The organism is Thermotalea metallivorans (genome assembly GCF_001562415.1).
Taxonomy (GTDB): domain Bacteria; phylum Bacillota; class Clostridia; order Peptostreptococcales; family Thermotaleaceae; genus Thermotalea; species Thermotalea metallivorans.
Genome location: NZ_LOEE01000030.1, coordinates 115,343 through 160,935, shown reverse-complemented (window position 1 = coordinate 160,935; position 45,593 = coordinate 115,343). Strand labels below are relative to the sequence as shown.

Below are 45,593 nucleotides of genomic sequence, written 5' to 3'. Positions count from 1 at the left end.
GGGACTTTGCCTCCGGCTTCCTTCAGATTCCACCTCACGATGGACACCCTTGCCTTTGGCTAATGGTTCCCACTGCCAAGCCCATAGCGGACTTTCACCGCCAAGTTACTGCCCATGCCGGGCGCACTTGGATTGAGTCCCGACATTCATGTCGGGACTCATGAAGAACTATCTATTTTCTTCAATATAATTGGCAATATCGCCAATATTTCTAAATTTCTCAGCTTCCTCGTCGGGAATTTCCACCCCAAACTCATCTTCAAGGGCCATAATAATTTCAACGGCATCTAAGGAATCTGCCTCAAGATCTCTCATCAAAGAAGTCTCCGGTGTAATATCCTCGGTGCTGTCAAGTCCCAACTGCTCAGCAATAATCTCTACCACTTTTTTAAATACCATGTACTTTTCACCTCCTCCCGTGGCATGGAAATTTACATTACCATACCGCCATCCACGTGGATCACTTGTCCGGTAATATATCTTGCATCATCGGAACATAGAAAAGCTACAACATTGGCCACGTCTTCCGGTGTGCCCAACTGCCTCATGGGAATACTGTTCAACAGTGCTTCCTTTACCTCATCGGATAGCACATCCGTCATTTCCGTTTGGATAAATCCGGGGGCAACCGCATTGACATTGATTCCTCTGGTTGCCAACTCTTTCGCCACGGATTTGGTAAAACCGATGATTCCTGCCTTTGAAGCCGCATAATTTGCCTGACCTACATTTCCCATTACACCTACCACCGATGCAATGTTGACAATCTTCCCGCTTCTTTGTTTCATCATTTTTCTGCTCACTGCCTTTGTACAGTTGTATGTACCTTTTAAATTGATGGCCATCACCTGATCCCAGTCTTCATCTTTCATTTTCATCAACAAAGTATCCCTTGTAATCCCCGCATTGTTCACAAGTATATCGATAGTAGAAAACTTTTCCTCCACTTCTTTCATCATGTGTTGCACTTGTTCTCCGTCAGATACATCTGCCCTGATAGCAATGGCTTCCCTACCCATTTGCCTTACCAATGCAACCACTTCCTCAGCCTTGTGGGGTGTACTGGTATAATTGATTGCAATATTTGCACCTAATTCAGCCAATTTCAAAGCAATGGCCCTGCCTATTCCCCTAGAACCTCCTGTGATCACAGCCGTTTTGCCTGACAAGTTCATTTTTTCCCCCTCCTTATTTGCCTGAAAGATTGGCAATCACATTGTCCAGTGATTCTCTATCTTCCACATTATAAATATTAACATCTTTTTTAAATTTTTTACCGATTTTCTTAATGAACTGGCTTAGGGACTTTCCCGGTCCAATTTCCACAAATATATCTACGCCATCCGCCAGCATTCTTGCCACGGTATCTTCCCAAAGTACGGATTTGCTTACCTGCTCCACCAACAGTTCCTTTACAACAGATCGATCTCGATAATAGTCTGCATTGGCATTGGCGATGACTGGAATGTTAAAATCGTGTATAGGTGTATGGGCTAACGCAAGGGACAATTTTTCCCCCGCAGGGATCAGCATGGAGCAGTGAAAGGGCGCGCTTACCGGTAAAATTACAGCTTTTAATGCCCCCAGTTCCTTGGCAAATGCACATGCCTTCTCCACCGCTTCCACTTCCCCTGAAATGACGATTTGCCCAGGGCTGTTAAAATTTGCTGCCTCTACGATACCATAGGATTTCGCCTTTTCCAGGGCCTTATCTAAATCTTCCCTTTCCATTCCCAAAATCGCAGCCATCGTACCCTTTCCCAGTGGAACAGCTTCTTGCATATACTTTCCCCTTTTCTTTACCAGGGCAACAGCATCTGCAAATTCCAAAACCCCCGCTATCACAAGGGAGGCATATTCACCCAAACTCAGACCTGCTGTTACGTCCGGCTTGATCCCTTTTTGCTCTAAAACCTTTGCCATAGCAATACATGTAGTTAATATGGCCGGTTGGGTATTTTCAGTCTTTTTTAGTTCCTCTTCCGGTCCTTCAAAACACAATTTTTTCATATCATAGCCAACAGCCTTGCTAGCTATTCCAAATATTTCATCGGCTATCTCAAAATTTTCCACGATATCCTTGCCCATACCTACATACTGTGCTCCTTGGCCGGGAAAAACAAAAGCAATTTTTGACATCTCATTCACTCCTTATCTCATTGCGGAATGCATTGCTATAAAATGCTCCTTTGCCTCTCTCACCATGCTTTCAATAATTTCTCTGCAACCCTTGACATCTTTGATAAGACCGGAAATTTGGCCTGCCATTACGGAACCATTGTCAACATCTCCATCCACAACGGCCAGCCTTAACCTGCCTGCACCCAAATGTTCCAACACTTCAGGACCGGCTCCGGCTTTTTCAAGCTTCTCAAACTCTTTCGACAATTTATTTTGAATCACCCTAACGGGATGTCCCGTACTTCTGCCTGTTACCACCGTGTCCCGATCCTTCGCCTTTAACACAACCTTCTTATATTTTTCATGGGCTGTGCATTCTTGGGAACATATAAATCTTGTTCCTACCTGCACCCCCTCTGCCCCTAAGGCAAATGCCGCCAGCATGCCTCGCCCATCAGCAATGCCTCCGGCAGCAATTACAGGAATGCTTATGGCATCCACTACCTGAGGAACCAAAACCATCGTTGTCAACTCACCGATGTGGCCCCCGGCCTCCGTCCCTTCTACGATCACTGCATCGGCACCTATTTTTTCCATTCTCTGAGCCAATGCCACGGAAGGGACTACGGGAATAACTTTTGTATGGATACTTTTCAGCATGGACATATATTTGCCAGGATTCCCTGCTCCTGTTGTAATTACAGGAACTTTTTCCTCCACTATCAATGCCATCATCTCATCGACAAAAGGAGACAAAAGCATTATATTGACTCCAAAGGGCTTTTCCGTCAGTTCCCTTGTCCTTCGAATTTCTGCGCGGATGATATCTGCAGGGGCATTTCCCGCTGCAATGATCCCTAAACCTCCTGCATTGGAGACAGCAGCAGCCAGCTCTGCCGTAGAAATCCATGCCATCCCTCCTTGGAGAATGGGATACTGGATTCCTAACAATTGACATATCCTCGATTGAATCATAGTTACACTCCCTAACAAATTTACTTATTCCACTTGATAACACTGGCCCCCCAGGTGAGCCCCGCACCAAAACCCACCATGACCACCAAATCGCCTTTCTTAATTTTTCCTTGCTTTACTGCCTCATCGAATGCCACGGGGATAGATGCGGCTGACATATTTCCGAATCTGTCCAGATTAACATGAACTTTATCCATAGGAAGTTTTAACTTTTTGGCAGCAGCTTCTATAATCCGTATATTGGCTTGGTGGGGCACAAGGTAATTTATATCATCAACGGTATACCCGCTTCGGTCTATGGCTTCTTGAGATGCCCTATTCATGATGCGTACCGCAAACTTAAAAACTTCACTGCCATCCATCTTTATGTAATGAAGATTTTTTTCTACAGATTCTACAGTAGCAGGTATTCTGGAGCCCCCTGCAGGCATGGTCAAAAATTTTCCCCCTTCTCCGTCTGATCCCATATAGGCAGAAAGGATTCCCGTCCCTTCCTCTGTGGGACCAAGCACGGCAGCTCCTGCCCCATCTCCAAATAAAACACAGGTGTTTCTGTCTTTCCAATCTACAATTTTGGATAATGTTTCAGCACCGATGACCAACACTTTTTTATACATGCCTGTAGCAATAAACTGTTTTCCAACGGTCAGGCCATAAATAAAGCCGGAACAACCTGCCTCCAGATCGAAGGCAGCCGCATTTTGGGCCCCAATATTCCTTTGAACAATACAAGCCGTAGATGGAAAGTTCATATCGGGCGTAACCGTTGCTACAATAATCAGATCAACCTCTTCTGCCTCTGTGTCAGCATCCTCTAACGCCCTTAGAGCAGCCTTTGTAGCCAAATCTGAAGTGGCTGTTTTTTCATCGGCTATGCGTCGAGTGTGGATTCCCGTTCTAGTAACAATCCATTCATCCGTTGTTTCTACCATTTTTTCAAGATCATGATTGGTTAATACCCTCTCGGGCAAATAGCTTCCCATGCCTAGAATTCCCACTGCATTGAAATGATTATTCTCCATTTCCTTCATCTCCTATTTTCTTAATTTCTTCTGCAATCATCTGGACAACTTCCTTCTCAGCGAAAGTCTTTGCCTGCCGAATGGCATTTTTTATGGCTTTTCCATTGGAACTCCCATGGGCCTTGATCACTGCCCCGTTGACACCCAACAAAGGAGCCCCACCATACTCAGTATAGTCTAGGGTTTTTTTGAATTCTTTCAAAGCAGGCATCAGGAGCGCTGCTCCCAGTTTGTTTACAATATTTTTCGTGAATTGTTCCTTTAGCATGGCCATCATGGTCATTGCCACCCCTTCCGTCAGTTTTAGGATGACATTTCCTACAAACCCATCGCAAACAATCACATCTACAATTCCTTTCGGCAAATCCCTTGCTTCCGCATTTCCTACAAAATTCAAGTCCTGTTGATAAAACAGTTGGCGGGCTCCCCTGATCAAATCTGTTCCTTTTCCTTCTTCGGTTCCTATATTTACTAAACCAATTGTCGGATTGGCCTTTCCCAGTACCTTTTCCGTATAAATAGCTCCCATCAAACCGAATTCCAACAGATTTCTGGGCTTGCATTCCGCATTTGCTCCTGCATCCACCAATAAGGATATTCCTTTTTGCGTGGGATAAACGGATGCAATAGCCGGTCGATCAATTCCTTTGATTCTTCCTATTTTAAATATACTTCCTGCCAAAAGGGCCCCTGTATTTCCGGCCGATACAAAGGCATCGGCAGTCTTCTCCTTTACTAAATTCAGTCCTACTACCAAAGACGAATCCTTTTTCGTTCTAATTGCCTGAACAGGCTTATCCTCATTGGTAATCACTTCCGAAGCATGATGAATATGCAGCTTGGTTCGATCCACGGGATATTGTTTTAATTCTTCTTCCAATTGCTCTTGGATTCCCACTAATATCACTTCGATGCCGAATTCTTGCACAGCATCTACGCAACCTTTCACAATTTCCTTCGGCGCACGATCGCCACCCATGCCATCAACAGCAATTCTCATGGACATATCCCCCCTATTCTTCCCCAATAGAAACCAAAATAAATTTTCCTCGAAATACCTGTTCTTGCTTTACATATATCTTTACATGAACAAAGTACTTATTCGCCCTGATGCGTACTACTTCCGCCTTTGCAACCAACTTATCCCCTGCGAAAACAGGGATGCGATATTTCATATTGGCCACTCCCGTAAGAGCCACATCGGCATCGATTACTGCCATCGCAAGGGATTCAGCCATAGCAAAAATATGATGTCCCCTCACAATCTTTGTTTTGGTAAAGGCCATATCTTCTGTAGTTTCCAATATAGAAATGCCGCTCTCATTTAAATTCAAATCTATGATTTCTCCAACAATTTCTCCTTTTCCAAGACTTTTTACTTTCGAATAATTCCTGTCTGCAACCTGTTTAATTCTTTCACGCAGTTCCGGAATCCCCAGCTCTAATCTATCTAAACGAATGGTTTGAATGCTCACATGAAAATATTCACATAATTCTTCATCCGTGACAAAAGGATCATTTTCCAGCTTTTTTAGAAGCTCTGCTTGACGCATTTGCTTCTTCATTTTCTTCCGGGACATTCAACTCACCTCTTTAGTACTAATATTTAGTACCTGATACTAATATTAAGTATATATTATTTGTATCCTATAATCAACCACTTTATGAAGGAAATTTATTAGCTCAAAAACAAAAAAATAGTAATGATGAGATCATCATTACTATTTCCAACTATTGAACCTTTACTACTTCCTTGTCATGATAGAATCCACATGCCTTACATACTCTGTGTGGTAATTTCGGCTCATGACATTGCGGACACTCTATGATATTAGGGCTTGTCATTTTAATATTTGCTGCTCTTCTTTTATCTCTTCTTGCCTTAGAAGTTTTGCGCTTAGGTACTGCCATTATTTCCACCTCCTTAACCTTGTTGTAGCAAATCTTTTAATTTAGCAAGTCTAGGGTCAATCTCTTCTATTTTACAATTGCACATTTCAACGTTGAGATCTCTGCCACAGACTGAACATAAACCTTTGCAATTTTCGTCACAGACAACCTTCATCGGTAATGATGCAATCAGGGTATTGCGGATAATTTCAGAAATATCAATCATTTCATCCACAACGGGATAACTGTCCTCCATTTCCTCATCATCCATTCTGCCTGTCCCGAATTGAGCATAAACTCTCTCTTTGATTTCCCGCTGAAATCTTTTCAGACATCTGGCACAATGAAATTCAACTATACCTTCAACAGTACCGCTGATAAAAATTTCATTATCCACCTTTAATATTTCTGCTTTCAATGTAACAGGTGTAATAAATGCAACATCATCGCCAAAATAACCTATATCCTTAATCTCTTCCTTTGCCTCAATGTTTATTTTGTTTTTCTGCCCTGCAATCACTTCTCGAATATTGACTTTCATTTATTTCACCTCATCATATCGACAGATTTTATTATACAAATGGCGAATCTATTTGTCAAGCTAAATTACTTGATACCTGTGAATTTATTATCTATTTATATTATTTATAAAAGGTAGGAGCTTCATCCTACCTTTTATAGACTACTTTAATAATTCTTGTGTATCCCTTGCAATCATCAATTCTTCATTGGTCGGAACAACAAGTACTTTTACTTTTGCTTCATCTGTACTGATAATTGTTTCTTTTCCTCTTACATTATTTTTGGCAGGGTCTATCTGGATGCCCATAAATTCTAAACCTTTGCAGATCTCTTCTCGATTAGATGGAGAATTTTCTCCCAAGCCTGCCGTAAATACTACCACATCTACGCCGCCCATCACTGCCGCGTAAGCTGCAATATATTTTTTCACGCGGATGTTGAATTTGTCAAGCGCCAGTTGGGCCCTTTCATTGCCTTCTTTTGCGGCAGCTTCTATATCCCTAAAGTCGCTGCTTACTCCTGAAATACCCAGTACACCTGATTTTTTATTTAATAAATTATTCATTCCTTCAATATCTAAATTTTCTTTTTCCATAATAAACGTTACAATGGCAGGGTCAATATCTCCGGAACGGGTTCCCATAGCCAATCCTTCAAGGGGTGTAAAGCCCATGCTTGTATCTACGGATTTACCGCCATTGATTGCTGCTAAACTTGCCCCGTTTCCTAAATGGCATGTAACGATTTTTAAGTTTTTGATATCTCGGCCCAGGATTTCTGCAGCCCTCTGGGACACATATCTATGGCTTGTTCCATGGAATCCGTATTTTCTTATGCCGTATTTCTCATACAGCTCATAGGGTAGGGGATAGATATAGGAAGATTTGGGCATTGTTTGGTGAAAAGCCGTATCAAATACGCCTACCATCGGCACGTTAGGCATCAATTCCTTACATGCAGTAATTCCCATCAAATTTGGCGGATTATGGAGAGGCGCCAAATCAATGCACTCTTCTAATGCTTTAATCACTTCATCATTGATAATCACAGAACCGCTGAATTTTTCTCCACCATGAACTACCCTGTGCCCTACAGCAGCAATTTCGCTCATATCTTTGATCGCACCGTGCTTTTCATCCACAAGGGCATCCAATACTAAGGATAAAGCTACCTTATGATTTTCCATCGGTTGTTGGATCAGTACCTTATCTTTGCCCTCAATCTCATGTTTTAAGACAGATCCTTCAATTCCGATTCTTTCAACCAGTCCCTTTGCCATCACCCTTTCATTCGTCATGTCGATCAGCTGATACTTCAATGAAGAGCTGCCACAATTGATTACTAATACCTTCATTTGTATAACCTCCTAAATAATTTTATGACAAAATATTTTTCTATAAAAAATCTCTTTTTCCTTTTTTAAAACCCTTTTTTATTATAAAATAATTTGAGAATTTTGCAAGTTTCTATCGAAATAAAACAAAATAAATATATATTACTTTGATATTATTGGCAAAATTTCATAATATTATAAATAGCATATGTTCTCCCTGCCCAACTTTTCCATCGGCTTTACGTTGCGACAGGTCATTTATTTTTGAACTGTATTTTGTTTAATTTTCATATTTAGGAGGAGTTTTCCGTGAAAGTTCTCGGTCTCATTACCGAATATAATCCTTTTCATAATGGTCATAAATATCACTTGGAGGAATCAAAAAGGATCACAGGGGCAACCCATACCATCGCTGTAATGAGCGGTAATTTCCTGCAGCGAGGGGAGCCGGCCATCACGAACAAATGGTTTCGGGCAGAAATGGCTGTCCGGGAAGGAATAGACCTGGTGATTGAGCTACCCTTTGCATATGCCTGCAATAGTGCTGAGTATTTTGCCTTTGGGGCTGTTTCTTTGCTTCATCATCTGAATATCGTAGATTTTCTCTGTTTTGGCAGCGAAGAAGGAAACATGGAGAAATTAAAAAAAATCTGTCGAATTCTTGTTCAAGAACCGGAGGATTATCAACAATATCTGAAACAATTTTTATCCCAAGGCCTCCCTTTTCCTAAAGCAAGGGAACAAGCCTTAGCCCGGTACTTTATGGATGAAAGCATAGGCACCCTTCTTCAATCTCCCAACAACATTCTAGGTGTGGAATACATAAAATCCCTCTTAAAACTGAATAGCCCTATTCAGCCCTTTACAATAAAAAGAATCAAAGCGCCTTATCATTCTAGAGAAATCATCCATGACATCTGTAGTGCAACGGCAATCAGAAGCTATCTATCTTGTGCCGATTGTGATATTCGATCTTTATCAAAAGTAATGCCTCCCGGTAGTTTCCATGCTTTTGCAAGGAGTCTTGAAACCGGTTTTGGCCCTATTCGCTATTCTGATTTCGATACCCTTATCCTCTACAATCTGCGTAGAATATCTACAGAAGACTTAAGGAAAATTCAAGATATCGGAGAAGGTCTGGAAAATAGAATCAAGGCTGCTGCCATAAAATCAACATCTGTCCATGAACTTTTCAGTGCAATCAAAACTAAAAGATATACCATGACAAGGCTGCAAAGAATATTGATTCATTCCCTATTGGGCCTGCAGAAGAATCATGTTTGCTCATTCAATAGATCCGGAGGAGCTCAGTATGGACGCATACTGGCTTTTTCCCAAAACAGCGGCGAACTGATACGGGTGTTGAAAAAAAAATCCGCAATACCTATCGTCACCAATATCAACAAAGAATCTTTAACGACAGATGTTGCAAAACAAATGCTGGCTTTCGATCTTATGGCAACAGATATCTACAGTCTAGCTTATCCAAAGATGGAGAATCGCAGGGGTGGCTGGGACTATTCTCAAAAACCGTTTATTCTCTAAGGAAGCGACAACAACTTTTATTGAGAATGCTCCCTTCTTCCCTTTATATACAATTCGACTTTTTTCTTTTTGTTCCGGTCTGCCCTATGCAAAATGTTGAAATATGTTGAAATTATGCCATTTCCCAGGAAATTTAAAATCAGATGCTCATCAGCCAATCACCCTAAAGCTACATCCAATACCATCATTACCGCAAACCCAAGCATAGTTCCTATGGTAGAAATATCCGTGTTTTTCTCTTGTTGTGATTCCGGTATCAATTCTTCAACGACAACAAAAATCATTGCCCCTGCCGCAAAGGACAAAGCATATGGAAGTATAGGCTTCATTGCCACCACAGCAGCAGCCCCTATGACTCCAGCCATTGGCTCAACAACCCCCGACGCTTGACCGTAAACAAAACTTTTCCATCTGGAAAATCCTTCCCTACGCAACGGAATTGATACGGCTGCCCCCTCAGGAAAATTCTGTATACCGATTCCCAAGGCCAAAGCAACAGCTCCGGCCAAGGAAGCCGATGGCAGGTTTACAGCCAAAGCCCCAAAGGCTACACCTACGGCTAAACCTTCCGGTATATTGTGTAAGGTAATGGCAAGGATCAATAGCACGCTTCTCTGCCAGCCTGTCTTGATTCCTTCCGCTTCCGACATGGGCAATCCGGCATGAAGGTGGGGCAACAATTTATCGACCAGCCAAAGAAAAAAACCTCCGGCTAAAAATCCCGCCACTGCCGGTATCCATGGAGGTATATTCCCATCTTGAGCCATTTCAATAGCAGGTGCCAGCAGAGACCAATAACTGGCAGCAATCATAACCCCCGCTGCAAATCCCAACATTCCATCCAAAACCTTTCTATGGATGGATTTAAACAAAAAAACCAAAGCAGATCCCAGAGCAGTTACGAACCAGGTAAAAAGGGTTGCCAATAATGCTTGAATTATCGGATTTTGCTGTGCGAACCATTGTATCATTCTATCTTTTCCCCCTATTATTTTATGATGATATACAGATATACAACTTTGGAGTTTTATTCATCCAAAAAGTTATATTTCTTGAATAGCAGTTCGTCGCCAGTTATCAGTTACCGGCTGCCAGTACTGGTGACTTGATGACTGGTAACTGGCAACAAAACATTTGCTACATAAAAAGTTTATCCTCATAAGGGCATAAATCAAACTTAGCGTTGTTTTACTATTCGATTGAATTTTAGAATTGTACTTTTATATTATACCCACTTTTTTGGGAATGACCCACGATATTTGTAACCTAAAATTTTTTATAGCCAGTACCTCCAGGAATAAATGAGCTTTACATCCATATATATATCATATATATGACTTTTGAGGGGGAAAAATATGATACTGATTTTGCTGGCAGTCTTGGTCCTTTTATTTCTCAAGGCAAAATATAAAGAACTATTCCAAAAAATAATCCATCTGTTCCTAATCTGCACCGTTCTTCTTCTGGTGATAAGTATCATCTTTTTTCCTAAAGAAGCCCTGCAATCTGCCAGAAACGGCGTAGATACATGGTTTCATATTGTCTTGCCCTCTTTGCTGCCTTTTTTCATCGGTGCTGAATTGCTCATTCGTTTGGGGGTTGTTCATTTTATAGGGGTATTGCTGGAGCCGGTGGTCCGGCCTGTTTTTAATGTTCCCGGAGAAGGATCCTTTGTTTTGGCCATGAGTCTTACTTCCGGATACCCTGTAGGAGTAAAACTTGCATCGAAGCTTAGGCAAGAAGGTATTTTTACAAGGGAAGAAGCCCAAAGAATCATATCTTTTTGCAGTACTTCCGGCCCCTTATTCATGCTTGGGGCTGTTTCCGCCGGGATGTTCCATAATCTGCAACTGGGAGTGATTATTGTTTTGGCCCATTACCTGGGAGCTATTGCCACTGGCATTATTTTTAGGTTTTATCCATCCAATGACCCAGGGAAGAATCACATAACACAAAGAAGCTCGAATTTTTCATCGGCTTTTCAAGAGTTGTCTAGAGCCACCGCCAGACAAAAAAAACCCTTTGGTCTATTATTGGGAGAATCCGTTAGAGAATCAGTAGAAACACTGTTGGCAGTGGGCGGGTTTATTATTTTGTTTTCTGTGATTATCAGGCTATTCACGATTCTGAAGGTTATTTCATTTTTATCGAGCTTGCTGCACCCAATTTGGTTATTTTTTCATATCAACAAGGATATACAACAGGGGATTATCAGCGGCATCTTTGAAATAACCATTGGTTGCAAGTTAATCTCTGAAGTCCAAAATATATCATTCATGCAGCAGGCCGTCATTACCACAATGATGATCTCTTGGAGCGGCTTTTCCATCCATGCTCAAGCCGCCAGCATGATTCATAGTACAGATGTAAGCGTAATGATATACATATGCTCAAAACTACTCCATGCAATTTTGTCTGCCGTCTTTGCTCTCTTTCTGGTTCCTTTCTGTCAATTTAGTTTCCATCAGGCAAATATGCCTGTCTTCCTCCATCCTGGTGCACACTCCGCCATAGGAACCTGGAAGGACAAAATTCTGTTTTCCTCTGAGCTGTTTGTCGTCATTACCGTTACAATCATCATCTTCTCTATATTCGTTCATATCTTTCATAGCAAATGCACGAAGATTTTCCATAAAAAAATGAAGGGTAAAGATCATTTTAACTAAAAAAAGCACCGGTTCCTTCCATTTGGAAACGGTGGTTGTCTGTAAACAGGATATAGATACCTTGATGGTAAAAATATTCATTGTTAAGACAAGCGTGCAAAACACAGCGCTAAAGTAACAATTACAACGTTAGCATCAATGTTATTTTTTTAGGTTTTTCAGCTCCTCTAGAAGTCCCAAATACGTAATTCATTGTGGAGTATCATTTAGAACGTCATCCTCATCAATGCCCCGATATAGCATTATTTCTTTATTCAACAAATCGTTATTACAATATATTAGTTTCTATAGTTTTGCACTTTTTAATAAAGCTATTGAAAATGCTAAATTTTTATTTTTATAGCAAATGGCTTGAAATCAATCCTTTGCAAAAAGTGCAAAACTTAAGTAAAATAAAAAGTTGCCAAAATGAATAATATTCTCCAGATCAAGCCTATGAATCATCCCTTCATTCCTTTCAATTCTTTTCTGTTCTGTTGAATAGTAGCCGCTAACTTATCGAGATTTTCTTCAAGACCTGCCAACAATTCATCGGCATATTGTCTTGCACCTATGCGAATTTCTTTCGCATGGGCCTGGGCTTGGGCGATAATTTCCTCTGCCCTTTTTTGTGCTTGCTTTGTAATCTCATCTTTTTCTACCATCTCCTCAATATGTAAACGGGCATCCTTCATGATGGCTTCTGCTTCCTGTTGCGCATCAATCAAAATTCTTTGCCGTTCTTCTTTAATCCACTGGGCCTGTTTTACTTCATCGGGCAATTGAATCCTGATTTCTTTGATAATATCTAAAATTTCCCCTCGATCCACTAAAATTTTCCCGGCAAAGGGTATGGTAGAACTGCTTTCAATAATATCTTCCAGTTCGTCCAACAGCCTTAATACGTTCATATAATTCCCCCTTATTTGACAGCATCATTTTATTTTTTTTCTCATCGCTTCCAATACTTCATCAGGAACTAACCCTTTGATACAACCATGAAATTTAAAAACTTCCTTTACGAGGCTAGAGCTTAAATAGGAGTACTCACTGCTCGTCATCATAAAAATTGTTTCTACTTCGGGATTCAGTTTTCTATTCATTAAAGCCATTTGAAACTCATATTCAAAGTCAGATACGGCTCTTAGCCCTTTTACGATACTGTTCACATTTTTTTTGCTTACATACTCTGCCAGAAGGCCTGAAAAACAATCAATCTCTATATTCCCAATATCTTCCGTCACCTTTCGCAGCAACTCCAATCTTTCTTCAACAGAAAAGAAAGGCGTTTTATTTGGATTATGCAATACGGCTACGATAATTTTGTCAAATAACTTTGATGATCTTTTGATAATATCCAGGTGGCCATTGGTAACGGGGTCAAAGCTGCCCGGATATACTGCAATTTTCATGCTTATGCCTCCTCTGAATAGATGGATATGTTTGTATTTCCATATCGTCTATCTTTTCTCTTATGCAGTTTTTCTATCATTTCAGGCAATTGATCTTCTGGATCATGTTCTACCACGATCATGCCCTCAGGCCGCAACAGCAGGTTATTTTGAATTTCCTGTATGCAAGGAATAATCAGTCCTTTTGCATACGGCGGATCTAGGAATATTATATCAAATTTTTCATTTTTTAAGGCAAGTTCTTTTAATGCTTTTATGGCATCGGAGAATAAAATCACACTTTGATCCAAAAGTCCTAGATTCGAGATATTTTCTTTGATAATAGAAATACTTTGTTTATTATGATCTACAAAATAGGCTTTTTTTGCACCTCTGCTCAGTGCTTCAATCCCTAAGCTTCCTGTCCCCGAAAATAAATCTAAAACCATGCTGTCCATGAGATAGGGATGAATCATACTGAAAATTGATTCTTTTACCCGATCTGTTGTGGGCCTTGTATTCAGGCCATTGGGTGCTTTCAATTTCCTTCCCTTCAATTGTCCGGCGATCACTCTCAAAACTGTCCCTCTCCCTTCGTTAAATATATTTTAGCACACATGTAAAATATAGACAAAAAAATATTGCAGATTTCCACCTGTGACTTGTATAATCTTTATCATCCATACACATATTATAGATAAGCACATTAAATATCATTCCCCTTATAGCTCTTCCTTCATTTCTCCTCTCCCAATACTGGTGATTTTTCACCAGTATTTTTAAATGGTTCAAAGAGTATCTGACTTCATCATACATAGGATTTCTGTCTGTGCAAAACCGTAATTTTTTTGAGATATAAATAATAAAGAAGAGATGATTTCACCTCTTCTTTATTATTTATATGATTTTCTATCTACCTGCCATTTGTCTTTCAGCCATTTCAACTAATCTCTTTGTCATGTATCCGCCTACATAACCGTTTTGTCTGGCTGTCAAGTTTCCTTTGTCAACTGTTTGATAGTTGCTTAATCCCAGTTCGCCAGCAATTTCAAGTTTCATTGAATCCAATGCTGCTTTTGCTTCTGGAACTACTTTTCTGTTTGTGCTTCTTGCCATCGTCTTTTCACCTCCTGTTGTTTGTATTATTAATTTAACCGATTTCTTTTTTTTTAGTCTAGTAATTTTTTCATGTTATGTAAACAAATTCAATCCTCAAATAAAAAAACTAACGGAAAATAAAAAATAAACGGCAGTCTCTTACAAACTAATTCCGCCGAAAACGTTTTGAAACTTTTCCATCAACTTTTTTCTTAATAACTGATTTTTTTCCAAGGATAAATTGGAATCTTCCTTTAAAATCAAATTTACTTCCTCTTGAACTTGTTTTAAAATCTTTACATGCCGAAACAAATTGGCGATTCTCAATTCCGGTATACCATGCTGCCTAGTCCCAAAGAATTCGCCGGGTCCCCTTAGCTCCAAATCCTTTTCTGCTATCATAAAGCCGTTGTCCGATTGTTCCATGATTTTCATTCTTTCTTTGGAATTTTTACTTCTGCTATAATTGACGAGAATACAATAGGACTGATGTACTCCCCGTCCAACCCTGCCTCGAAGCTGATGCAGCTGTGCCAGCCCAAATCGCTCGCTGTTTTCGATAATCATGACAGAGGCATTGGGGACATTTACCCCTACCTCTATGACAGTGGTAGAAACCAAAACATCGATATTTCCTTTTTTAAAATCAGCCATGATGGTTTCCTTCTCATTGGATTTCATTTTGCCATGGAGCAGGCCCACGCAAAACCCCTTCAAGTAAAGATTGCTTATTTCCTCGTAAATCTCAAGAGCTGATTTTGCTTCAATGCTCTCCGAATCTTCAATTAGGGGGCAAACAACATAAACCTGCCTTCCTTCTAAGATCTGCTTCCTGGCAAAATCATAGACCTCATCCCTTTTTTCCTCCTGGATGCATATGGTTTTAATTTTTTTCCTTCCCGGCGGTAATTCATCAATCGTCGATATATCCAAATCTCCATAGAGAATCAATGCCAATGTTCTAGGAATCGGTGTAGCCGTCATCACCAATATGTCCGGATTGACGCCCTTATTGGAAAGCATGGCCCTCTGCCGAACGCCAAATCTGTGCTGTTCATCGGTAATGGCAAGCCCTAGATTATAAAAGGCTACATTGTCCTGAATCAATGCATGGGTGCCAATGATAATATCAACTTCCCCCTTCTCGATTCTTTGCAGAATTTCTGCTTTCTTCTTCTTTTGGACGCTGCCGGAAAGTAAAGCTATTTTCACCCCGAAGGGTTCCAACAAATCTTTCGCAGCCTGTGTATGCTGCTCGGCCAATATTTCTGTAGGAGCCATCAGTACACCCTGATAACCGCTCAAAACGGCCTTATATAAAGCTGCCATGGCAATAATGGTCTTTCCGGAACCCACATCTCCTTGAACCAGACGATTCATGGTTATCTTTTGCTCCATATCATTTTCAATTTCCTTCCAAACCCGTCTTTGGGCATTTGTCAATTGAAAGGGCAGAGCATCTATCCACTGATAAAGTTCCGGTGTCTTCCGAAAAACGATTCCATCCTGTTTTTCCATGCACTTATGCTTTGTCAAAAGCAAACCAAGCTGCAAAATCAACAGTTCTTCAAAAATCAGCCGGTATTTTGCAATCTTCAAATGCCGAGGTGATTGAGGAAAATGGATATTTTTTATGGCATATTGAATATCGCAAAGATAATTTCTATGCATTGTACTCGAAGGTAAATACTCTGTGATACGGCATAAGGAATTCATGATTATTTGCTGCTGTAATGAAATAAAATCATTTTGTGATAATCCTTCAGTCAGTCCATAGATAGGCACAATGCGTTCGAATAGACAATGCTCTTTATCCTTTGCAAAGGCATAATCCGGATGAAGGATTTGCATTTCTCCATAGACAATCTTGATTCTTCCGTTTAAATAAACGGTGCTGCCAACGGGGAAAGATTTTTGAATAAAGGGTGCATTGTAAAAAATGGCATAGGCAACACCTGTTTCATCCTTCACCGGTACCTTATAAATATGAAGGCCTTTCCGAATGAATATTTTCTCAACATTTCCCCACACCGTCACTTTTACAGAAGCCTTTTCATCAGAACACAATTCTCTGATTTTTTTAATAATTCTTCTATCCTCATATTCTCTGGGAAATGTATAAAGCAGGTCTTCCACAGTGTCTATGCCTAATCTTTGAAATCGTTTGTATTTGATAGGACCTACCCCTTTGAGAAACTGGACTGGCTTTTTCAGTTCCTCCACTTTTCTTCACACCCCTTCCCATAAACAGAATAGGAAACGGTTGAATCCATTTCCTATTCTACAGAAAATATATAATAATATAGCGGCTGGCCACCATAGTAAACTTCTATTTCAACGTCCTCATACATTTCCGCAACCTTATCAGCAAGTTGCTGTGCCCTGTTCCCATCAATATCTTCTCCATAAAAAATTGTAAGCATTTCTGCATCTTCTGAAATCATATCTTTTAAAAGCATGAATGATACTTCATCCACGTGGGTGCCTACCCTTTTGATTTCCCCGTCCTGCATACCTAAAATATTGCCTTTTTTAATTTCAATGTCATTCCAATGGGTATCCCTGACAGAATAGGTTACCTGCCCTGTTTTCACGCTGTTTATGGCCTTGGTCATGGCTTCTCTGTTCTCTTCAATGCCTTCCTCGGCGTTAAAGGCCAATACTGCAGCAATTCCCTGGGGTACCGTCCTCGTAGGAATGACGATAATATTTTTTTCACTCAATTCCTTGGCTTGATTTGCTGCCATAATGATATTGCTGTTGTTGGGAAATATAAAAATATTTTGAGCTGATATCCGATCAATGGCTTTTTTAATATCCTCTGTACTGGGGTTCATGGTTTGCCCCCCGACAATAATCTCATCCACATTCAAATCTTTAAAAATATCTGTTAATCCTTTTCCCATGGTTACGGCGATCATGCCATATTCCTTTACTGTTGAGGTTTCGTGGGCATTTTCTCCTTCAAATATTCTGTTCTGATGCTGATGTCTCATGTTATCAATCTTAATATTGATTAATTCTCCCAGTTGCAAGCCTTTTTCGATGATTTCTCCCGGATGATTGGTATGTATATGAACCTTTACTAAATTTTCATCTCCTACAACCAGCATGCAATCCCCGTAACTGCCTATGGCCTCTTTGAAATTTTCAATTTCAATGTTTTTTCCTCTGATAATAAATTCTGTGCAGTAGCCAAAATGAATTTCTCCTTGCTCCTCGATGCCTTCATGCTCTATGACTTGTACATTTTCTGGGATTTCCACAACTGTTTCCTTATTGGCCACAGCTTCATAAAATCCCTTCATAATAAATATGAGTCCTTTACCGCCCGCATCTACTACACCCGCTTGTTTTAAAACTTTTAGCATGTCCGGTGTTTTCATTAAAACGCCCTCGGCATGTACGATAACGTTTTCCAGAAATTTCTCCATATCATCTTCCCGCTTTGAAAGTTCAACTGCTTTCTCCCCTATCTCTCTGGCAACGGTTAAAATCGTTCCCTCAATAGGTTTCATCACAGCCTTATAAGCAGTATCCGATGCATTTTTCAATGCCAAGGCTATATCCGCCGTGGTGAGCTTCTCCTTTCCCTTGCACCCTTTCGCAAATCCTCTAAACAATTGGGATAAAATAACGCCCGAGTTTCCCCTTGCCCCCATCAAGGACCCGTTCGCAGCAGCTTCTGCAATATCTTCAATCTTAATGTACTTCACATTTTGCACTTCCTTTGCTGCTGCATTCATTGTTAAAGCCATATTGGTGCCTGTATCACCGTCCGGAACAGGGAAAACATTTAAGGAATCCACTGTATTTTTATTTGCTTCCAGTGAATTTTTTGCTTGCATAATCATTTTCTTAAGCAATATCCCATCAATATGTTTAATTTTCAAAACCAGTTCCTCCTTAAATTACTTTTCTACTCGAACTCCTTGGACATTGACATTTACTTTTTTTACATGCATGCCTGTCATATTCTCAATATTGTACTTCACTTTTTCGATAATATTGCTGGCTACAGCAGAAATATTGGTGCCAAATTCCACGATAATAAATAAATCTATCACAATTTCATCATTATCGGTAGATACTTTTACTCCCTTGGTCATGTTTTCCCTTTTTAGAAGTTCCACCAGTCCGCTGGCTGCTGATTTTGTCGCCATCCCAACAAGACCATAGCATTCCATGGCTGATATGCCGGCAATGGATGCAAGGACTGCATTATCAATATATATACTTCCAATTTCATTGTCCAGTTTCGCCACCATGTTTTAACCTCCCTTTGAGAAATTTATCGAAATAGGATATCCGGCTCACAAAACATAAAATATATAATATATTCTATATGAATTATTTCCGAGATTCAACTGAAATCATACAACAATGCTACATATTGCAATCCTTCTTTATGGAATATTTTATCTCAATGCTTGCACATAATACCATAAATGTGGTAAAATAATTATGTTTTTAGCAAATGGTATAATCACTCGAAGGAGGTGTAATATATGTCAAGAGCATGCGACGTATGCGGAAAAGGTAGAATATCCGGAAATAGCGTAAGTCACTCCAATCGTCATACTAGAAGAGTGTGGAATGCTAACATAAAAAAAGTAAAAACGATGGTAAACGGTTCTCCAGCAAGAATCAACGTATGTACTAGATGCCTTCGTTCAAACAAAGTTGAAAGAGCTATTTAGCTTAAAAAGCCTACCTTTTCCGGTAGGCTTTGTTTGGCTTGAGCATTTCAGTGCCGATCAGGCAGTTGAAAGAAATAAGTTGAAAATAAAAAGTTACAGCCTATCAGCCATTCACCAGCAGCGATGATATGCTAGCAAATAAATAATTTATATCCTGCATAAATTAAAGCCAACCCGAATAAAACCATCCAGACGCTATAAGGTAGAAATATTACGGCAATAATCGCAAAACCGATTGTAAGGAGGATCAGTCCCAGAATCTTTTTATCAATTCTTCGCCAAAAATAGTGGGGATATCTTCTCCTTCCCATAATTTATACGCCCCTTCTAAAAAATTTTAAACAGCACGAGCAGAAAGCAGAGAATCAAAAAAAACAATATTCCGTACCATACCCAAAGAGGAATAATCTCAATAAGTATAATGGAACCGATGAGTGCCAGCAGAATGCCCAGTATTTTTTTTAGCAAATGTGGTCTTCTCAAAATATCACCCCATTCAAGGCCCTTCTGAATTGATAAGGAACTCCATCATGGTAATAGCTATTATCATGATATTCCCACAGCACTCATTTTGACACAAAAAAACCTCCACCATTTTGTGAAGGTTTTAGTCCTTTGCTCTTATTACCAAAAGATTTCCATTTTTGACGGATATCTTCCCCTTTGTCTCCTTGAGACGATTGCTGATGCCCAAAGATGTCCCCATCTCAAGGGTTGCATCATCCAACGGATACTCAAAACCTGTCAGTAAAATTCCTTCCACCTTCTCGCTGAAAGGAATCAAAGAAATATATTCCCCCTCTTTTCCTTCTAATGTAATCCCATCATTAATTACAAATATCTCATTATGTTCATTGACAATCCTGCCTTGAATCCCTTGATTTGCCAAGGCTAATAACAATGTAATATTGGCCAAGGTATGATCCATTCGGCTGCCTATGCAGCCTAGAAATATGATCTCACTGCATTTTTGAGTTAGGGCATATTGAAGGGCCAATTCTGTATCTGTATGATCCTTTCTGACAGGAAATTTATAAAACACAACATCTTTTTCCTGGAAATATGCCATAACTTCCTCATCCATAGAATCAAAATCTCCTACAATCACATGGGGACATATATTCATTTGAAGCAGATGCCTTGCAGCACCGTCGGCACAGATGACATAATCACTTTCCAGAATCATCTTTTTGGCTCCTTCATAGTCGAAAATATCACCGTTTGATATAATGACACACTTCATATATACCTCCAGTTACAGACAGTTCAGTTTCTTTCGAAACAGCCGTACGGTCTCTTCAATAGATTCTGTATGAAAAATTGCTGACCCGGCAACCAAAATATTTGCTCCAGCCTGTACAACCTCCCTAGCATTATCCAGTTTTATTCCCCCGTCCACTTCGATATCAATTGCCAGATTTTTCTCATGGATCATTTGCTTTAAAAACCGAATCTTTTCTAATGCTGAAGGGATAAACTTTTGCCCGCCAAAGCCTGGATTTACGGACATAATCAAAACCATATCCAAGTCGGCCAATATATATTCGATAGAATTCAAGGGTGTTCCCGGATTCAAAGAGACAGCAGCCTTAATTCCATGGGCTTTTATGCTTTGAACGGTTCTATGAATGTGATGGCACGCTTCCACATGAACAGTTATGATATCGGCCCCTGCCTTGACAAAATCAGAAATATATCGATCAGGATTTTCGATCATCAGGTGTACATCAAAAGGGAGACGGGTTTTTCCCTTGAGGCTCTCCAATACCAAAGGCCCGATGGTAATATTGGGTACAAAGTGGCCGTCCATTACATCCATATGGAGCAAATCTACCCCTGCCTGCTCTACCTTTTTTATATCCTCCAAAAGATTGGCAAAATTTGCAGACAATATAGAAGGTGCAATTTTTACCATAGCTAATACCTCCTCGATTGCATAATCTCTTCATAGAGCTGCGTATAACTTTCATATCTCGACGGATATATCTGATGGTTTTCTAGGGCTTTCTTAATGGCGCAACCCGGTTCGCTCAAATGCTTACATCCGTTAAATTTGCATGTTCCTATGAAATCATGGAATTCTCTAAACAAATATTGCAGCCCATCGGCTTCAATAAAATCCAGATGCAAAGAGCTGAAGCCGGGAGTATCCAAAACCCATCCTCCAAAATCCAACGCCAATAGCTCCACATGTCTGGTTGTATGTTTTCCTCTCTCAATTTTTTGACTTACTTCTCCCGTTTGAAGCTTCAAATTCGGTTGAATGCTGTTTAAAAGGGAGGATTTTCCCACACCGGAAGGGCCCGCAAAAACAGTAATTCTATTTTCCAATCGCCCTTTCAAATCTTCTATTCCTATATTTTGTTTGGTACTTGTCATAATAACTTCATAACCGATCCTTCTATATATGTCTGTCAAAGAACACAAATCTTCATGCTGAGCCAAGTCCATCTTGTTCAAGCAAATGGTTATATCAATTTCTTGGCTTTCTGCTAAAATAAGAAATCGATTCAACAAGGATAGATTGGGCTCCGGTTGGTGAACGGCAAATACCACCACCGCGTGATCTACATTGGCCACAGGCGGCCGGATCAACTCTGTTTTTCTGTCTAAAATTTCTTCTATCACTCCTTGCCCGGAGAGCCCATCCACAGTGATTTTTACGCAATCTCCCACCAGGGGTGTAATTTTTTCCTTTCTGAACTTTCCCCTTGCCTTGCATTCATAAATTTTATCTCCTGTATTCACATAATAAAATCCGCCAATCCCTTTCACAATGGTCCCATCAATCATAGGTAGACCCCGTTTCAAAATCAATTTTCACCGTGTCCACCGGTATATCATCAAAATATACTTCAATTACTGCTCTGCCCCTGCCTTCGATGACAATGCTTTGGCTTCCTTTTGATTTACGATGGGTAGCCTTGTAAATTTCCGTAGAAATACCATTTTGCTTTTTAAGAATGCGTAGCACAAATTCTTCTCGCTGTGCCCTTTGGAAATTGATCATCAGAGAAACGGGCTTCATTTGCAGCTCATCTTCTTCTGAAGGCTGCCCCACATTTTCAGGTCCTTTGCTGACCACCAGATCCACCACTCTTTTTTCCTCTACTTCCGTCCCAGCAGGAATACTCTGGCTGATCACTCTCCCCTTTTCCACCCTTTCATCCGATTTATAATCTACGTTTCCTAGGATCAGATTTAAAGTTTCTAGCATCTTTTTGGCATCTTCAATTTTTTCTCCAATAAGGTTAGGCATCAGTACCAGCTTGGTTTCCGGTCCCTGACTGACCACCACATTCACTTCCGTATTTTCCGGAACACTTTTCCCTGCCTCAGGACTTTGACTGATGACAATGCCGATAGGCAGCGTGCTATATTCATATTTCACGATTCCACCCTTTAATTTTGCATTTTCCAAAATAAAATCGATTTCATTCACCATTCTGTTTACCAAAGTCGGTACCTCTGTCATTTTGGGACCCTTGCTGATGATTAAACGAATGGGATATCCTGCTTTCACAATTTCTCCGGCCTTTGGATCTTGAAACATAACTTGTCCCCGTTCAAATTCCGAACTGTACTGCTCTTGTCCAAGCTCTACCTTTAACCCTAAGTTTTCCAAATTCTCCTTGGCTTCCTCATAGGATTTTCCGATCACACTGGGAACTGTTTTTTCTTGAGCAATAAATATATCCTTCAGATAAAACATGCCTCCAATAAATAGAAGGGCCAGTACAAAAGCAGTGGCAACGGCTCCCCAAACGATCCATCTATGATTATTTTTCCTTTTGGGCTTTAATTCTGCATAGGATGTCTTATTTTTCAACGGTTCTTTTTCCTTAATCACGGGAATCATTTGGGTAGGACTGTCATCATCCTCATCAAACTTTACAAAGTTTCCCATAGGCTGCTTTAGGGCTTGATTTAAATCTTCCAATATTTCCTTAGCACTGCTGTAGCGCTTCAATTGATCTTTTTGAATCGCCTTCATAATAATATCTTCCAGGGCCTTCGGGATCTCTTGATTGATCAAAGTCGGCGGTATAACATCCTCATGAATATGCTTTAAAGCGATAGAAATAGGACTTTCCCCCTCAAAGGGCAGTCTTCCCGTCGCCATTTCATACATAACGATACCCAAGGAATAAATGTCAGATTTCTCATCGATATAGCCCCCCCGTGCCTGCTCGGGTGAAAAATAATGGACAGATCCAATGACATTGCCGGTATTGGTGACCGTAGAGGAAGTCACTGCTCTTGCAATACCAAAATCCGTAACCTTTACACGACCGTCGTCCGTAATTAAAATATTGTGGGGCTTGATATCCCTATGAACAATATGATTGCTGTGGGCATGATGAAGTGCTAAAGAAATTTGCTTGGCAATATTGATTGTTTCTTCGGAACTTAAAGGTCCTTTTTCTTTAATCATCTGCTTTAATGTTTTCCCTTTGACATACTCCATCACGATATAATAAATATCATGATCATCGGTCCCCACATCATATATATTGACAATATTGGGATGGGATAAACTGGCAGCCGCTTGGGATTCTCTTCTAAATTTACCGATAAATTCTTCATCGCTGGTAAACTCCGGCCTTAATATTTTTACGGCTACATATCTATTCAACAGCTGGCATCTGGCCTTATATACTAATGCCATTCCACCTCCGCCAATCTTTTCTATAATCTCATACCGGTTTCCCAATATTTTTCCTATCATTTTATCACCTCGATTCTTGCTTTTTTAGTCGTTTTTTATGGCTATCATTGTGATATTATCGTATCCGCCTCTTTCATTGGCTAAGGTGACCAGATGCTCACATCCCAACTGCATGCTGCCACAGTTTCGCAGGCACTCCTGAATTTCAGAGTGATCTACAAGATTCGACAATCCATCGGAGCACAACACTACAATATCACCTTTTTCTAAATCCATCGTATATAGATCTATCAAAATGTTTTCCTCTGTACCTAACGCCCGTGTAATAATATTCCGTTGGGGATGGATTTTGGCTTCCTTTTCGGTAATGCTTCCTTTTCTTAATAGTTCTCCTACCAGAGAATGATCCTGTGTTATTTGCAAGATCTCATTATTTCTCAAAAGATAAGCCCTGCTGTCTCCTATGTGCCCTATAAAGAGTTTCGATAAAATAAGCGCCATTGTAAGGGTAGTACCCATTCCCTGATAGTTTTCTTCTGCCAGGGCCTTTTCATATATATTTCTGTTGGCCTCCAATACTGCCTCCCGTATCATCTTGCAAATCATTGCTTCGTCGCCATTACTGCAATGCTGGATATGATTCTTGACAAAGTTTTTTACCGATTCTATGGCAATATTGCTTGCCACTTCGCCTGCCTTATGGCCTCCCATGCCGTCAGCCACAATAAACAAATTCAACCCATCATCAGAGATAAAATAGGCATCTTCATTTACTTCTCTAATTAAACCGATATGCGAAACAGCCCCGATTTCCATTCAAACACCTCACAAATCTCTACAATGCATAGTTATATTATTTTTATATCCAAACCATATTATACCATAACTTCCCTAGGGGGAACAGGAAAAGCCTATGCTCCGTTTTTTCTAAGTTTACAAATGAAAAAACCGTCTACATCATGCAGATGGGGATATAGCTGCAAATATTTTTCCGAACTCCTTAAAACTTCAGGTATGAGCGGATTCATATCTATAATTGCAAAATTACGATTTCGTGAAATAAATTTTTCAATTACCCCTATATTTTCTTCCCTACTGATGGTACAGGTGCTGTATACCAAAAAACCACCCTTTTTCACATATTTTCCTGCATTTTCCAATATCCTCAACTGCAGATTGCTGATTTCATGAAAATCATCCGGTCCCTTATTATATTTGATTTCCGGCTTTCTTCGAATAATTCCCAAACCAGAGCAGGGAGCATCTACCAATACCCTGTCTGCCTTGTCTACGAGGGTCTCATCTACCTCTTTCCCATTAAAGCATTGGGTTTCAATGATAGAAATGCCCAGGCGTCGTGCCGTATTCTGAATAAGTTTCAGCTTATGTTCGTAGATATCCCTTGCAATAATCCTCCCTTTATTTTTCATCAGTTGTGCCATGTGGGTTGTCTTCCCTCCCGGTGCCGCACATACATCAATAATTATATCATTGGGTTGAGGATCTAGTACATGGGCTGCCAACATAGAACTCTCATCCTGTATTTGGAAATATCCTTTTTGAAAACTTTTCAATTCCTCTATATTCTCCGTATGACAAAGGCAAAGTGCTTCTTCCACGTATAAGCCATGGCTCACCTCCACATGCTGTCTTTTAAGTTCCTCCATCAATTCCTCTTTTGTAATTTTTAGCGTATTGGTCCGGACCGTGAGTTTTGGCGTTTGATTATTTGCTTGGAGTAGTTGTCGGGTAAAATCGTTGCCAAATTCCTTTTGCCATTTTTCCACAAGCCAAAGGGGATGAGAATAAGCAAGGGACATATATTCCCTAGGGTTTTCCTCATAGCTTGGCAACTTGATATCATTTTTATTTCTTAGATAATTTCTCAGCATACCATTAACAAAACCTGCTGCTTTCCACTGAATTTTTTTTGCCAAATTCACACTTTCATTTACGGCGGCTGATGGAGGCACTTTATCTAAATATGTGATTTGATACAAGCCCAAACGCAAAATATTCATAACAGGTATGCTGATCTTGTCTCCCTTGATCTTGGAGAATTGCTGAATGATATAGTCTAAATAGATTTTATTTTCCATTACGCCATAAACCAGTTCCGTAATAAATCTTCTGTCCCGTCCGTCGATAGGCTTCCCCTTCAAATGCCTGTGAATAGCAATATTAGAAAAAGCCTGATTTTCTTCAATATCTATCAAAATATCTAAAGCATATTTTCGTGCATTCATCTGTTCTTCCTTTCCTCCTAAACTTATGTGAAAATCTTCCATTTGCAAGAAAAATTTGCTGCAATACAAGCATGAATGCACTCCAAAGGGAGTGCATTGTTAATCTCTTCTATTTCTTAAAAGTAGCAATCTCAGCAATTGGGCAATAGACACAGCCATGGCTGCCACATAGGTCAATGCTGCAGCATTGAGCACTTTTTGAGAAGGGCTGATTTCTTCAGCAGTAATAAAGCCATTGACCTTCAACTGTTCTAAAGCCCTACTGCTGGCGTTAAATTCAACAGGCAGCGTAATAACCTGAAATATCACCGCCGCTAAATACAATACAATGCCTAAGTCAATCAATGCAAACATTTGGAATGCAAAAGCAGCAAAAACTAAAAACCATACTGCCTGAGCACCAAAACTGGCAATGGGTGCAATGGTATTTCTCAAAGTAAGGGGTACATAGCCTATTCCATGCTGGATGGCATGACCAGCTTCATGGGCTGCTACACTGATAGAAGCAATGGAAGTACCGTTGTACACTTGAGGCGACAATCTTAGTACACGGGCCCTCGGATCATAATGATCTGTTAAATATCCTCCAACCGGTTCTATGTGAACATCCTTCAATCCATTGCGATCCAGTATGGCCCTTGCTACCTCTGCACCGGTATAGCCCCGCATATTCCGTACATTCAAATATTTATGAAAAGTACTTCTTACCCTCCCTTGGGCATAGAGGGTCAAGAGAATAGCAGGTATCAATAGCAAGTAACCCAAATCAAAGCCATAATATGGGTAGTAATACATCTTCATTCCTCCTCACCGATAAAATGCTGAATTATTTCTTCAATTTGTCTTGCTTTTACGCGAGTGTTCATACAAGGCCCTTCTGGACGATCATTTACAATGCCGATGACAGGTATTCCCCGAACGTCCAAAATCCCGCTGATCAAGTCCCTTTCACAGGCCACGGCAATAATTGCCCTTGTCGTTTGTTCCTTAATAATTTTTCTCGCAACGGTTCCTCCGGTAGCCACAAACATTTTCACATCGTATTTCTCTTTTAATTCAATTAAATCATCAATATCACAAGCAGCGCACCTTTTACAATTAGAAATGTCATTGGTGATTTTATGTTTGCACGCAGACCGCTGCAGGCAATGAGGCAATAACACCAATATTTCCTCCGGCCTGACTTTGAGCCTCTGGGACAAAATGATTCGGTTATTGATCTCTGAAAAAATTTCTTGAATCTTATCTTTGTTTAATCCAAAAATTGCACCTAAATGAACAATCTTAGGATATATGAATCCCAATGAAGATTTCACCACTTTTCTGCCAAGGACTGATATTGTTTGACCTCTCAGCAGCTTTATGATGAAAATAGAATTCATAAAAATATAGAAGCTCATAAAAGATGCAGCTATAAGTATTATATTCAAAACCATTTTATACAATACAAGATTGCTTGTATAGGCAAGGTAAAAGGATATGACTGCAGTCCCCGCAAACAAAAACATGAGTACAAAAATAATCACAATCAATAAAATATGATTTTGCTTATCATGATTCATCCACATTTGATTCACCTAAAATTGTATTTTCTTCCAATACATGTCCCCTTAGATAGGCATCCACTGTCATGGAACGGCTATTGGGAAATTGAATTTCTTCTATATTCAGCATATAGGAGCCTGTACACACTAGAATGCCGTTTCTGTCTACCTTTATAATTTTTCCAGGCCGTTCTTGGCAATCTTTGTACACTATTTTTGATTTCCAGATTTTAAATTTTTCTCCTTTATAAGTCGTATATGCTCCAGGCCAAGGGTTGACTCCCCTGATAAGATTGTAGATATCCCTTGCCGATTTGGACCAGTCAATATTTCCAAGTTTTTTATCGATCATCGGTGCATAGGAACTGTCAGCCTCTCGCTGTTTTTCCCTGGGAGCCTTATGTTCCCCAATCAAACGAAGGGTTTCTCCTAAAAGTTTTGCTCCTTCTTGAGCCATTTCCTCATGGAGCTCCCCTGTAGTTTTATCACCAATGAAAATTTCCTTTTTTAAAATGATATCCCCTGTATCTAGGCCTTCGTCCATATACATGGTGGTTACACCTGTTACTTCCTCTCCATTAATAATTGCCCAATGGATAGGGGCAGCACCCCGATATTTCGGGAGCAGAGAAGCATGTACATTAATGCAGCCCAAGGGAGGAATATCTAAAATATCCTTGGGCAAGATTTGACCAAAAGCTACAACCACAATGCAATCTGGAGAAAGTTTTTTTAACTCCTCTACAAACCTAAGCTCCTTTACCCTTTCCGGTTGAAAAACAGGCAGATGATACTGCAATGCCTTCTCCTTTACAGGAGGATACGTCAGTTTTTTCCCTCTTCCCTTGGGCCGGTCAGGCTGGGTTACAACCGCTTGTACTTCATGATTGCCATGGATGATTTCCTCAAGGCAAGGAACTGCAAAATCAGGGGTTCCCATAAAAACAATCTTCATAGATTCCCTCCTATTTTATCACTTTATCCGTAAAAAGTATACCATCAAGATGATCGATTTCGTGGCATAAAGCTCTAGCCAATAAACCTTCTCCTATCACTTCAATTCTTTTCCCCTGTCGATTCAAGCCCTGTACTTTCACTTTTTCGGGCCTCTTTACATCCCCTGTGACACCAGGAATGCTCAAACAGCCTTCTGCTTCAATCTGTTCCCCGCTGGTTTCTATAATGACAGGATTGATCATTTCAATCACGCCTTCTCCTACATCAATGACAATGATTCTTTTCAATATACCTACCTGGGGCGCCGCTAATCCCACGCCATCAGCTTCATACATGGTCTCTATCATATCATCCAATAGGGTCAATATTCTTTGGTCTATTTTTTCAACTTCTCTGGATTTTTTTCTTAGGGTAGGATCTCCATCTTTTAATATATTTCGAATCGCCATATATTTCCTCCTTCATTAAAGCATATGAAACGGATTGACATCGATGCTTATACTGATGTCATTGGCATAATTTCTATCCGTTATGTCGTTTCTTATATTATTTATTATACCCTTTAAAGCAGTTTGGTCAATCAGTTTGCTTTTAATAACAATCTGCCACCTGTATTTTTCCTTGATCTTGGATAATGGAGCAGGACTTGGTCCAAAGACTGTCTCTTCGGACGGGATTTTTTCACTGCCCATTCTTTGCCGAAGGGCTGTGGCAAAATGATCAGCCGTTTTGATTACTTCTGATTCCTTCGTACCGGCTATGGTAATATTGATCAATCTTGAAAAAGGCGGATACAAGAATTCCTTTCTCATCAATATCTCTTGCTCATAAAAAGATATAAAATCATGGTTTTGTGAAGCTTGGATGGCAAAATGCTCCGGGTCATAGGTCTGGACAACGACGCGACCCATGCGCCTTCCTCGCCCGGCCCTGCCTGCTACCTGGGTGATAAGCTGAAATGTCCGTTCGGCAGCCCGAAATTCAGGCAAATTCAAATTCATGTCAGCCGCAATCACGCCCACCAGGGTTACATTTGGAAAATCCAATCCTTTGGCGATCATTTGGGTTCCTATGATAATATCGGCTTTTCCTTGTTTAATCTCCTGCATAATCCTCTCCATGGATCCTTTTCTGGAAGTTGTGTCTAAATCCAGCCTTATAATTTTAGCTGTAGGAAACAATTTTCCCGTAACTTTTTCAATTTTTTCGGTCCCCGCACCAAAATATTTAATATATTTGCTGCCGCATTTAGGACATATGTCCGGAGGCTGCTGCCTATAATGACAGTAATGGCAAGATATGTAGTGGACATTTTTATGATATGTAAGGGATATTTCACAGTGGGGACATTTTGCCACATATCCGCAGTTTCTGCATGAAATAAAAGTAGAATATCCCCGTCGATTCAAAAAAAGTATGGTCTGTTCTTTATTTTCTAAATTTTGCTTTATTTCCCTATACAAACTTTCACTAAATACACTTTTATTCCCCTTCTGCAACTCTGTTCTCATGTCCACGATCTGGATACTGGGCAAATCATTTTGATTATATCTGTTCTGCATCACCAGTTTTTTATATTCCCCTTTTTCTGCCTTATAATAACTTTCAAGGGAGGGAGTAGCAGATCCCAAAAGCAATACGGCCCCATGTTGCCTGCATCGAAATTCTGCCACTTCTACCGCATGATATTTCGGGCTACTCTCAGATTTATATGTATGCTCGTGCTCCTCGTCTACAATAATGATTCCTAGATTGTGAAATGGTGCAAAAACAGCCGACCTGGCACCCACAGCAATCTTTACTTCCCCATTTTTGATTCGGTTCCACTCATCAAGCCTTTCCCCTAAAGAAAGCTTGCTGTGCAGTACAGCAATATTATTGCCAAAACGACCTTTGAACCTTTCGATCATCTGGGGAGTTAAAGATATCTCCGGTACAAGGACAATGGCTTCCTTAGATTGCTTCAAAACTTGGTCGATAATCTGCATATAGACTTCCGTTTTCCCACTTCCTGTGACCCCATGAAGCAAAAAAGGCTGGTATTTAGCATCCATAATATGAGGTATAACCTGTTCCACTACCTTTTTCTGTTCTTCCGTCAATCCATGGGGTCCAGTTGCCTCAACGGGAAAATCTCCATAGGGAACTCTTCTTTTTTCAACGGTCTCCACATGCACCAAACCTTTCTTTGTTAAGGATTCGATGGTGCTTGGGGATATATCCAACGATTCCTTTAACTTGGACCATGCTATCTCCCCATGGTTTGCTAAATATTCCAATAGCTGCTTTTGTTTTTTTGCATTCTGGTTTAATTTGCTTATCTCCTCATGGATCTTTTCCTTTGCGGAAAGCCTGATTACCTTTTCCGTAAGGATGCTTACATTATTTTTCAATTGATACTCTATAAAGATTATGTTTTTTGCTTCAAGACTTCTAAGGGTGCTGGAGGGGTCAAAATCTAACAACTGCCTTAAGGCATCCTCTGAAACATTGGGATGTTTGCGCAATACTTTCATCACCGCCCATTGTCTGTCAGTAAATCCCCCTTGTCCCCATTCTTCCATGGAAACATCTCGGCACAATCTTATCTTTTTTTCTGTTTTATAAGATATCCCCGTCGGTATGATACACTGTATCGCATCCATATAAGTACACAGATATTCTTCCCTCATCCACTTGCACAAGTCAATCATCTTCTCCGATAACAAACTTTCTTCATCCAGTACTCTTTGAATGTACTTTATCTTAGAAAGCTGAATGGAAAGTCCTTCATCCTTACTCAGCACATATCCCTCTACCAATTTGTTGCCCTTCCCAAAGGGTACCATTACCCGAGATCCTATCGATACACGATCAGATAAATCTTTCGGTATCCCATAGGTATATGTCATATTGGTTTGATTGCTTCTGTTATTCACCACAACTTCGGCATAACTTGTTTTTTCCATTGATTTTTCACCCACCATCGAATGCTTAATGTTATTATAACAGAAAAAACAACATCTTCCATGAGTTCTTGCTAAGAAAATTTTTTACCAATCTATAAAAAAAGGAGTAGCATCCTCTACTCCCTTCCTAACAATGATTTAATCTTGTTTAAAATAGTATCTGCCAGTTCCTTTTTCGGCATCAGGTCATAATGTTCCATATTTCCATACTTGTCAATCATGGTTACAATATTTGTATCTGACTGAAAGCCTGCTCCTTCTTTTGTAAGATCATTGGCGACAATAAAGTCCAGATTTTTTGTTTCTACTTTAGCCTTTGCATTGGCAATCAGCCCTTGGGTCTCTGCAGCAAAGCCTACCAAAATCTGTCCGTTCCTTTTTCTTTTTCCTAATTCCTTCAAGATATCTGGATTTCTTGTGAATTCAATTGTTAAATCTCCTTCTCCCTTTTTTATTTTATTTACAGCTACTGCCTTAGGTCTATAGTCTGCAACGGCTGCGGATTTTATAAACACATCCGCCCACTCCAGATGATTCATTACGGCTTCATACATATCATTGGTACTGATCACATCGATTCGCTGCACCCCTGGCGGCGTGGGAAGGTGGGTAGGTCCGGAAATAAGAACGACCTCAGCACCTCTTTTGGCAGCCCTTTCTGCAATAGCATAGCCCATTTTTCCCGATGAATGGTTGGTGATATAGCGAACAGGATCTATCGACTCCCGCGTAGGTCCTGCTGTTACTACAAATTTGAGCCCCGCCAAATCCTTGGACGAATTCAGCATTTTCAGCACTTCTTCAACAATTATTTCCGGATCGGCTAGCTTGCCCTTTCCATAATCTCCACAAGCCAAACGGCCTGAAGCCGGTTCGATCAATGTATAGCCCAATGCCTCCAACTTTCGGATATTTTCTTGTACAATGGGGTTCTCATACATATTGGTATTCATTGCCGGAGCAATCAATACAGGGGCCTTCGTAGCCATCACTGTTGTGGTCAACATATCATCTGCGATCCCATTGGCTATTTTTCCGATGGCATTGGCCGTTGCAGGGGCAATCAAAAATAAATCTGCTTTTTGCGCTAAAGAAATATGCTCCACATCCCAAGTCTTTGGTTCAGCAAACATATCCGTTACTACATAGTTCTGGGAGAGGGATTGAAAAGTCAGGGGCTGAACAAATTCTTGGGCCGATTTCGTCATAATTACATGAACATTGATGCACAGCTTTTTCAGGCGGCTTACAATATCGGCTGCCTTGTAGACTGCAATCCCTCCCGTCACTCCCAATACTACATTTTTATTTTTATACATGATACACCTCTTTATTTCTCCGAATCTAATCTTTTGTATTGGATTTTGCCTTCGGCAATCTCATAGGTAGCAATGGTTACAGGCTTGCTTGAATTTACCTTTGCCAATATGGCACTGCCGTCTATGATTTCACGGGCTCTTTTCGCTGCAGCTACCACCAGCGTATAGCGGCTGTCTACTTTTTCTAATAGATGATTAATTGATGGATATAACATTATATCTCCTCCTTAAACCTTGATATTATCTTTTCAATATCTTCCGTTACTTTACACTTTTCTGCTTTAATAATTGCCCTTACTTTGTCTACGGCATTACCCAAGTCATCATTAATAATACAATAATCGTACTTTTTAACATAGTCGATTTCCTCGAAGGCAGCCATAAATCTTTGCTCTATGGCAGCTTCGCTCTCCGTACCCCTGTGAATAATCCGCTGTTTCAATTCCTTCATAGAAGGGGGCAGTATAAATATAAAAACACCATGAGGATATTTTTCTTTCACTTGGAGGGCACCTTGGATATCAATTTCCAGCAACACATCTTTTCCTTGGGCTGTTTTTTCTTGAACATACCTTTTGGGCGTCCCATAGTAATTTCCGTACACATGGGCATATTCCAAAAATTCATCCTTTGCAATGAGCTCTTCAAAATGCTGTTTGGTCATAAAATAATAATTTTTGCCTTCCACTTCTCCTTTTCTCGGCGCCCTTGTGGTGGCAGAAACGGAAAGCATGATATCCGGCTCAACATCCAGCAACTGCTTGCATATCGTCCCTTTTCCTGCTCCAGAAGGTCCGGAAACGACAATCAGTAATCCTTTATCCATTTTAAAATTCCCCTTTTTGCTACTCGTTCTTTATGAAATTTTCAGCGGCGTCTTTTGCGCCGTCATCCTTTGCAGTCAATCGATGGGCCACTGTCTCTGGCTGTACTGCCGATAAAATAATATGGTCGCTGTCTGTAATAATCACAGCCCGAGTTCTTCTGCCATAGGTAGCATCAATCAACATCCCCCTGTCCCTTGCCTCCTGGATAATTCTCTTAATCGGTGCAGACTCAGGACTTACAATTGCCACCAGGCGATTGGCCGATACAATATTCCCAAATCCTATATTAATCAATTTTATGCTCATTTTCAAACCTCCTATTCAATATTTTGCACTTGTTCCCTGATTTTTTCCAATTCGCTTTTTACATCAACTACATAATTAATAATTTCTAGATCATTTGCTTTAGACCCGATGGTATTGATTTCTCTATTCATCTCTTGAATTAAAAAGTCCAGTTTTCTTCCGATAGGCTGGCTTTCTTTTAAAGACTTCCTCAACTGAGCAATATGACTGTTCAGTCTGACAATTTCCTCGGTGATATTACTCCTGTCTGCGTAAATTGCTGCCTCCATACTTAACCGATAATCATCCACCGCAACGGCTTCCTCTAGCATCTCGCGAATTCGTTCCTTTAGTTTCGTTTTATATGCCTGCACAACCTCCGGACTTCTCTCTTCAATGATACGCACAATGTTCTCTATGTAATCACATCTGCTGCGTATATCCAGAGCTAGCTTCTCCCCTTCCGCAATTCTCATGGCCACCAATGCCTCCAGCGCCTGATTCGCCGCATTTTTCAGACATTGCCAGATCTCATCTTCATCCTCTTCTCTAGATTCTATGATAAATACATCGGGAAATTTGGAAAACAGAGAGACTGAAATATCATCTTTTACTTCAAAACTGTTTTTTATTTCTCGAAGACATTGATAATATTGGGCAGCCAAAGGATGGTTTAAAGAAATTTTTGTATCTCCCGTTCCTAAATTTTCAAGGGTAACATAAATTTCTACCCTGCCCCGCTTAATTTCGTTTCTCACCATATCCTTCATTTTTTCTTCCAAATAAGTCAACCGTTTCGGCATCCGCACTACAATATCATTATACCGATGATTGACCGATTTCATCTCAACCGTAAACAGTCTCTCCGAATCTCTGGCTTCACCTCTTCCGAATCCTGTCATACTTTTAATCATCATCGTCATCCTTCCATTTATGTTTTTGCCGCCAAAATTTATGGATTGATATTTTCCACGATTTTCATTGTATAGTATATCATAGCTTATAATTATATCATTTTTATTAGCAAAAAATAAGATCTATAAACTATTTTTTTGTGATAATATAGGACATTATACATCCATCTTCCCCTTTCTGCCATTCTCTCTATGTTATTTTTTCTTTTGCACAGATTTACAGAGAGAGAAAGGGTGAGGCTTTTCAACTCTAAAAAATAATGATATACTGTACAGATGAAAATTTTTATATTTGGAGGAATGGACATGCCCTTAGATGGATTGGTCATATCAGCCGTCGTTCATGAACTGAAGGAAAAAATATTATATGGGAAAATCGAAAAAATATACCAACCCGAAATCGATGAAATCAATCTTCACATCCGTTGTCTCGGGAAAAGCTATAGATTGTTGATTTCTGCCAGCAGTCATCATCCCAGGATTCATCTTACCGCGACTGCCAAGCAAAATCCCCCTTCCCCCCCTATGTTTTGCATGCTGATGAGAAAACATCTGCAGGGTGGAAAAATATTATCCGTTCAGCAAAAAGAATTTGAAAGAATTATTGCCATAGACGTAGAAAATTATGATGAATTGGGTTCCCTGTCAGTAAAACAGTTAATCGTAGAAATCATGGGAAAGCATAGCAATGTGGTGCTGGTGGAAAAGTCCCAAAACAAAATCATTGATAGTATCAAACGAATCTCCGGAGATGTGAACCGCTACCGGGAAATTTTACCCGGCAAAATCTATATAGCTCCTCCCGGACAAGATAAGGTTAACCCCTTACTATTGAATAAAGACAGTTTCCTATCTTTATTCCATCGCGGAACCAAAGGTTGTCCTGTTCAAAAAGCCCTTTATACTTTCCTTCAGGGCATCAGCCCTGTGACTGCACGGGAGATATGTTATAGAGCACAGATAGACGAAGATTTGCCTATGGCCTATATGACCATGGGTAAGTATGATGCCCTATGGGATGCTCTCACAAATCTACTTCAGAACGTCACCAGCAGTAATTATATCCCAAACATCATTATTGGCAAATCAGATCGTCATGTAATCGATTTTTCTTCTATACCCCTAAAACACTATGAACACCTTTATGATGCTATGGTTGCCGATTCCATAAGCAATATACTGGAAGACTATTATGCACAAAGAGATTTGCATGAACGCCTGAAGCAAAAATCTATAGATCTGAGAAAATTCATCGTACAAACGCTGGATAGACTATATAAAAAGATGCAAAAGCTGCTGGAAGAATTGACAGCCTCAGAAAAATCCGAAGAGTATCGCATTTTTGGAGAATTACTCACGGCGAATCTTCATCTTATTCAAAAAGGAAATACAGAAGCAGAAGTTATAAATTATTATGATGAAGAGGGAAAAACCGTTAAAATTCCTTTGGATGCCCGATTGTCCCCCGCACAAAATGCACAGCGTTACTTCAAAAAATATGCAAAGGCCAAAACTGCCGTTAAAGAAATCAAGGTGCAGCTTGAAGAATCAGAAAATGAAATCAAGTATTTTGAAAATTTATTGGTATACGTAGAAAATGCTGCAGATATACAAGACTTGGAAGACGTGCGGAATGAACTGATAGAAGAAGGTTATCTAAGAAAAAGAAAAGATAAAGAAGAGAAAATCAAAAGAAAAAGTGTTCCTTTATCTTTTATTTCATCTGACGGTTTTCAAATTTTGGTCGGCAAAAACAATAAGCAAAATGATGCACTGACATGTAAGATCGCTTCCAAAAAAGACCTCTGGTTTCATACAAAAGATATTCCCGGCTCACATGTAGTTGTCATCAGCAACCAACAAAGCATTCCTGAAACTACCATCCTTGAAGCAGCTGAACTAGCAGCCTTTCACAGCAAAGGAAAATTGTCCGGCAATGTGCCTGTAGACTATACAGAAATCAAAAATGTACGGAAACCCAGCGGTGCAAAACCGGGGATGGTTATCTATGACAACCATAAAACCCTTTATGTTACCCCTAGGCATGACATTGCAGCAAGGTTAAGGCAAAATAAGACCGAGTCCCACTAGACTCGGTCTTATTTTGCCTATTGATGGGGCAGCAACTTATTGGACACAATTCCGACAACGGCTGCCAAGCTTAACCCGGTCAACTTAATGTTTTCCGTGATGGTAATCCCTACCGGCACATCTGTAACTACAGACGTCCCTATACCGATGACTAAAATCAAGGAAGCGATAATGAGATTTCGATTGCTTGTAAAATCCACGTTGCCCTCCGCCACCGTCCGCATTCCGATACTTGTAATCATGCCAAAGAGGATCAAACTGATTCCACCCATGACAGCCACTGGTATGGTCTGGAGCATTGCTCCGAATTTACCGATAAAGCTTAATCCGATGGCGATACACGCTGCTGTTCTCAATATAGAGGGATCATATACCTTGGTTACGGCCAGTACACCTGTATTCTCCCCATAGGTTGTATTGGCAGGCCCACCAATCAGACCAGCAAACATGGTTGCCAGCCCGTCACCCAACAAGGTTCTGTGCAATCCTGGATCTTTAAAGAAATCTTGGCCCACGACAGCACCATTGGTTGTAATATCTCCCACATGTTCCATAAATACTACTGCTACAATAGGAACAATCACAGTAATGGCTCCTAGACTAAATTTCGGCAACGTTATCTGAGGCATCTGGAAGTATGATGCCTGCTGAATGGCACTCATATCTACCAAACCAAGGAAAATAGATGCCACATAGCCTACAGCCACACCGATCAATATGGGCAACAGTTTAAAGAAACCTTTTGAAAAAATAGACACCCCAATCACCGTAAGCACAACGATGATCGCCACTCCCCAATGATTGGCAGCCATTCTGATGGCTACAGGGCTTAAATTCAAACCAATGACCATAATCATAGGGCCTGTCACAATCGGCGGCAAAAAGCTTTTGATTTTTTCTACTCCAAAGATTTTTACTACGGCTGCTAAAATTACATACATCAATCCAGCCACTACAATTCCACCCTGGGCATAGGCAAGTCCCCCGTATGCCTTATCGACCAATTGAATTACAGGAATAAATGCAAAGCTTGAACCTAAAAATACGGGAACCTTTCTTTTCGTCGTAAAGTGAAAGATCAGCGTGCCACACCCCGCTGCCAGAAGAGCAACGGCAGGATTTAATCCTGTAAGGATTGGAACGAGCACCGTAGCTCCAAACATCGCCAGAACATGCTGAATACCTAGAATCAGCTTTTTTTCCAATCTTGCTCCTTCAAATTCATTATGCTTCGCCTTGAATTTTGCTGTGGTTTCAACCATAAAAAATACCTCCTTAATATAAGATTTCAGGAGGGAGATAATCCTTTGCTATCTCCCTTATCAGCCTCACAGGACTGATTTAAAAGGTTAAAGCTCATACAGAATTCACTTTTTACCTTTCATTGATTGTGACATCATTGGCGCCATCAATCTCCTCAAAATGAACGCAGATGACTTCATCCTTAGAAGTAGGTACATTTTTTCCTACATAATCCGCTCGGATGGGGAGTTCCCGATGCCCTCTGTCGATCAATACAGCCAGCTGTATTGCTTTGGGTCTGCCGATATCCATGATTGCATCCATGGCAGCCCGTACAGTCCTACCGGTGTATAACACGTCATCCACCAACACAACAACTTTATCGTTGATATCCGCCTGAATATCTGTATCATTTACTACAGGGTTTTCATCCACCTTGCTTAGATCATCTCTATACAAGGTTATATCCAACATGCCAATATCTACCTTTTCCTTTTCTATGGATTCAATCTTTTCTCCTAATCTTTTGGCAAAGGGTATGCCCCTTGTTTTGATTCCTACCAGAACTACATCCTTTATCCCTCTGTTCTTTTCAATGATTTCATGGGCAATCCTTGTGGTGGCTCTCTGTATTGCCTGCCCGTCCATAATTTGGGCTTTAAATTTCATATTTCTCACCTCTTTATAAAAAAAACTCCTTACCCCAAGGCAAGAAGCAGGTCTACATGAATAGAATATATTACTGAAAATTCACTGTAGAAAACCTTATTGCCTCACGGGGCGAACTTAAAGGTGCTTTTCTATAATACAATAGCATATTTTTTTATCTTTGTCCACTGATATTTTCAATGATTTTTATAATTTTTGTAAAGTAAGGAGGCAATTCTGCATAAAACTCCATGTACTGTCCCGTGGAAGGATGTACAAATCCCAGAGTTTGTGCATGTAACGCCTGCCCTTCTATATGAAATTTTTCTTTTTTAATCCCATATACCGGATCCCCCACCAAAGGATGATGCATATAGGCCATATGGACCCTAATTTGATGGGTCCTGCCGGTCTCCAGCTTGGCTTGAATCAAAGTATAATCATGAAATCTTTTTAGAACTGCAAAGTGGGTCACAGCCTCTTTCCCGTTTTTGGCCACCACAGCCATCTTCAATCTATCTACCGGATGCCTGCCAATCGGTGCATTGATTGTTCCCCGTTCCTCCTTTATATTTCCATGAACCAATGCAATATAAATCCGATTGATGGAATGTTCCTTCAGTTGTTCCGCTAAACATCGGTGTGCCCTGTCATTTTTTGCTACCATCAACAATCCGCTGGTATCCTTGTCAATCCTGTGCACGATCCCCGGCCTTATAACTCCATTAATGGAAGATAAGGTTTTGCAGTGATAGAGCAATGCATTCACCAGCGTTCCGTGATAATTTCCCGGTGCAGGATGCACTACCATTCCCTGGGGTTTGTTGACAACAATCACATCATCATCCTCATAGACAATGTCAATGGGTATATTCTCCGGCTCTATCTTCAATATTTCAGGATCCGGTATCTCCACCGCGATTTCATCGTTTTCCTGTACCTTGTATTTCTTCAATTTTTCTTTACTGCCATTAATCATCACATTCCCTTGCTCTATCAGCTTTTGAATAAAGCTTCTGGAAACATGGTCCAGCTGATTGGAGAGATACACATCCACCCTTAATCCTTCATCCCTATCATCTACTACAAACTTCTGAATCTCCAAGATATTTCTCCCCTTCTATTTCTGCACTCTATAGATTTATACCTTCAAAATCGAATTTACTGTAAAAAGTTATATTTTTTGAATAGCAGTTCGTCGCCAGTTATCAGTTACCAGCTGCCAGTACTGGTGACTGGCAACTAGTAGCTGCGACAAAAAATTTATTGGGCTGAACAAGCAATATTCAATTTTAGAATTGCTTATCTATATCCAATATAATCAAATAATAGCTTAATAAAACAGCCCCGCAAACAATGGCCATATCCGCTATGTTGAATACAGGCCAAATTCTAAAATCAAAAAAATCCCTCACATAGCCTAACCAAATTCTATCAATCAAATTCCCTATGGCGCCCCCCGTAATCATCATCAAGCTGTATTTTACCATGCCGTGAACTTTACTTTGTGTGTGTAAAAATAAAAAGATCCCTATAATTACTGCCAGCGTAATCACAATGAAGAAATATTTTTGATTTTTCAGAATACCGAAAGCCGCCCCAAAATTATGTACATAGGTTATGTGAAAAATATTTTGAATCACCGGTAGTGATTCGTTTACTGCCAATCTGCTTTGGACCATATATTTTGATATCTGATCCAGTATAACCACCAAAACAGCCAGTATATAGCTCATAGCATGCCCCCCTTTCCCGCATCTATTTGATTATAACATACTTTCACTGCAATGATAACAAAGACGATAAAAAAGTGAAGCATTACTTCACTTTTTTGAATTCTCCTTCATAGGATTCCATAATCTCCTTTACCGCATTTTCCTCTTTTTCATCCACTGCGACCGATCCCATCACCCTCTATTTCTTTTTTCTCTGATCATGGGGAATATCTTTTCTTTCCACCTCTTCCAATTGCCCCATATAATACTCTTGGCTGATACGATCCACATCCTCTGGGGTGCCCGATACATTTTCGTCATACATATTGTTATCATACCAATCTAAAGCCATGCGATGGGCATCCGTTTTATTAAATCGAGCTACCTCCTGCCATGCATCTTCTCCATCAAAACCGTTGTAACGGCTATCATGATCCTTGAAACTTCTGCCAAAAGGAGGAGAAAGCACTTCTTCCTCTACAGGCCTCGTATCAATTTCCATATGTATAGACAATCTGTCCTTTTCACATTCCATACACTGAACAGCCGTAGGCAGTATCTCCAACCTCTCCTCAGGAATCTCCTTCCCGCAGGTAATGCATTGTCCATAGGTACCATCCTCTATTTTTTGCAGTGCATGATCAATTTCTTTTAAATGCAATTTTTCATTTTCTTTTAGATTAAAATTCATTTCCATTTGGAAAAGTTCTGTTCCAATATCTGCAGGATGGTTATCATAAACGGACAACTCATCAAAATAATCTTTAAAAGACGTATTCGGCTCATTTTCATTCATGCGCTCCAAGGTGTCGATTGCTGCTTTTCTTTCCTCCAGCAGCAAGTGTTTGAAATGCTCCAACCTTTTTTTATCCAAACTTAATGCCTCCCTACCTGTAATTTTCAATAATATCCAACAAATCCGCAATATACCGACCAATCAACGGAAGGTTCACCGTCTGCCTGAGTATGTAAAATAAAATTGCCGCTAAAGCAGTTAATCCGATGGCTGTCCCAAGACCTCTTGCTAAACCGCCGATAAAGTTAGTATATAATAATTTCCTAGGATTATTCATTATCTCCACATATTCTGCTATTTTTGCTTTTTCTAATTCAAGGGCAATTTTTTCAATCCTCTCTTCCATCCTCGATAATCTTTTTTCATCCATCTTGATCTCCCCCTATTTTCATCTTCTTTCTTTTTATAAGCATACAACTTTAATATTAAATTTATGCGGAAGGTTATGTTTCTTGGGCAACTTGCCCGTCACCAATACTGAAAGACAGAGAAGGGTCCATATTACCCTGGCTGCCCTTCTATGTTTTTCTTTTTTAAATGAAAAAGCAGGGCAATCAGAAAAACCCTACTTCCATGAGGCGCAAATCCAAGGACTATAATGTATCTAAACAATCTTTCATTGCAAATAAGTTTTTGCAAAGTTTATGAAACTTAGAAAAATCTAAGGACTGCCTGCCATCAGACAATGCTTCATTGGGACAGGGATGCACTTCGACCATAAGTCCGTCGGCTCCAATGGCCACTGCCGCCTTTGAGGCCGATGCCACCAATTCTTCCCTTCCCGTTCCATGGCTTGGATCAACGATAATGGGGAAATGACTCAACTGCTTTATAATCGGCACAGCCATTAGATCCAAAGTATTTCTTGTATAATTTTCAAAAGTTCTGATACCCCTCTCACATAAAATAACCTGCTTATTCCCTTCCAAAACGATATACTCCGCTGCCGACAGCCACTCTTCTATGGTTGCCGCCATCCCTCGTTTGAGCAGTACAGGCTTCTTTACCTTGCCAATTTCCCGCAGCAAACTGAAATTTTGCATATTTCGAGAACCTATCTGAAAAATATCCACATATTTCCCGACGATCTCCACATCCCTAGGGTCCATTACCTCAGAAATCACCGGCATATCGGTTGCTTGCCCTGCATGATGCAAGTATTTCAGCCCCTCTTCTCCCAGTCCTTGAAAGGCATAAGGAGAAGTGCGGGGTTTAAAAGCTCCACCACGCAAAATTCGGGCACCCGCATTTTTCACGGCCATGGCCGTTTCCATCACTTGTCTTTCACTTTCTACGGCACAAGGTCCTGCGATGATAACAAAATCATTGCCACCGATTTCTATATCCCTTACTTTGATAATAGTTTTATCCTTATGGGCTTTTCCTACCAGTTTCAACTCCATCTTCATCATCCTCTTAACTATAAATGTTTTAACATATCCATGACAATTTCACTAGAATTTTTTGCTGCTTCATGTGCAAATTCTTGGAAGTTGTGATGGGCAGTACCATCCGCCTTATCAGACATAGCCCTGATAATCACAAAGGGAACCTTATTGAGATAGCAGGCATGGCCGATGGCGGCACCTTCCATCTCGGTACAATAGCCTTGAAATTCCGTCCACAACAATTCTTTTCTTTCCGGGCAGGCAACAAATACATCCCCGGATAAAATTCTTCCTGTGAAAGTTTTATGCTTTTTATTTTCTTTTTCTCCGGCTTTTTTCGCCATCTCTATTAGTTTAGAATCCGATTTAAAAATATATTCATCCATTCTGGGGATTTGTCCTAATTTATATCCAAATCCGGTTACATCAAAATCATGTTCCAATACATCCGTGGAGATCACAAGATCTCCTACCTCCAAATCCTCTTTAATGGCTCCTGCCACACCCGTATTAATAATGGCTGTGACATGAAAATTGCTGATTAGAATCTGAGCACATATGGCTGCATTTACCTTTCCTATACCGCTTCTTACGATGACCACTTCTTTATGTTCCAAAGACCCGTGATAAAAGGTCATGCCTGCCAATGCAACGGTTTCCCATAAGGACATCTTCTCCTTCAATAAGCATACTTCCTCATCCATTGCTCCTATAATACCGATTCTATCCATTCTCCTATTCCTCCCAACCTGTATTTCTTAATTCATTATACCCTTATTCCTAATCGTGTCAAGGTGATTGTTGTCTTGATATCTGCAAAATGTGAAAAGGAAAATCCTCATCCTTCTTAAGGACGAGGACCAAAACCTTGGAATGATGTTTGCTATGCAATTTGGTCTGTCACATAGCCCGGATGTTCTTTTTTCGAGCCCTATTCCCCTGTCTCTTCTACAATCTCCTTAAAGCTGCTGTTTATGGCCTCCAGTTGTGACTCAAGAAGTGTTCTAAATCTTGTTCTGAATATATGCATTTGTTTTTTTATTTCTTCATACTCTCTCTGGATTTTCGCAACCTCCCTATTGGCCTCATCAACAATGGCCATCGCCTTGTTTTCTGCCTCCCTAATAATCAGCTCGGCCTTCTTATGGGCGTTGGCCGCTACTTCTTCTGCTGTACTTTGGGCTACAATCAATGTATTATTCAATGTCTTTTCGAGATTTGCATATTTGTCAATTTGTTCCTGAAGCAATGCAATCTTATCTTTTAACTCAATATTATCCTTATACAACTTTTCATAATCTATCATGATTTTATCTAAAAATTCATCTACTTCACTTTCCTTATAGCCCCGCATCACCTTTTTAAATTCCTTATTCTGAATCTCCAGCGGTGTAATCATGATACCCCTCCCTTAAATCATTCTTTTGATAATTACTTGATATCGATCCTTTTTTGTTTTATTTCCTACTTGTAGCAATATCATTCTACCTTTTCCCTTAAAGGAAATCACATCTCCCTCCTGAACGGGATGCGCGGGATTATTGATCGGTTTCCAGTTCACCTTTACCCGATCATTGTTGATGAGCTTCGACAGAGAACTTCGTGATTCTCCAAAGCCCACTCCGATAACGGCATCTAGCCTCAGGGAAGGAACCGTAGATTCAATAAGTTTATAACTTTCTTCATGTTCTTCTATATCGCAAAAATCGACAAAATTTGCAGTTACTTTATATCGAGAAATTTTTTCCAGATTCCATTGGATAAAATCACATATTTCCTTGAAGGAAACAACATAGGCGCGACCATTGCCGGCAATAATATCACCTATTTTTTCTCTTTTTATTCCCAAACCCAAGATGGCCCCTAGGACATCCCTGTGGGTAAAGCTGTCACCCCCTAATTTTCCCTCTAATTTCAGTACCCTTAGGGGATTTTCTATCTCCATATCCTCCATAAACTCCGGATATAACATGATGATTTGCCGCTCTGCCCCTTCCCGTCCGCCCGTAACAATATATTTCAATCCCGCAATCCGATGGAGGGCATGGGTGCATAAAGATATTTGATAAGGATCAAAAAAATCCGTATACCGAGGTATGTAGTTTTTCAATACACTTTCGGCTTTGTCCAAAGTTCTGATTGCCATGATTTTATCGTCAAGGTTGACAATATGCCGTGTTAACCCTTCTTTATCAATCAAATTCTCACCTTATTCTATAATAAACTCAATATAAAAATTTTAAGCAGCATCAGTGCCCAAACTGCAAGAATCGGAGAAAAATCTACATATCCGCCCCCTAGCCCGAAACGGGACAACAGATTGCGGAAGGGAGCCAGGATAGGTTCTGTTAGCTGATATAAGATTCTGGATATGCTGCCGTATGGATTCGGAAAAATCCATGACAGCACAATTCTTGCAATGATCAAATAATTTAATAAATTGAAAAAATAATTAATTGAAGCTTTCATTGTCCACATTGTTTCACCGTCCAAAATTTATTTTTGCCAAGGAAAAATGCCCTTATTTTTTAATTCTTCCCGAATGTTTCCGGAAATATCGACATTATTGGGTGCAAGAATAAAAATCCCCTTAGATACCTTTTGTATATTTCCATCCAGCGCATATACTGCACCGTTTAGGAAATCAAAAATCTTCTTTGCTACCTCTTGATCCAGATTTTCCAAATTAATGACAACAGGCTTCCTGCTCTTTAAATTGTCCACAATGCCCGGCGCCTCTTCGAATTCGCTGGGTTCACAAA

The 45,593-nt window shown here is 40.1% G+C and carries 51 protein-coding genes (1 of these 51 cut by a window edge); 4 read left to right on the top strand and 47 right to left on the bottom strand.

All coding sequences use genetic code 11. The features are described 5' to 3' along the window. Positions 1-168: 168 nt before the first annotated feature. The 10 genes from acpP to AN619_RS07295 all read right to left on the bottom strand — a co-directional run bounded on the left by acpP (position 169) and on the right by AN619_RS07295 (position 7,884). Positions 169-399, bottom strand: a complete 231-nt coding sequence (acpP, locus tag AN619_RS07340) for an acyl carrier protein (RefSeq protein WP_068556068.1) — start codon at positions 397-399, stop codon at positions 169-171. A 32-nt stretch (positions 400-431) separates the two neighbouring features. Next, entirely contained in the window at positions 432-1,175 is a 744-nt protein-coding gene (gene fabG / locus AN619_RS07335) for a 3-oxoacyl-[acyl-carrier-protein] reductase (protein WP_068556067.1), read from the bottom strand. A gap of 13 nt (positions 1,176-1,188) precedes the next feature. Then, positions 1,189-2,139, bottom strand: coding sequence for an ACP S-malonyltransferase (fabD, locus tag AN619_RS07330; RefSeq protein ID WP_068556066.1), 951 nt, complete (start codon positions 2,137-2,139; stop codon positions 1,189-1,191). Between the two features lie 12 nt (positions 2,140-2,151). Next, complete coding sequence (fabK, locus tag AN619_RS07325; RefSeq protein ID WP_068556065.1) at positions 2,152-3,096, bottom strand: enoyl-[acyl-carrier-protein] reductase FabK; 945 nt, start codon at positions 3,094-3,096, stop codon at positions 2,152-2,154. 20 nt (positions 3,097-3,116) lie between these two features. Next, on the bottom strand, positions 3,117-4,118 hold the full coding sequence (locus tag AN619_RS07320; RefSeq protein WP_068556064.1) for a beta-ketoacyl-ACP synthase III: 1,002 nt from the start codon (positions 4,116-4,118) through the stop codon (positions 3,117-3,119). After that, the gene (plsX, locus tag AN619_RS07315) at positions 4,108-5,118 is read right to left on the bottom strand and encodes a phosphate acyltransferase PlsX (RefSeq protein ID WP_068556063.1); all 1,011 of its coding nucleotides are present in this window, start codon (positions 5,116-5,118) and stop codon (positions 4,108-4,110) included. The genes AN619_RS07320 and plsX overlap by 11 nt, the downstream gene beginning before the upstream one ends. 13 nt (positions 5,119-5,131) lie before the next feature. Next, complete coding sequence (gene fapR, locus AN619_RS07310) at positions 5,132-5,698, bottom strand: transcription factor FapR (RefSeq protein ID WP_068556062.1); 567 nt, start codon at positions 5,696-5,698, stop codon at positions 5,132-5,134. Between the two features lie 151 nt (positions 5,699-5,849). Then, entirely contained in the window at positions 5,850-6,029 is a 180-nt protein-coding gene (gene rpmF / locus AN619_RS07305) for a 50S ribosomal protein L32 (RefSeq protein ID WP_068556061.1), read from the bottom strand. A gap of 13 nt (positions 6,030-6,042) precedes the next feature. Beyond that, positions 6,043-6,549, bottom strand: a complete 507-nt coding sequence (locus AN619_RS07300; protein WP_068556060.1) for a YceD family protein — start codon at positions 6,547-6,549, stop codon at positions 6,043-6,045. A gap of 141 nt (positions 6,550-6,690) precedes the next feature. Then, the gene (locus tag AN619_RS07295; RefSeq protein ID WP_068556059.1) at positions 6,691-7,884 is read right to left on the bottom strand and encodes an acetate/propionate family kinase; all 1,194 of its coding nucleotides are present in this window, start codon (positions 7,882-7,884) and stop codon (positions 6,691-6,693) included. A 288-nt stretch (positions 7,885-8,172) separates the two neighbouring features. On the opposite strand from AN619_RS07295, the gene AN619_RS07290 reads away from it, so the two are divergent. Next, positions 8,173-9,408 carry a nucleotidyltransferase gene (locus AN619_RS07290; protein WP_068556058.1) on the top strand — a complete coding sequence of 412 codons (1,236 nt, stop codon included), beginning with the start codon at positions 8,173-8,175 and terminating at the stop codon, positions 9,406-9,408. Positions 9,409-9,566: 158 nt separating this feature from the next. On the opposite strand, the gene AN619_RS07285 is transcribed toward AN619_RS07290, so the two are convergent. Then, on the bottom strand, positions 9,567-10,379 hold the full coding sequence (locus AN619_RS07285; protein WP_242867344.1) for a ZIP family metal transporter: 813 nt from the start codon (positions 10,377-10,379) through the stop codon (positions 9,567-9,569). Positions 10,380-10,763: 384 nt separating this feature from the next. Between AN619_RS07285 and ylbJ the strand changes: the two genes are divergently transcribed. Then, entirely contained in the window at positions 10,764-12,074 is a 1,311-nt protein-coding gene (ylbJ, locus tag AN619_RS07280; RefSeq protein ID WP_068556057.1) for a sporulation integral membrane protein YlbJ, read from the top strand. Positions 12,075-12,514: 440 nt separating this feature from the next. On the opposite strand, the gene AN619_RS07275 is transcribed toward ylbJ, so the two are convergent. The 7 genes from AN619_RS07275 to AN619_RS07245 form a co-directional block, all read right to left on the bottom strand. Next, on the bottom strand, positions 12,515-12,964 hold the full coding sequence (locus AN619_RS07275; RefSeq protein ID WP_068556056.1) for an ATP synthase subunit B family protein: 450 nt from the start codon (positions 12,962-12,964) through the stop codon (positions 12,515-12,517). Between the two features lie 24 nt (positions 12,965-12,988). Further along, complete coding sequence (gene coaD, locus AN619_RS07270; protein WP_068556055.1) at positions 12,989-13,465, bottom strand: pantetheine-phosphate adenylyltransferase; 477 nt, start codon at positions 13,463-13,465, stop codon at positions 12,989-12,991. A gap of 2 nt (positions 13,466-13,467) precedes the next feature. Further along, a complete protein-coding gene (gene rsmD / locus AN619_RS07265; RefSeq protein WP_242867346.1) occupies positions 13,468-14,016 on the bottom strand; it encodes a 16S rRNA (guanine(966)-N(2))-methyltransferase RsmD in 549 nt (182 codons plus the stop codon). A gap of 337 nt (positions 14,017-14,353) precedes the next feature. After that, positions 14,354-14,560: an alpha/beta-type small acid-soluble spore protein gene (locus tag AN619_RS07260; protein ID WP_068556053.1), complete on the bottom strand. Its 207-nt coding sequence runs from the start codon at positions 14,558-14,560 to the stop codon at positions 14,354-14,356. A 141-nt stretch (positions 14,561-14,701) separates the two neighbouring features. Then, entirely contained in the window at positions 14,702-16,765 is a 2,064-nt protein-coding gene (gene recG, locus AN619_RS07255; protein ID WP_068556052.1) for an ATP-dependent DNA helicase RecG, read from the bottom strand. A gap of 53 nt (positions 16,766-16,818) precedes the next feature. Continuing rightward, entirely contained in the window at positions 16,819-18,435 is a 1,617-nt protein-coding gene (locus tag AN619_RS07250; protein ID WP_157064944.1) for a DAK2 domain-containing protein, read from the bottom strand. Positions 18,436-18,453: 18 nt separating this feature from the next. Beyond that, positions 18,454-18,810 (bottom strand): Asp23/Gls24 family envelope stress response protein, encoded by a 357-nt coding sequence (locus AN619_RS07245; protein WP_068556051.1) that lies wholly within the window; start codon positions 18,808-18,810, stop codon positions 18,454-18,456. Positions 18,811-19,050: 240 nt separating this feature from the next. On the opposite strand from AN619_RS07245, the gene rpmB reads away from it, so the two are divergent. Beyond that, positions 19,051-19,242 (top strand): 50S ribosomal protein L28, encoded by a 192-nt coding sequence (gene rpmB, locus AN619_RS15585; RefSeq protein WP_083525024.1) that lies wholly within the window; start codon positions 19,051-19,053, stop codon positions 19,240-19,242. A gap of 131 nt (positions 19,243-19,373) precedes the next feature. Here the strand turns inward: rpmB and AN619_RS07240 are convergent, their stop codons facing one another. The 17 genes from AN619_RS07240 to AN619_RS07160 form a co-directional block, all read right to left on the bottom strand. Then, the gene (locus tag AN619_RS07240; protein ID WP_068556050.1) at positions 19,374-19,553 is read right to left on the bottom strand and encodes a hypothetical protein; all 180 of its coding nucleotides are present in this window, start codon (positions 19,551-19,553) and stop codon (positions 19,374-19,376) included. Positions 19,554-19,849: 296 nt separating this feature from the next. Further along, positions 19,850-20,485: a thiamine diphosphokinase gene (locus tag AN619_RS07235; RefSeq protein WP_068556049.1), complete on the bottom strand. Its 636-nt coding sequence runs from the start codon at positions 20,483-20,485 to the stop codon at positions 19,850-19,852. A 12-nt stretch (positions 20,486-20,497) separates the two neighbouring features. Next, positions 20,498-21,157: a ribulose-phosphate 3-epimerase gene (gene rpe, locus AN619_RS07230; RefSeq protein WP_068556048.1), complete on the bottom strand. Its 660-nt coding sequence runs from the start codon at positions 21,155-21,157 to the stop codon at positions 20,498-20,500. Between the two features lie 2 nt (positions 21,158-21,159). Further along, positions 21,160-22,035: a ribosome small subunit-dependent GTPase A gene (gene rsgA / locus AN619_RS07225; RefSeq protein WP_068556047.1), complete on the bottom strand. Its 876-nt coding sequence runs from the start codon at positions 22,033-22,035 to the stop codon at positions 21,160-21,162. Next, complete coding sequence (pknB, locus tag AN619_RS07220) at positions 22,028-23,971, bottom strand: Stk1 family PASTA domain-containing Ser/Thr kinase (protein WP_068556046.1); 1,944 nt, start codon at positions 23,969-23,971, stop codon at positions 22,028-22,030. The genes rsgA and pknB overlap by 8 nt, the downstream gene beginning before the upstream one ends. A gap of 24 nt (positions 23,972-23,995) precedes the next feature. Further along, the gene (locus tag AN619_RS07215) at positions 23,996-24,727 is read right to left on the bottom strand and encodes a Stp1/IreP family PP2C-type Ser/Thr phosphatase (protein ID WP_068556045.1); all 732 of its coding nucleotides are present in this window, start codon (positions 24,725-24,727) and stop codon (positions 23,996-23,998) included. A gap of 95 nt (positions 24,728-24,822) precedes the next feature. Further along, a complete protein-coding gene (gene rsmB / locus AN619_RS07210; RefSeq protein WP_068556079.1) occupies positions 24,823-26,157 on the bottom strand; it encodes a 16S rRNA (cytosine(967)-C(5))-methyltransferase RsmB in 1,335 nt (444 codons plus the stop codon). Positions 26,158-26,256: 99 nt separating this feature from the next. Further along, complete coding sequence (locus AN619_RS07205) at positions 26,257-26,958, bottom strand: zinc metallopeptidase (RefSeq protein ID WP_198153258.1); 702 nt, start codon at positions 26,956-26,958, stop codon at positions 26,257-26,259. Next, a complete protein-coding gene (locus AN619_RS07200; protein ID WP_083525023.1) occupies positions 26,955-27,725 on the bottom strand; it encodes a DUF116 domain-containing protein in 771 nt (256 codons plus the stop codon). Before AN619_RS07200 ends, AN619_RS07205 begins: the two co-directional genes overlap by 4 nt. Then, entirely contained in the window at positions 27,709-28,656 is a 948-nt protein-coding gene (gene fmt / locus AN619_RS07195; protein ID WP_068556042.1) for a methionyl-tRNA formyltransferase, read from the bottom strand. Before fmt ends, AN619_RS07200 begins: the two co-directional genes overlap by 17 nt. 10 nt (positions 28,657-28,666) lie before the next feature. Next, positions 28,667-29,107, bottom strand: coding sequence for a peptide deformylase (gene def, locus AN619_RS07190; protein WP_068556041.1), 441 nt, complete (start codon positions 29,105-29,107; stop codon positions 28,667-28,669). Between the two features lie 15 nt (positions 29,108-29,122). After that, positions 29,123-31,606: a primosomal protein N' gene (priA, locus tag AN619_RS07185; RefSeq protein ID WP_068556040.1), complete on the bottom strand. Its 2,484-nt coding sequence runs from the start codon at positions 31,604-31,606 to the stop codon at positions 29,123-29,125. Between the two features lie 116 nt (positions 31,607-31,722). Further along, positions 31,723-32,925, bottom strand: a complete 1,203-nt coding sequence (gene coaBC, locus AN619_RS07180) for a bifunctional phosphopantothenoylcysteine decarboxylase/phosphopantothenate--cysteine ligase CoaBC (protein ID WP_068556039.1) — start codon at positions 32,923-32,925, stop codon at positions 31,723-31,725. A gap of 11 nt (positions 32,926-32,936) precedes the next feature. Beyond that, positions 32,937-33,140, bottom strand: coding sequence for a DNA-directed RNA polymerase subunit omega (gene rpoZ / locus AN619_RS07175; protein ID WP_068556038.1), 204 nt, complete (start codon positions 33,138-33,140; stop codon positions 32,937-32,939). Further along, entirely contained in the window at positions 33,140-33,751 is a 612-nt protein-coding gene (gene gmk, locus AN619_RS07170; protein WP_068556037.1) for a guanylate kinase, read from the bottom strand. Before gmk ends, rpoZ begins: the two co-directional genes overlap by 1 nt. 19 nt (positions 33,752-33,770) lie before the next feature. Then, positions 33,771-34,058 carry an extracellular matrix/biofilm regulator RemA gene (remA, locus tag AN619_RS07165; protein WP_068556036.1) on the bottom strand — a complete coding sequence of 96 codons (288 nt, stop codon included), beginning with the start codon at positions 34,056-34,058 and terminating at the stop codon, positions 33,771-33,773. A gap of 11 nt (positions 34,059-34,069) precedes the next feature. Further along, positions 34,070-34,954 (bottom strand): YicC/YloC family endoribonuclease, encoded by an 885-nt coding sequence (locus AN619_RS07160; RefSeq protein ID WP_330382048.1) that lies wholly within the window; start codon positions 34,952-34,954, stop codon positions 34,070-34,072. Positions 34,955-35,257: 303 nt separating this feature from the next. Between AN619_RS07160 and AN619_RS07155 the strand changes: the two genes are divergently transcribed. Beyond that, a complete protein-coding gene (locus tag AN619_RS07155; RefSeq protein WP_068556034.1) occupies positions 35,258-37,042 on the top strand; it encodes an Rqc2 family fibronectin-binding protein in 1,785 nt (594 codons plus the stop codon). Positions 37,043-37,059: 17 nt separating this feature from the next. Here AN619_RS07155 and AN619_RS07150 read toward each other — a convergent pair whose 3' ends face one another. From AN619_RS07150 to AN619_RS07095, 12 genes are all read right to left on the bottom strand, one after another. Then, positions 37,060-38,304, bottom strand: coding sequence for a uracil-xanthine permease family protein (locus AN619_RS07150; RefSeq protein WP_068556033.1), 1,245 nt, complete (start codon positions 38,302-38,304; stop codon positions 37,060-37,062). A 112-nt stretch (positions 38,305-38,416) separates the two neighbouring features. Further along, a complete protein-coding gene (gene pyrR / locus AN619_RS07145; protein ID WP_068556032.1) occupies positions 38,417-38,953 on the bottom strand; it encodes a bifunctional pyr operon transcriptional regulator/uracil phosphoribosyltransferase PyrR in 537 nt (178 codons plus the stop codon). Between the two features lie 154 nt (positions 38,954-39,107). Beyond that, entirely contained in the window at positions 39,108-40,040 is a 933-nt protein-coding gene (locus AN619_RS07140; protein ID WP_334292196.1) for an RluA family pseudouridine synthase, read from the bottom strand. 184 nt (positions 40,041-40,224) lie between these two features. Further along, on the bottom strand, positions 40,225-40,668 hold the full coding sequence (gene lspA / locus AN619_RS07135) for a signal peptidase II (RefSeq protein WP_068556030.1): 444 nt from the start codon (positions 40,666-40,668) through the stop codon (positions 40,225-40,227). A 178-nt stretch (positions 40,669-40,846) separates the two neighbouring features. Continuing rightward, positions 40,847-41,521, bottom strand: coding sequence for a TraR/DksA C4-type zinc finger protein (locus AN619_RS07130; protein ID WP_068556029.1), 675 nt, complete (start codon positions 41,519-41,521; stop codon positions 40,847-40,849). 13 nt (positions 41,522-41,534) lie between these two features. Beyond that, positions 41,535-41,813: a DUF5665 domain-containing protein gene (locus AN619_RS07125; protein ID WP_068556028.1), complete on the bottom strand. Its 279-nt coding sequence runs from the start codon at positions 41,811-41,813 to the stop codon at positions 41,535-41,537. A gap of 223 nt (positions 41,814-42,036) precedes the next feature. Continuing rightward, complete coding sequence (gene aroF / locus AN619_RS07120; RefSeq protein ID WP_068556027.1) at positions 42,037-42,846, bottom strand: 3-deoxy-7-phosphoheptulonate synthase; 810 nt, start codon at positions 42,844-42,846, stop codon at positions 42,037-42,039. A gap of 17 nt (positions 42,847-42,863) precedes the next feature. Then, complete coding sequence (locus AN619_RS07115) at positions 42,864-43,562, bottom strand: 5'-methylthioadenosine/adenosylhomocysteine nucleosidase (protein WP_068556026.1); 699 nt, start codon at positions 43,560-43,562, stop codon at positions 42,864-42,866. A gap of 200 nt (positions 43,563-43,762) precedes the next feature. Next, complete coding sequence (locus AN619_RS07110; RefSeq protein WP_068556025.1) at positions 43,763-44,230, bottom strand: DivIVA domain-containing protein; 468 nt, start codon at positions 44,228-44,230, stop codon at positions 43,763-43,765. Positions 44,231-44,242: 12 nt separating this feature from the next. Then, a complete protein-coding gene (locus tag AN619_RS07105; protein ID WP_068556024.1) occupies positions 44,243-45,031 on the bottom strand; it encodes a YlmH family RNA-binding protein in 789 nt (262 codons plus the stop codon). A gap of 14 nt (positions 45,032-45,045) precedes the next feature. Continuing rightward, a complete protein-coding gene (locus AN619_RS07100) occupies positions 45,046-45,309 on the bottom strand; it encodes a YggT family protein (protein WP_068556023.1) in 264 nt (87 codons plus the stop codon). Positions 45,310-45,327: 18 nt separating this feature from the next. Next, on the bottom strand, positions 45,328-45,593 hold the 3' portion of the coding sequence (locus tag AN619_RS07095) for a cell division protein SepF (RefSeq protein WP_068556022.1). Its footprint extends 172 nt past the window's final position; 266 of the gene's 438 nt are visible here — the last part of the coding sequence; its start codon lies beyond the right edge, outside the window; its stop codon occupies positions 45,328-45,330.

Bases quoted from the DNA above. Each gene is read 5' to 3' on its own strand.
- plsX (WP_068556063.1), bottom strand. From the start codon at position 5,118: ATGAGAATTGCTGTTGATGGCATGGGTGGCGATCGTGCGCCGAAGGAA.
- AN619_RS07115 (WP_068556026.1), bottom strand. From the start codon at position 43,562: ATGGATAGAATCGGTATTATAGGAGCAATGGATGAGGAAGTATGCTTA.
- fmt (WP_068556042.1), bottom strand. From the start codon at position 28,656: ATGAAGATTGTTTTTATGGGAACCCCTGATTTTGCAGTTCCTTGCCTT.
- AN619_RS07300 (WP_068556060.1), bottom strand. From the start codon at position 6,549: ATGAAAGTCAATATTCGAGAAGTGATTGCAGGGCAGAAAAACAAAATA.
- rsmB (WP_068556079.1), bottom strand. From the start codon at position 26,157: ATGAATGCACGAAAATATGCTTTAGATATTTTGATAGATATTGAAGAA.
- fabK (WP_068556065.1), bottom strand. From the start codon at position 3,096: ATGATTCAATCGAGGATATGTCAATTGTTAGGAATCCAGTATCCCATT.
- pyrR (WP_068556032.1), bottom strand. From the start codon at position 38,953: ATGAAATTTAAAGCCCAAATTATGGACGGGCAGGCAATACAGAGAGCC.
- aroF (WP_068556027.1), bottom strand. From the start codon at position 42,846: ATGGAGTTGAAACTGGTAGGAAAAGCCCATAAGGATAAAACTATTATC.
- coaBC (WP_068556039.1), bottom strand. From the start codon at position 32,925: ATGTATAAAAATAAAAATGTAGTATTGGGAGTGACGGGAGGGATTGCA.
- AN619_RS07275 (WP_068556056.1), bottom strand. From the start codon at position 12,964: ATGAACGTATTAAGGCTGTTGGACGAACTGGAAGATATTATTGAAAGC.
- AN619_RS07245 (WP_068556051.1), bottom strand. From the start codon at position 18,810: ATGGTGGCGAAACTGGACAATGAAATTGGAAGTATATATATTGATAAT.
- remA (WP_068556036.1), bottom strand. From the start codon at position 34,058: ATGAGCATAAAATTGATTAATATAGGATTTGGGAATATTGTATCGGCC.
- AN619_RS07320 (WP_068556064.1), bottom strand. From the start codon at position 4,118: ATGGAGAATAATCATTTCAATGCAGTGGGAATTCTAGGCATGGGAAGC.
- rpoZ (WP_068556038.1), bottom strand. From the start codon at position 33,140: ATGTTATATCCATCAATTAATCATCTATTAGAAAAAGTAGACAGCCGC.
- rsgA (WP_068556047.1), bottom strand. From the start codon at position 22,035: ATGATTGATGGGACCATTGTGAAAGGGATTGGCGGATTTTATTATGTG.
- AN619_RS07215 (WP_068556045.1), bottom strand. From the start codon at position 24,727: ATGGAAATCGGGGCTGTTTCGCATATCGGTTTAATTAGAGAAGTAAAT.
- AN619_RS07160 (WP_330382048.1), bottom strand. From the start codon at position 34,954: ATGATGATTAAAAGTATGACAGGATTCGGAAGAGGTGAAGCCAGAGAT.
- AN619_RS07110 (WP_068556025.1), bottom strand. From the start codon at position 44,230: ATGATTACACCGCTGGAGATTCAGAATAAGGAATTTAAAAAGGTGATG.
- gmk (WP_068556037.1), bottom strand. From the start codon at position 33,751: ATGGATAAAGGATTACTGATTGTCGTTTCCGGACCTTCTGGAGCAGGA.
- AN619_RS07200 (WP_083525023.1), bottom strand. From the start codon at position 27,725: ATGTGGATGAATCATGATAAGCAAAATCATATTTTATTGATTGTGATT.
- ylbJ (WP_068556057.1), top strand. From the start codon at position 10,764: ATGATACTGATTTTGCTGGCAGTCTTGGTCCTTTTATTTCTCAAGGCA.
- AN619_RS07260 (WP_068556053.1), bottom strand. From the start codon at position 14,560: ATGGCAAGAAGCACAAACAGAAAAGTAGTTCCAGAAGCAAAAGCAGCA.
- AN619_RS07125 (WP_068556028.1), bottom strand. From the start codon at position 41,813: ATGGATGAAAAAAGATTATCGAGGATGGAAGAGAGGATTGAAAAAATT.
- AN619_RS07240 (WP_068556050.1), bottom strand. From the start codon at position 19,553: ATGGGAAGGAGAAGATATCCCCACTATTTTTGGCGAAGAATTGATAAA.
- AN619_RS07235 (WP_068556049.1), bottom strand. From the start codon at position 20,485: ATGAAGTGTGTCATTATATCAAACGGTGATATTTTCGACTATGAAGGA.
- pknB (WP_068556046.1), bottom strand. From the start codon at position 23,971: ATGATAGGAAAAATATTGGGAAACCGGTATGAGATTATAGAAAAGATT.
- AN619_RS07100 (WP_068556023.1), bottom strand. From the start codon at position 45,309: ATGTGGACAATGAAAGCTTCAATTAATTATTTTTTCAATTTATTAAAT.
- AN619_RS07155 (WP_068556034.1), top strand. From the start codon at position 35,258: ATGCCCTTAGATGGATTGGTCATATCAGCCGTCGTTCATGAACTGAAG.
- priA (WP_068556040.1), bottom strand. From the start codon at position 31,606: ATGGAAAAAACAAGTTATGCCGAAGTTGTGGTGAATAACAGAAGCAAT.
- lspA (WP_068556030.1), bottom strand. From the start codon at position 40,668: ATGAGCTATATACTGGCTGTTTTGGTGGTTATACTGGATCAGATATCA.
- def (WP_068556041.1), bottom strand. From the start codon at position 29,107: ATGGCGATTCGAAATATATTAAAAGATGGAGATCCTACCCTAAGAAAA.
- fapR (WP_068556062.1), bottom strand. From the start codon at position 5,698: ATGTCCCGGAAGAAAATGAAGAAGCAAATGCGTCAAGCAGAGCTTCTA.
- AN619_RS07295 (WP_068556059.1), bottom strand. From the start codon at position 7,884: ATGAAGGTATTAGTAATCAATTGTGGCAGCTCTTCATTGAAGTATCAG.
- rpmF (WP_068556061.1), bottom strand. From the start codon at position 6,029: ATGGCAGTACCTAAGCGCAAAACTTCTAAGGCAAGAAGAGATAAAAGA.
- AN619_RS07150 (WP_068556033.1), bottom strand. From the start codon at position 38,304: ATGGTTGAAACCACAGCAAAATTCAAGGCGAAGCATAATGAATTTGAA.
- coaD (WP_068556055.1), bottom strand. From the start codon at position 13,465: ATGAAAATTGCAGTATATCCGGGCAGCTTTGACCCCGTTACCAATGGC.
- fabD (WP_068556066.1), bottom strand. From the start codon at position 2,139: ATGTCAAAAATTGCTTTTGTTTTTCCCGGCCAAGGAGCACAGTATGTA.
- fabG (WP_068556067.1), bottom strand. From the start codon at position 1,175: ATGAACTTGTCAGGCAAAACGGCTGTGATCACAGGAGGTTCTAGGGGA.
- rpe (WP_068556048.1), bottom strand. From the start codon at position 21,157: ATGGTAAAAATTGCACCTTCTATATTGTCTGCAAATTTTGCCAATCTT.
- AN619_RS07205 (WP_198153258.1), bottom strand. From the start codon at position 26,958: ATGAAGATGTATTACTACCCATATTATGGCTTTGATTTGGGTTACTTG.
- rpmB (WP_083525024.1), top strand. From the start codon at position 19,051: ATGTCAAGAGCATGCGACGTATGCGGAAAAGGTAGAATATCCGGAAAT.
- acpP (WP_068556068.1), bottom strand. From the start codon at position 399: ATGGTATTTAAAAAAGTGGTAGAGATTATTGCTGAGCAGTTGGGACTT.
- AN619_RS07285 (WP_242867344.1), bottom strand. From the start codon at position 10,379: ATGATACAATGGTTCGCACAGCAAAATCCGATAATTCAAGCATTATTG.